The organism is Hymenobacter sp. J193, assembly GCF_024700075.1.
Classification (GTDB): domain Bacteria; phylum Bacteroidota; class Bacteroidia; order Cytophagales; family Hymenobacteraceae; genus Hymenobacter.
In genome coordinates this window covers 3,414,739-3,472,409 of the sequence record NZ_JAJONE010000001.1, presented here as the reverse complement: position 1 = coordinate 3,472,409, position 57,671 = coordinate 3,414,739, and the positions used below count along the sequence as shown (strand labels likewise).

At 61.6% G+C, this 57,671-nt stretch carries 49 protein-coding genes and 1 pseudogene (2 of these 50 only partly in view); 30 read left to right on the top strand and 20 right to left on the bottom strand.

Annotated features, from left to right (window positions below):
* Nucleotides 1-241, bottom strand: partial view of a zinc-binding dehydrogenase gene (locus tag LRS06_RS15245; protein WP_257872255.1) — the beginning only. The gene continues 764 nt to the left of window position 1, outside the view; only the first 241 of its 1,005 coding nucleotides appear in the window; its start codon is at nt 239-241; its stop codon lies beyond the left edge, outside the window.
* Between the two features lie 75 nt (nt 242-316).
* Nucleotides 317-732, bottom strand: a pseudogene (locus LRS06_RS15240) (thiol-disulfide oxidoreductase DCC family protein).
* A 288-nt stretch (nt 733-1,020) separates the two neighbouring features.
* Here LRS06_RS15240 and LRS06_RS15235 point away from each other — a divergent pair.
* Nucleotides 1,021-1,338, top strand: coding sequence for a hypothetical protein (locus LRS06_RS15235; protein WP_257872254.1), 318 nt, complete (start codon nt 1,021-1,023; stop codon nt 1,336-1,338).
* A 116-nt stretch (nt 1,339-1,454) separates the two neighbouring features.
* Entirely contained in the window at nt 1,455-2,378 is a 924-nt protein-coding gene (locus LRS06_RS15230) for a hypothetical protein (RefSeq protein WP_257872253.1), read from the top strand.
* Between the two features lie 587 nt (nt 2,379-2,965).
* On the opposite strand, the gene LRS06_RS15225 is transcribed toward LRS06_RS15230, so the two are convergent.
* Nucleotides 2,966-3,667: a diphthine--ammonia ligase gene (locus tag LRS06_RS15225; protein WP_257872252.1), complete on the bottom strand. Its 702-nt coding sequence runs from the start codon at nt 3,665-3,667 to the stop codon at nt 2,966-2,968.
* A gap of 91 nt (nt 3,668-3,758) precedes the next feature.
* On the opposite strand from LRS06_RS15225, the gene LRS06_RS15220 reads away from it, so the two are divergent.
* Complete coding sequence (locus LRS06_RS15220; RefSeq protein WP_257872251.1) at nt 3,759-4,079, top strand: hypothetical protein; 321 nt, start codon at nt 3,759-3,761, stop codon at nt 4,077-4,079.
* A 69-nt stretch (nt 4,080-4,148) separates the two neighbouring features.
* Here the strand turns inward: LRS06_RS15220 and LRS06_RS15215 are convergent, their stop codons facing one another.
* Nucleotides 4,149-5,945 carry a DUF885 family protein gene (locus LRS06_RS15215; protein ID WP_257872250.1) on the bottom strand — a complete coding sequence of 599 codons (1,797 nt, stop codon included), beginning with the start codon at nt 5,943-5,945 and terminating at the stop codon, nt 4,149-4,151.
* A 147-nt stretch (nt 5,946-6,092) separates the two neighbouring features.
* Here LRS06_RS15215 and LRS06_RS15210 point away from each other — a divergent pair, with 147 nt between their 5' ends.
* On the top strand, nt 6,093-6,809 hold the full coding sequence (locus tag LRS06_RS15210) for a 3-ketoacyl-ACP reductase (RefSeq protein ID WP_257872249.1): 717 nt from the start codon (nt 6,093-6,095) through the stop codon (nt 6,807-6,809).
* 180 nt (nt 6,810-6,989) lie between these two features.
* Here LRS06_RS15210 and LRS06_RS15205 read toward each other — a convergent pair whose 3' ends face one another.
* A complete protein-coding gene (locus LRS06_RS15205) occupies nt 6,990-8,249 on the bottom strand; it encodes a carboxypeptidase-like regulatory domain-containing protein (protein ID WP_257872248.1) in 1,260 nt (419 codons plus the stop codon).
* A 190-nt stretch (nt 8,250-8,439) separates the two neighbouring features.
* Between LRS06_RS15205 and LRS06_RS15200 the strand changes: the two genes are divergently transcribed.
* From LRS06_RS15200 to LRS06_RS15190, 3 genes are all read left to right on the top strand, one after another.
* On the top strand, nt 8,440-9,456 hold the full coding sequence (locus LRS06_RS15200; RefSeq protein WP_257872247.1) for an alkaline phosphatase D family protein: 1,017 nt from the start codon (nt 8,440-8,442) through the stop codon (nt 9,454-9,456).
* Between the two features lie 134 nt (nt 9,457-9,590).
* Nucleotides 9,591-12,596: a glycoside hydrolase family 3 N-terminal domain-containing protein gene (locus LRS06_RS15195; protein WP_257872246.1), complete on the top strand. Its 3,006-nt coding sequence runs from the start codon at nt 9,591-9,593 to the stop codon at nt 12,594-12,596.
* Nucleotides 12,597-12,737: 141 nt separating this feature from the next.
* Entirely contained in the window at nt 12,738-13,373 is a 636-nt protein-coding gene (locus tag LRS06_RS15190) for a hypothetical protein (RefSeq protein WP_257872245.1), read from the top strand.
* Between the two features lie 430 nt (nt 13,374-13,803).
* Here the strand turns inward: LRS06_RS15190 and LRS06_RS15185 are convergent, their stop codons facing one another.
* The 5 genes from LRS06_RS15185 to LRS06_RS15165 all read right to left on the bottom strand — a co-directional run bounded on the left by LRS06_RS15185 (nt 13,804) and on the right by LRS06_RS15165 (nt 18,194).
* Nucleotides 13,804-14,334: a DUF2059 domain-containing protein gene (locus LRS06_RS15185; RefSeq protein ID WP_257872244.1), complete on the bottom strand. Its 531-nt coding sequence runs from the start codon at nt 14,332-14,334 to the stop codon at nt 13,804-13,806.
* A 72-nt stretch (nt 14,335-14,406) separates the two neighbouring features.
* Complete coding sequence (locus tag LRS06_RS15180) at nt 14,407-15,585, bottom strand: acyltransferase family protein (RefSeq protein WP_257872243.1); 1,179 nt, start codon at nt 15,583-15,585, stop codon at nt 14,407-14,409.
* An 88-nt stretch (nt 15,586-15,673) separates the two neighbouring features.
* A complete protein-coding gene (locus LRS06_RS15175) occupies nt 15,674-17,437 on the bottom strand; it encodes a glycoside hydrolase family 10 protein (RefSeq protein WP_257872242.1) in 1,764 nt (587 codons plus the stop codon).
* A gap of 174 nt (nt 17,438-17,611) precedes the next feature.
* On the bottom strand, nt 17,612-17,887 hold the full coding sequence (locus LRS06_RS25440) for a hypothetical protein (RefSeq protein ID WP_308239913.1): 276 nt from the start codon (nt 17,885-17,887) through the stop codon (nt 17,612-17,614).
* A 34-nt stretch (nt 17,888-17,921) separates the two neighbouring features.
* Complete coding sequence (locus tag LRS06_RS15165; protein WP_257872241.1) at nt 17,922-18,194, bottom strand: hypothetical protein; 273 nt, start codon at nt 18,192-18,194, stop codon at nt 17,922-17,924.
* A gap of 129 nt (nt 18,195-18,323) precedes the next feature.
* Between LRS06_RS15165 and LRS06_RS15160 the strand changes: the two genes are divergently transcribed.
* The 3 genes from LRS06_RS15160 to LRS06_RS15150 all read left to right on the top strand — a co-directional run bounded on the left by LRS06_RS15160 (nt 18,324) and on the right by LRS06_RS15150 (nt 21,547).
* A complete protein-coding gene (locus LRS06_RS15160; RefSeq protein ID WP_257872240.1) occupies nt 18,324-19,376 on the top strand; it encodes a hypothetical protein in 1,053 nt (350 codons plus the stop codon).
* Between the two features lie 40 nt (nt 19,377-19,416).
* Nucleotides 19,417-20,280: a rhomboid family intramembrane serine protease gene (locus LRS06_RS15155; RefSeq protein ID WP_257872239.1), complete on the top strand. Its 864-nt coding sequence runs from the start codon at nt 19,417-19,419 to the stop codon at nt 20,278-20,280.
* 91 nt (nt 20,281-20,371) lie between these two features.
* On the top strand, nt 20,372-21,547 hold the full coding sequence (locus tag LRS06_RS15150; protein WP_257872238.1) for a triacylglycerol lipase: 1,176 nt from the start codon (nt 20,372-20,374) through the stop codon (nt 21,545-21,547).
* Between the two features lie 25 nt (nt 21,548-21,572).
* Here the strand turns inward: LRS06_RS15150 and LRS06_RS15145 are convergent, their stop codons facing one another.
* Nucleotides 21,573-22,046, bottom strand: coding sequence for a hypothetical protein (locus LRS06_RS15145; RefSeq protein ID WP_257872237.1), 474 nt, complete (start codon nt 22,044-22,046; stop codon nt 21,573-21,575).
* Nucleotides 22,047-22,406: 360 nt separating this feature from the next.
* The gene (locus tag LRS06_RS15140; RefSeq protein WP_257872236.1) at nt 22,407-24,833 is read right to left on the bottom strand and encodes a glycoside hydrolase family 31 protein; all 2,427 of its coding nucleotides are present in this window, start codon (nt 24,831-24,833) and stop codon (nt 22,407-22,409) included.
* A gap of 183 nt (nt 24,834-25,016) precedes the next feature.
* On the opposite strand from LRS06_RS15140, the gene LRS06_RS15135 reads away from it, so the two are divergent.
* The 4 genes from LRS06_RS15135 (at nt 25,017) to LRS06_RS15120 (ending at nt 27,184) form a co-directional block, all read left to right on the top strand.
* On the top strand, nt 25,017-25,985 hold the full coding sequence (locus LRS06_RS15135; protein WP_257872235.1) for a glycosyltransferase: 969 nt from the start codon (nt 25,017-25,019) through the stop codon (nt 25,983-25,985).
* 16 nt (nt 25,986-26,001) lie between these two features.
* On the top strand, nt 26,002-26,226 hold the full coding sequence (locus tag LRS06_RS15130) for a DUF1905 domain-containing protein (RefSeq protein ID WP_257872234.1): 225 nt from the start codon (nt 26,002-26,004) through the stop codon (nt 26,224-26,226).
* 16 nt (nt 26,227-26,242) lie between these two features.
* On the top strand, nt 26,243-26,467 hold the full coding sequence (locus tag LRS06_RS15125; protein ID WP_257872233.1) for a YdeI/OmpD-associated family protein: 225 nt from the start codon (nt 26,243-26,245) through the stop codon (nt 26,465-26,467).
* 174 nt (nt 26,468-26,641) lie between these two features.
* Nucleotides 26,642-27,184, top strand: coding sequence for a transposase (locus LRS06_RS15120; RefSeq protein ID WP_257872232.1), 543 nt, complete (start codon nt 26,642-26,644; stop codon nt 27,182-27,184).
* A gap of 164 nt (nt 27,185-27,348) precedes the next feature.
* On the opposite strand, the gene LRS06_RS15115 is transcribed toward LRS06_RS15120, so the two are convergent.
* The gene (locus tag LRS06_RS15115) at nt 27,349-29,391 is read right to left on the bottom strand and encodes an alpha-amylase family glycosyl hydrolase (protein WP_257872231.1); all 2,043 of its coding nucleotides are present in this window, start codon (nt 29,389-29,391) and stop codon (nt 27,349-27,351) included.
* 305 nt (nt 29,392-29,696) lie between these two features.
* Here LRS06_RS15115 and ggt point away from each other — a divergent pair, with 305 nt between their 5' ends.
* Nucleotides 29,697-31,433: a gamma-glutamyltransferase gene (gene ggt, locus LRS06_RS15110; RefSeq protein WP_257872230.1), complete on the top strand. Its 1,737-nt coding sequence runs from the start codon at nt 29,697-29,699 to the stop codon at nt 31,431-31,433.
* A 238-nt stretch (nt 31,434-31,671) separates the two neighbouring features.
* On the opposite strand, the gene LRS06_RS15105 is transcribed toward ggt, so the two are convergent.
* The gene (locus LRS06_RS15105; RefSeq protein ID WP_257872229.1) at nt 31,672-32,001 is read right to left on the bottom strand and encodes a hypothetical protein; all 330 of its coding nucleotides are present in this window, start codon (nt 31,999-32,001) and stop codon (nt 31,672-31,674) included.
* A gap of 195 nt (nt 32,002-32,196) precedes the next feature.
* On the opposite strand from LRS06_RS15105, the gene pta reads away from it, so the two are divergent.
* On the top strand, nt 32,197-34,290 hold the full coding sequence (pta, locus tag LRS06_RS15100) for a phosphate acetyltransferase (RefSeq protein WP_257872228.1): 2,094 nt from the start codon (nt 32,197-32,199) through the stop codon (nt 34,288-34,290).
* A 151-nt stretch (nt 34,291-34,441) separates the two neighbouring features.
* Here pta and LRS06_RS15095 read toward each other — a convergent pair whose 3' ends face one another.
* On the bottom strand, nt 34,442-35,017 hold the full coding sequence (locus LRS06_RS15095; protein WP_257872227.1) for a hypothetical protein: 576 nt from the start codon (nt 35,015-35,017) through the stop codon (nt 34,442-34,444).
* 154 nt (nt 35,018-35,171) lie between these two features.
* Nucleotides 35,172-35,885, bottom strand: a complete 714-nt coding sequence (locus LRS06_RS15090) for a hypothetical protein (RefSeq protein WP_257872226.1) — start codon at nt 35,883-35,885, stop codon at nt 35,172-35,174.
* Between the two features lie 122 nt (nt 35,886-36,007).
* Between LRS06_RS15090 and LRS06_RS15085 the strand changes: the two genes are divergently transcribed.
* The 7 genes from LRS06_RS15085 (at nt 36,008) to LRS06_RS15055 (ending at nt 44,097) form a co-directional block, all read left to right on the top strand.
* Nucleotides 36,008-37,219 carry an acetate/propionate family kinase gene (locus LRS06_RS15085; protein WP_257872225.1) on the top strand — a complete coding sequence of 404 codons (1,212 nt, stop codon included), beginning with the start codon at nt 36,008-36,010 and terminating at the stop codon, nt 37,217-37,219.
* A 181-nt stretch (nt 37,220-37,400) separates the two neighbouring features.
* On the top strand, nt 37,401-37,862 hold the full coding sequence (locus tag LRS06_RS15080) for a hypothetical protein (RefSeq protein WP_257872224.1): 462 nt from the start codon (nt 37,401-37,403) through the stop codon (nt 37,860-37,862).
* Nucleotides 37,863-38,177: 315 nt separating this feature from the next.
* On the top strand, nt 38,178-38,846 hold the full coding sequence (locus LRS06_RS15075) for a LuxR family transcriptional regulator (RefSeq protein WP_257872223.1): 669 nt from the start codon (nt 38,178-38,180) through the stop codon (nt 38,844-38,846).
* 108 nt (nt 38,847-38,954) lie between these two features.
* A complete protein-coding gene (locus LRS06_RS15070) occupies nt 38,955-42,323 on the top strand; it encodes a T9SS type A sorting domain-containing protein (protein ID WP_257872222.1) in 3,369 nt (1,122 codons plus the stop codon).
* A gap of 84 nt (nt 42,324-42,407) precedes the next feature.
* On the top strand, nt 42,408-42,614 hold the full coding sequence (locus LRS06_RS15065) for a PID-CTERM protein-sorting domain-containing protein (RefSeq protein WP_196956344.1): 207 nt from the start codon (nt 42,408-42,410) through the stop codon (nt 42,612-42,614).
* 120 nt (nt 42,615-42,734) lie between these two features.
* Nucleotides 42,735-43,598, top strand: coding sequence for a helix-turn-helix domain-containing protein (locus LRS06_RS15060; RefSeq protein WP_257872221.1), 864 nt, complete (start codon nt 42,735-42,737; stop codon nt 43,596-43,598).
* A gap of 103 nt (nt 43,599-43,701) precedes the next feature.
* Entirely contained in the window at nt 43,702-44,097 is a 396-nt protein-coding gene (locus LRS06_RS15055; protein ID WP_257872220.1) for a DUF983 domain-containing protein, read from the top strand.
* A 107-nt stretch (nt 44,098-44,204) separates the two neighbouring features.
* Here LRS06_RS15055 and LRS06_RS15050 read toward each other — a convergent pair whose 3' ends face one another.
* Complete coding sequence (locus LRS06_RS15050) at nt 44,205-44,597, bottom strand: T9SS type A sorting domain-containing protein (protein ID WP_257873420.1); 393 nt, start codon at nt 44,595-44,597, stop codon at nt 44,205-44,207.
* A gap of 886 nt (nt 44,598-45,483) precedes the next feature.
* Nucleotides 45,484-46,950: a hypothetical protein gene (locus LRS06_RS15045; RefSeq protein ID WP_257872219.1), complete on the bottom strand. Its 1,467-nt coding sequence runs from the start codon at nt 46,948-46,950 to the stop codon at nt 45,484-45,486.
* Between the two features lie 244 nt (nt 46,951-47,194).
* Here LRS06_RS15045 and LRS06_RS15040 point away from each other — a divergent pair, with 244 nt between their 5' ends.
* The 3 genes from LRS06_RS15040 (at nt 47,195) to LRS06_RS15030 (ending at nt 51,130) form a co-directional block, all read left to right on the top strand.
* Nucleotides 47,195-48,637 carry an alpha-amylase family glycosyl hydrolase gene (locus LRS06_RS15040; RefSeq protein ID WP_257872218.1) on the top strand — a complete coding sequence of 481 codons (1,443 nt, stop codon included), beginning with the start codon at nt 47,195-47,197 and terminating at the stop codon, nt 48,635-48,637.
* 67 nt (nt 48,638-48,704) lie between these two features.
* A complete protein-coding gene (locus tag LRS06_RS15035) occupies nt 48,705-50,063 on the top strand; it encodes an alpha-amylase family glycosyl hydrolase (RefSeq protein ID WP_257872217.1) in 1,359 nt (452 codons plus the stop codon).
* A gap of 116 nt (nt 50,064-50,179) precedes the next feature.
* Nucleotides 50,180-51,130, top strand: coding sequence for an aldo/keto reductase (locus LRS06_RS15030; protein ID WP_257872216.1), 951 nt, complete (start codon nt 50,180-50,182; stop codon nt 51,128-51,130).
* Between the two features lie 183 nt (nt 51,131-51,313).
* Here the strand turns inward: LRS06_RS15030 and LRS06_RS15025 are convergent, their stop codons facing one another.
* Entirely contained in the window at nt 51,314-52,324 is a 1,011-nt protein-coding gene (locus LRS06_RS15025; RefSeq protein WP_257872215.1) for a transglutaminase-like domain-containing protein, read from the bottom strand.
* Between the two features lie 198 nt (nt 52,325-52,522).
* Between LRS06_RS15025 and LRS06_RS15020 the strand changes: the two genes are divergently transcribed.
* Together LRS06_RS15020 and LRS06_RS15015 are read left to right on the top strand one after the other, a co-directional pair.
* Nucleotides 52,523-53,233, top strand: coding sequence for a DUF421 domain-containing protein (locus LRS06_RS15020; protein WP_257872214.1), 711 nt, complete (start codon nt 52,523-52,525; stop codon nt 53,231-53,233).
* Nucleotides 53,234-53,268: 35 nt separating this feature from the next.
* Complete coding sequence (locus LRS06_RS15015; protein ID WP_257872213.1) at nt 53,269-53,658, top strand: VOC family protein; 390 nt, start codon at nt 53,269-53,271, stop codon at nt 53,656-53,658.
* Between the two features lie 91 nt (nt 53,659-53,749).
* On the opposite strand, the gene LRS06_RS15010 is transcribed toward LRS06_RS15015, so the two are convergent.
* On the bottom strand, nt 53,750-54,451 hold the full coding sequence (locus tag LRS06_RS15010) for a hypothetical protein (RefSeq protein ID WP_257872212.1): 702 nt from the start codon (nt 54,449-54,451) through the stop codon (nt 53,750-53,752).
* 143 nt (nt 54,452-54,594) lie between these two features.
* Between LRS06_RS15010 and serA the strand changes: the two genes are divergently transcribed.
* Together serA and LRS06_RS15000 are read left to right on the top strand one after the other, a co-directional pair.
* Nucleotides 54,595-56,496 (top strand): phosphoglycerate dehydrogenase, encoded by a 1,902-nt coding sequence (serA, locus tag LRS06_RS15005; protein ID WP_257872211.1) that lies wholly within the window; start codon nt 54,595-54,597, stop codon nt 56,494-56,496.
* Between the two features lie 27 nt (nt 56,497-56,523).
* Nucleotides 56,524-57,671, top strand: the 5' portion of a protein-coding gene (locus LRS06_RS15000; RefSeq protein ID WP_257872210.1) for a hypothetical protein. The gene runs 805 nt beyond the window's last position; 1,148 of the gene's 1,953 nt are visible here — the first part of the coding sequence; its start codon is at nt 56,524-56,526; its stop codon lies off the right edge, out of view.

Genomic DNA, 57,671 nt, shown 5'->3' with positions numbered 1-57,671 from the left:
CCCGCCCCAGCAGGTCCGGCTCCACGCCCTCCCCTACTGCCGACACCCGACCGGCCCCATCAGAACCCAGGATGATGGGAAACTTCAGGCCCGCATACTGTCCTTTCTGAATCCAGACGTCGCGGTGGTTGAGGGCGGCGGCGTGCAACTGTACCTGCACCTCGCCGGCCGCTGGTGTGGGCGTAGGCACTTTGCGCAGCTTCAGGGGCTGATCAATACCATCGAGAACAAGGGCAAGCATAGGCGGGAAAACGACGAAAGAAGAATGTGCAGGGCTGAAAACGAGAGCCGCAAATTCCGAAAAAATACCGGGCCGCTAGGAACTCAGGAAGCGGCTTTTCAGAGCGGGCGTAGGCAGCAGGCACGCTTCCTGCCGGCCAAACCAACGGTAGCGGTTGCGGGCCACCAGCCGGTAGGCCGCGTCGCGCCAGGCCCGAGGCACCAGCAGGCCTACTGCCAGCACCGGCCAGAGCCCCCCAGGCGGCGGGCAATGCGCAATACGGCCGTGGAGTGCTGATAAGCCCGGCCATCGGCTACCAGCACCACCGAATCGGGGTCGGAAAGGGCCGGCAGGCTGATGCCGTGAGCCCCCAGCAGCGCCTGTCCCTCGGCCGACTGCAGGGCTGCAAAGCGAAAATACCCGGCTGCATCGTGGCGAATAATGAACTGCACGAAGCCGTTGCAGAGGTTGCAGACGCCGTCGAAGAGAATAACTGCGGAAGTTTTTTGCATGCTGAATCAGACTGGTAGCACCTAACCACTACCACACCGGAAAGTATAGTACGCAGGCCACTAAATGATGGCACTTTCCCCGGGTTAAATCACCCTCAGGCCTTATTCTGAATGGGCTTTTCTTTAAGTGCAGTCAGGCGCAGGCTGAGCCCGCAGCTATATCAGGGCTGCTACGTAAAGCTGAACCGTAAGCAAAAGCGTGAATTTTTCAGACAACTTTTCTTTCCGACCAGCAGTATCCTTGCTCTACATTCTCCCATTCTTACCACTCACCAACTCTCCTTTCACATGAAAAAGTCACTTTTCCTGGCCGCCGTACTGGCCGCTACCAGCCTGGGCTTCAGCTCCTGCTCTTCTACTTCGGACGTGAACAGCACCAATGGCACAACTGACGGCACGACTAGCGGTACCTCTACGACCGACGGCACTTCGACCTCGGGTACTACCACGGATGGCACTACCTCGGGTACTACGTCCGGCAGCACCACTACCGGCACCACAGTAGGTACTACCACGTCGGGTAACGCCACAACAGGCAACACCGCTGGCAGCACGACGGGAACGTCTACCACTACCGGTACTACAACTGGCACGCCCAACCGCTAGTCGGCGCACTTAGTAGCTTCTTTACGTGAAAGCGGAAAGGCTCTACCCCAAACGGGCGTAGAAGGCCTTTCCGCTTTCCGCGTGTTGACTGCCCGGCTCAGCTGACCTCCCTGCGTATGCTGCCAAAACTACCCGGCCTACAGAACCCGTTTACCCTGGACCTGCGTGCCCTGGCGCTCCTGCGCATAGCCACCGGCGCCGTGGTGCTCACGGACCTAGCCATTCGCAGCACCGACCTGGAGGCGCACTACACCAACCTGGGGGTGCTGCCCCTACACGTGTTATTTCAGTTCTGCTGGAACCCATACGAGTTTTCGCTGCACACGAGCAGCGGCTTGTGGGCCGTGCAGGCCATGTGGTTTGGGCTGGCCGCGCTGGCGGCCGTGGCCGTGGTGCTGGGCTACAAAACCCGCTGGGCCACGGCACTTTCCTGGCTTTTGCTGATATCCTTGCAGAACCGCAACCCGCTTATCGTGCAGGGTGGCGACGACCTGCTGCGCATGCTCCTGTTCTGGGGCTTTTTCCTGCCCTGGGGCCGCGTGTATTCCCTGGATAGCCACCGCCAGCAGTTGCCCTACTCCTACCGATATATAAGCGCGGCTACGGTGGCCTACGTGGTACAGCTGGCACTCGTGTACTGGTGTACGGCCCTGCTCAAAAACAGCCCCGAGTGGAACCACGACGGCACGGCCATCTACTACGCCCTCAGCCTCGACCAGATCCTGATGCCGCTGGGCCGCTGGCTGTACCCCCATGCCGAGCTGTTGCGCGGGCTCACGCTGCTGACGTACTACACCGAGCTGCTGCTGCCGTTTCTGCTGTTTTTGCCATTCCGTAACGCGTGGTGGCGCCTGCTGTTTGTGGGGGGTGCTGTACGCGTTTCATCTGGGCATCAGCCTTACCCTGTTCGTGGGGTTGTTTTACCTGATCAACATGGCCTCGGTGCTGGGACTGCTGCCACCCAGCTTGCTGAACCGCCTCGACCATTGGCTCTACCCGCGCTGGACCCGGCTGGCAGCACGCACGCACTCCTGGCGTAGCGCCTGGACCCGCTGGCACCCAATACAGGTGAGCATGCAGTGGCGTCTACCCCCGACGGGTAGCTTACGTCTGCTGCGCCATGTGCGCGACGCGGCCGTGGGCGCGTTACTGATATATATCTGCTGGTGGAACCTGGATACGCTGCCGCAGTTCCGGTGGAAGATGGCCGAGCCCGTGCGCTGGTTTGGCTACCTGTTTCGCGTCGACCAGCGCTGGGGCATGTTTGCGCCGGCCGTGTTCAAGGATGACGGCTGGTTTATTCTGGAAGGCACTACTGCCACCGGGCAGCGCCTCGACCTGAACCGGGACGGCCGGCCCGTGAGCTACGCCAAGCCTGCCTCGGTGGTGGCGCTGTTCAAAAACGACCGGTGGCGCAAGTACACGGAGAACTACCTGTTTGTATCAAACAGCTACATGCGCCCCTACTACTGCAACTACCTGCTGCGCATCTGGCACCAAAACCCCGCCCACCCGCCCCTGCGCCAGCTGGAGGTGGTCTATATGAAGGAAGTATCGTTGCCAGACTACCAGGTGGCCCGCCCCACGCGGGAGGTACTGTGCTCCTGCGCGCCCAATTAGTGCTGCCTTACGTGGGCAGCAGATCCTGAAACCAGAAGCCAGTCGTGGCAGCGGGGCTGCCCGCCGGAGCCGGATACGTGCGCCGTACCTGCTGCCCCAAAGTAAACGGTACCGGCTCTCGAAAGTAGGGCGCCTCAAACACGAAGGAATGATACTCGCCATTCTCGCCGCAGGGGTCAACGCCGGGCGGCAGGTCGCGCACAAAAGCCTCGTCCAGCAGCCGGCCGCAGAATCTTTGGTCGAGCAGCTGCTCGTTTACGCAGACCACTACGGCCCGGAAGCCCAGCGCCCATAGCTCGCGCAGCAGTTCCAGCGGGTTGCGCTGCCACAGCGGGAATACAGCAGACAGGCCCGATCGTGCCAGCTGCTGCTCCCGGTATCGGCGCAGGTCTTCCAGAAAAATGTCGCCGAAGGCGGCATGCGTTACCCCGCGGGCCTGCAGCGGCGCCAGCGTAGCGACCATCTGCTGCTCATACGTGGCCATATCCGGCATTTCGGGCAGCTGCAGCTGCGTGAGCGGCAGGCCGATACGCTGGGCCTGCGCCTCCAGCAGCTCCACCCGCACGCCGTGCATGGCCACGCGCTGGTAGGGCTCCGACACGCTGGTAAGTAGGTCCGTGACGTGGTAGCTGGCGTCGTGAAGCAGGTGGTAGAGGGCGAGGGCGGCGTCTTTGCCCCCGCTCCAGTTAAGCAAAACAGATGCGGCCATAAGGCAAAGCTACGTGGTAAGTAGCCTTTCGGGGCCGGTTGCGTATAGCAAGCCACAACCCCATTTTCTCCGCATCCAATACCCTACACCCATGAAACGACTTTCAGCCCTTCTGCTGGCCGTAGCTGCCTCGGCCGCCCTGGCTTCCTGCGACTACAACAACACGCCCGGCAAAGACCCGCAGGCCAGCCAGGACTTCACCGACGCGCCCCCTGCGCAGAAGAACGACACCGAGCGGGACAGCGTGAACGGGCAGCAGAACACCAATACGCCCATCGGGGAAGGCTCGGCCGCCGACCAGAAAACCTCCACCGACGCAGCCATCCAAGGCTCCCCCAATGACCCTAATTCGCCGGTGCAGAACATGCCTCAGCAGTCGGCGCAACAGCAAGGCGCGGCCCGGGAAGACTAGTTTTCAGTTGCCGGTTATCAGTTGCCCGTTGTCAGTGTTCAAATATGATACCTGACAACGGGCAACTCATTACTGGGTCTTAGCCCAGGCGTCCATCTTGCGCTCCAGCACGGCCAGGGGCATTACGCCATCCTTCAGCAGCTCGTCATGGAAGTTACTCAAGCTGAATTTGCTGCCCAGCTGCTTTTCGTAGCGGGTGCGTAGCTCCCGGATCTTGAGTTGGCCGATTTTGTAGCTAAGCGCCTGCCCCGGAATGGCCATATACCGCTCAATGGCCGACACGTCTTCCTCTTCGCTGAGCGCCAGGTTGTCGAGCATATACTGGATGGACTGCTCCCGCGTCATGGTGCCGGCGTGCATGCCGGTATCTACCACCAAGCGCACGGCCCGCAGCATTTCGTCGCCGAGGGCGCCCATGCGCTGGTAGGGGTCGGTGTACAGGCCCAGTTCCTTGCCCAGGCTTTCGGTGTAGAGTGCCCAGCCTTCGCCCATGGCGCCGTACCAGGCAAAGCGGCGGAACTTGGGCAGGCTTTCGTTTTCCTGCTGCAGGGACGTCTGGTAGTGGTGGCCGGGAATGGCTTCATGCAGAAACAACGACTCCATGCCCGAGGTCACGTTGAACTTGGTGGCATCCACGATGGGCACATAGAAAATGCCGGGGCGGGAGCCGTCGGGGCTGCCCTGGTTGTACTCGGCCGAAGCCGAAGCAGCGCGGAAAGCTTCCGTCTGGCGGATTTCAAACGGCGTTTTGGGCGTGCGGCCGAACATTTTTTTCAGGTTCGGGTCAATCTTGGCCTGAATGGCCCGGAAAGCGTCCAGCACCTGCTTGGGTGTTTTGTAAGGCATCAGCTTCGGGTCGGTTTTCAGCTGCTCGAAAAACGCCTTCAGGTCGCCTTTGAAGCCAACCTGCTGCTTTACCTGCTCCATTTCCGCCCGGATGCGCGCCACTTCCTGCAGCCCGATCTGGTGAATTTCGTCGGGCGTTTTCTCCGTAGTAGTCCAGTACTTCACCAGGTAGCGGTACGTTTCCGGCCCCTCCGGAATAACCCCGATGCCGGTGCTGGCACGGGCCTTCGGCAGGTATTCCTTTTCCAGGAAATCCGCCAGCTTCTGGTAGGTGGGCGCCAGCTGGGTGAGGATAGCCTCCTGGTAAGCCAACGACAATTGCTTGCGCTCGGCCACCGTGAATTCCTTGGGAAAGCGGTTGATGGGGCCGTAGAACAGGCTTTGGGCGGCATCCTTCACCACCAGGTCGCGCATCTGCGGAATCATCTTTACCACCAGGGCTTTGGGCAGCACCACGCCGGTGCGCATGCCCTGGCGGAAGTTGCTGATGGCCGTATCGGCCCAGGCCGGGAACTGCCGCACGCGGCCCAGCCAGTTTTCGTAGTCTTTTACCGTTTTGAAAGGCTGCACGCCTTCACCCGAGCCATACTGGCCCAGGCTGAGCGGCAGGCCCCAGAACTGCTGAAACGGTATCATCCAGGCGTTCAGCTTTAGCCCTTCGAGCCGGCTCTGCATCTCGTACTCGAAGATGTCATAGCTGATCTGGTCGTTGGCCGTGAGGCTGGCGCGGTCGAACTTGTGCAACTGGTCGAGGTAGCTTTGGTAGGTGGCGCGCTGCTTTTCGCGGAAGGCGAGGGTGCCGTCGTTGGGCAGCTGGTCGTTGTAGCGGTTGTCGCCCTGAGAGGTGGCATCCAGCGGGAAGAGTTTGGCATTTTCCTCCCAATAGTTATCAAACAGCTTGTTGAGGTCTTGCACGGCAGGGGAAGCAGCGGCGTCCGTGGAGGTTTCGGCGGATTTCTGTTGGGAACAGCTTCCCAGCAGCGCCCCGGCCAGGAGGCCCGTCAAGGCAATTTTACGCATACACGAAGGAAAAGAGGTTGGGGGCGGAATGTAGCCCGAAAAGCTGAGCTTCCCAGCGCCACAAGCCGGCAGGGCCGCGGCCGGGCGCCAACACTTTTGACGCGGGCGGGTTATATAGCCTCAATCCACTGTTTAGCATTCATTCTCATGGAATCATTACAAGGCAAAGTAGCCCTCGTGACGGGCGCCGGCAAAGGCATCGGCCGGGCCGTGGCCGTAGCCTTTGCGCAGGAAGGCGCCCACGTGGCCCTGCTGGCCCGCACGGAAAGTCAGCTGCAGGAAGTAGCGGCCGAAATCCGGGCCCTGGGCGTGAAAACGGCGCTAGTAGCCGCCGACGTAGCCGACCGCGCCGCCGTGGAGGCCGCCGTGCAGCAGCTCAGCGCCGAGCTGGGACCCATCGACATCCTCATCAACAACGCGGGTATCGGCACCTTTGCCAAGTTCCTGGACATGGAGCCCACCGAGTGGGAGCACATCATCCAAGTAAATTTGCTGGGCACGTACTACGTGACGCGCGCCGTGCTGCCCGGCATGATTGAGCGCCAGCGCGGCGACATTATCAACATTTCCTCCACGGCCGGGCAGCGCGGGGCGGCTACTACCAGCGCCTACAGTGCCTCCAAGTTTGGCGTGCTGGGCCTCACCGAGTCTTTGATGCAGGAAGTGCGCAAGCACAACATCCGCGTGTCGGCCCTCACGCCCAGCACTATTGCTACGCCCCTGGCCCTAGACAACAAGCTCACCGACGGCAACCCCGACAAAGTAGCGCAGCCCGAAGACCTGGCCGAGCTCATCGTGGCCCAGCTCAAGCTCAACCGCCGCGTTTTCATCAAGGAAGCTGGCCTCTGGAGCACCAACCCATAGCCAGTGAATGAGCAACTGAGTGAATGAATGAGTTTAACGTGTTGATGGCGCGAAGCCATTCGGCCGGTTCAGTACCATTCCCAAGCAAAAAGCCCCCGACGTGTAGGTTCACGTCAGGGGCTTTTTAGGTTTCAGGGCGAAGGGCACCGTATGGGCAATCAGCTCATCAGGCTCACTATTTTATCTTCTTGGCGCAGCTTTAGTGGGGGCTTTCTTGACCATCGTGCCAAAAGCACCGCGCTTTTCGAAGGCGGCAATTACCTCGTCTTCCAGCGGCGTACGCTTCACGATGGAGTTGTTTTCCCAGAACTCGGGGTTGTACTTCACGCTGCGAATGGCATCCAGGTCCCGGTCGTCGAGGCTGGCACGGGCATACGGCAGGTCGGTGGGGGTGGTAGAGGTATCGTAGAAGAACGTCAGGGTCTGCACGCTCACTGGCAGCGTCGTTTTACCGGGCTGGGTTAAGTCGGCAGTCAGGCTGGTTTTCACGTAAGTAAGCGGACCCACCGCATCAGGCGAAGCGGCTTCCTGGAAGGCCATATCGTACTGCATTTCGGGGTTGCTGAACTTCTGCGTGGGATTGGTAGACGTGCCCGTGAACGAGGGCGTGGAAACCAGGTAGCGCAGCACCTGGTAAGTATCGGCATCAATCCAGACGGTTCCTTTTGCCCGGTACTTGATTTCGGGGCGCGTTTCGAAGTCAATTTCGGCCACCCCGGCCTTTGTGGAGTCGGCCCCGGCCACAATGCCTTTCAGCTCGAGCAGGTAGTTCTGAAACGTGTTGGGGCTGAGCAAAGCCAGCGAAATCGTCGAATCGGGGGTAAACAGGCCAAACATGCGGGTATACACCGAGAAGTTGCTGAAGTTATTCACCGTGGGCACCCCCGCGTAGCGTCCCTGCGCAATGGTGGTGCCCTCAATGCGGGAGCTGTTCGACTTCACATTCCAGATAACTTCCTGCAACTCGGTTGGGGCCCCGTTGATGCGGGTGGTTTGCCGGTAGAAGGCCTTACCGTAGAACTTCTGGCGGTTGTCGCGCAGGAGCCGGCGGTAAGCCCGATCCACGAGCTGAAAAGGATAGCTGCCTACTTTCACCTCGGGCAGGGTGATGGAGGCCGTGCGCAGCTCCAGAGTGAGCGGCCCGGCGCTGGTTACGCGCACCGTGTCTTTCTGGTGACTGAGCTCCGACACCACCAGCGTGCGGGGCAACGACGGCACCGAAAGCGTGAACTCGCCGTTTTCGTTGCTGGCCGTGCCCAGGGAGGTACCGCTCACGCCGATGCTCACGAAGGGCAGCGGCTCGCGGGTGTCGGCATCAATTACGGTACCGCGCAGGAGTACCTGGGCATGGGCGGCGGCGGCAAGCAGCAGCAAGAGCAGGAGCAGGCTGCCGCGGCGGCCGGCCGGGGTTAGCCGGGCAAGAATCAGAGGAAAACGCAAGGCTTCGAAAACTTAAGAAGAACAACAGAACAAGTATAGCCAGAACGACGGTACCCGGCACCGGCATATAAACAAACCGTAAAGAAACCGAACCGCCCGGCTGCCCCTGCAAGTTTCCGGCCGATTAAATTTTCGGGGCGGCTGGCTCCCAGCGGGTCCCGTGGCACTCCACAACCTGCATCTTTGGCGCATGAACTACCTCCGCCTGCTTTTGTTTCTGCCGGTTCTGCTGGCCGGCTGTACGGCTTCCAACCAACCGCCGGCTGCCGACGAGCTTCGCCTGGCCTTCGGCTCCTGCAACCGCCAAGACCTGCCCCAGCCGCTCTGGGACGATATTGCCGCCGACAAGCCCCAGGTCTGGATCTGGCTCGGCGACAATATCTACGGGGACTCCGACGACCCCAAGGTGCTGCGCCAGAAGTACGACGCCCAGTTCAACCAGCCCGGCTACCGGCAGCTGCGCGAGCAGGGCACTAAGGTCATCGGCACCTGGGACGACCACGACTACGGCCGCAACGACGGGGACAAGAACTACCCCTTCAAGGCCCAGAACCAGCAGATTGCCCTGGACTTCTTGGAGGAGCTGGCTGGCAGTCCGCGCCGTCGGCAGGAGGGCATCTACGCCGCCTACGACTACCCGGTGGGCAAGCGAAAAGTGAAAGTCATCCTGCTCGACGACCGGTATTTCCAGGACACGCTCTACCGCGACAAGGCCCTGGTGTACCACCACAACCTCACCGGCGACATTCTGGGCGAGGCGCAGTGGCAGTGGCTGGAGCAGCAGCTGCGCGGCTCCACGGCCGACGCCCACATCATTGCCTCGGGCATCCAGTTTCTGCCCCAGGAGCACCGCTACGAGAAGTGGAGCAACTTCCCCAGCGCCCGCCAGCGCCTGCTGGATTTGCTGGCGGCTACTAAGCCTCGCGGCCTGCTGCTCATCAGCGGGGACCGGCACATCGGGGAAATGTCGCGGCTCACGCTGCCGGGGCTGCCGCAGCCTATTTATGAAGTGACGTCCAGCGGCCTCACCCACCCGGCCACCCAGAACCAGGGCGAGCCAAACCAGCTGCGGGTGGGCCCGCTCGTGAATCAGAAGCACTACGGCCTGTTCCGGTTCCGGGCCCAGGGCCGGCGGCTGCATGTTACGGCGGCGCTTAAGGGAGAAGCAGGCCAGGTATTCTACACTCAGGATATCAAACTAAAGTAGTTGCTGGTTTCTCGTTTCTGGTTTCTAGTTGCGCGGTTGGTTTTCTGGATCAGCAACCTGAAACTATAAACCAGAAACTATAAACCCAGCCAAGCTAACTTCGCAACTCACGCTATTTCTGTCGCCGCTTGCCCTTGCTCCGCTTTCTCTCGCTCCTGCTTCTGGCTTTTGCGCTGCTGCGCCCCACCGACTCGCTGGCTCAGCGCCGGAAAGCCGCCCCGGCCAAGCCTAAACCCGCGGCGCCGGTGGCTGCCCAGCCTACTAAGCTACCTTTGCCCTTCGCCGCCCAGCTCAGCCAGTCGCGCTGGGTTGACTCGGTGATGCGCACGCTTACGCCCGACCAGCGTGTGGCCCAGCTGTTTATGGTGGCCGCCTACTCCAACCGTCAGCGCATCGATGAGGACTCGGTGTCGGCCCTGATTCAGCAGTACGGCATCGGGGGACTGATCTTCTTTCAGGGTGGGCCAGTGCGTCAGAGCCGCCTGCTGAACCGCTACCAGAGTCAATCCCGAGTGCCGCTGCTGGTGGCCATGGATGCCGAGTGGGGCGTGGGCATGCGCCTGGACAGCGTGGTGCGCTTCCCGTTCCAGATGAGCATGGGCGGCATCCAGGAAAACCAACTGCTCTACGACATGGGCACCGAGGTGGCGCGGCAGTTCCGCCGCCTGGGCATGCACGTGAACTTCGCCCCGGTGGTCGACATCAACAACAACGCGGCTAACCCCGTCATTGGCTTCCGCAGCTGGGGCGAGGACCGCGCAAACGTGACCGAGAAAAGCTTTCAGTACATGAAGGGCATGCAGGACGCGGGCGTGCTGGCCGTGGCCAAGCACTTCCCCGGCCACGGCGACACCGACACCGATTCCCACCTGGCCTTGCCCCTGGTGCGGGTAGATGAGCGCCGCCTCGACACCCTGGAAATGTACCCCTTCCGAAGCCTGATGCGGCGCGGCCTGGGCGGGCTGATGATTGCCCACCTCAACATCCCGGCCCTCGACAGCACCGGTACCCCCTCTACCCTCTCGCGCCCCATCGTCACGGACCTGGTGCAGCGCAAGCTGGGCTTTGAGGGCGTCATCTTCACCGATGCTATGAACATGAAGGGCGTCATCAGCAAGTACCCGCCCGGCGAGGCCGACGTGCGTGCCCTGCTGGCCGGCAACGACGTGCTGGAGTTCAGCAAGAACATTCCGCTGGCCATCCAGATGGTGCGGGCCGCCATTACCCGGGGCGAGCTAACCCAGGCCGACATCGACCGGCGCTGCCGCAAGGTGCTGGCCCTGAAGCAGTGGGCGGGCCTGGACAAGTACAGCCCTATCGAACTGCGCAACCTCACCCAGGACCTGAACCCGGCTCACGCCCAGTACCTCAGCCGCCACCTTTCGGAGCTGAGTGTGACCTTGCTGCGCAACCAGAAAAACCTGCTGCCCCTCCCCCGCCTCGATACGCTGCGGCTGGCTACGCTTACCATCGGCACCAGGGACACCACCGACTTCCAGCGCATGGTGGCCGACTACGCCCCCGTGCGCCACTTCTGGCTGCCCGCCACACCCACGCTGGATGAGCTGGCGCAGATGCGCGAAACCCTGCGGCCTTACAACACCATTCTGGTGGGGCTGAACAACCTGGGGCGCCTGCCCGCCACCAACTTCGGGGTGACGGCGGAAACCAACGTGCTGCTGCGGGAGCTGGGCGCGGCGCGGCAGCGGATGGTGGTGTGCGTGTTCGGCTCGGCCTACGCCGTGGCCAAGGTGCGCGACCTGGACCGCGCCGACGCAGTTATTGTGGCCTACCAGGAAAGCCGCAACGCCCAGGAAAAGGCCGCGGAACTGATCTTCGGCTCCTTCGGGGCGCAGGGCAAGCTCCCCGTTACGGTTTCGGACCGGTACAGCTACGGCAAAGGCCTGCGCACCCAGCCCGGGCAGCGGCTGCGCTTCGGGGCTCCCGAAGACGTGCAGATGGACCCACGTCTGGAAGCCCGGGTGGACTCGGTGATGGCCCAGGCCCTGGCTGCCCGGGCTACGCCGGGGGCGCAGGTGCTTATTGCCCGGCGCGGCACGGTGGTGCTGCGCAAAAGCTACGGCACCCACACCTTCGCGGAGCCTGGCAAAGCCGCCCGCCCGGTGCGCAACACCGACCTCTACGACCTAGCTTCGCTCACCAAAGTAGCCGCAGCTTTGCCGGCCCTGATGAAGCTGCAGGACGAAGGCAAGTTCAGCCCCGATAAAACCCTGGGCGAGTATTTCCCCGAGCTTCAGAAAACCAACAAAGCCAATCTGAAGCTGCGCGACGTGCTCACCCACCAGGCCGGCCTGAAAGCCTGGATTCCTTTCTGGAAAGACTACGTGAACAAGCAGGGCCAGCTCCGGCACCGATTTTTCCGGCAGGATTCGTCGCGGCGCTTCCCCTTGGAGGTGGCTACCGGCGTATGGGCGCGGCGCACCCTGCCCGCTAGACTGGTAAAGGACATTGGCGAATCAGAGCTGAACGCCAAGCCGGGCTACGTGTACTCCGACTTGTCGTTTTACCTCTACCCCCTGCTGGTGCAGCGCCTCACGGGCAAGCCCTTCGACCAGTACCTGCGGGAGGAAATCTACCAGCCCCTAGGCGCTACCACGCTGGGCTTCAACCCTACCAACCGCTTCCCGCTCAGCCGACTCGTGCCCACGGAATACGACTCCCTGTTCCGGCGCCAGCTGCTGCACGGCACCGTAGATGATGAGGGCGCGGCCTTGTTGGGGGGCCTCTCGGGCCACGCGGGCTTGTTCGGCTCGGCTACGGACCTAGCCAAGCTGGTGCAGCTTTACGCCAACGGTGGCCAGTTTGGGGGGCAGCAGCTCATCAAGAAGGAAACCCTTACTGAGTACACGCGCTGCCAGTTCTGCCCCCAGAACCGCCGCGCCCTGGGCTTCGATAGGCCCGCCACGCCGCCCGCCGGCAACACCGCCCACGATGCCAGCGCCAGCTCCTTTGGCCACTCCGGCTTCACGGGCACCTACATCTGGGTAGACCCCGAGCGGGAATTGGTGTACATCTTCCTCTCCAACCGCGTGAACCCCAGCCGCCGCAACAACAAGCTATCCGACCTGAACGTGCGCACGCAAATTCTGCAGGTAGCTATTGAGGCGGTGCGGAAGTAGCGTTTTGCACAGAGTTTTGGGACAGGTTGCAACCTGTTCAGCGTACAGCAGGTCTTAGCTTTAAACCAATTACTTATGAGAAACTATACCCTGATCTTAGTTGGCTGCCTTCTCCTAATCTTCGGTTGTTCCCCGGAGCCTGTGAAGGAATATAAACTCTCCGCCGAGCAGCTGGCTTGGCAGCCCTACAAAGCCGGGGACATACTACGCTTCGGCAACGCCCGGAACAGCAGCATACGCACGTTTACCATTACCAATGTGGATGATCAGCTGCATCAATACTCTTTGGGGGGTGATGCGCCGGTATATCTTGGCCCAGCTAAGAAAGTTAAGTATCAAACGCTGGATGTGTACGCTCTCCGCACCGACACGCTCCGTTACGTGCATAACCCTGCCACCTCTCCCACCGAGCTTGATTCGCTTCCTTATTCGTATGCAACTACTATACTCAGTATGAAAGCGAATGCGGATGAGGGGCCATCTTATGGTGAAGGCAGCACCTATACTCTGGTACGCTGGGATATTGGCTTCAGCAACGTGCTGCCGCTCGAACAGGTAGGTAGCGGGCAGCAACTATCTGATACCACGCACCAGCTGCTACCCAGCCTGCGTTTGGGCGGCATCGACTACGGGCCGGTGCTGCGCATTTCCAACAGCCAGACTTCCCCGCCAGTTGAATTTCCACGCCTCCGGCCGGCCCGGCTTGTATATTATGCCAAAGGCTACGGCGTCGTCGGGTTTGTTGAGGGCGGCACGTTGTGGTACCGACTGCCGTAGGTACAACATCCCTGAAATACCGCGCCCAACACTGCGGGACACTGCGTGAAAACGGCAGAAGTGTTCTTGCTTTTCTACAATTTCCAGCCTCATTCCAGCAACCCTTCAACCCACCCTTTCACCGAAGGCATAGCGAAGGCAACCTGAACACAGGGCGAAAGCAGCATAACGAGAAAGTACAACCTGGCCGGCTTCTGCTTAGCTCGAGGTATTCTTCCTATCTCACCTGCGCTACTAGATGCCAGGAATGAGGATACAGGAGCCACTGAACACGCTGTCACCGGAAAGCTGCTCAAGACCTAGCCCCACTAGGATTTCGCGGGGTATACACTGAGCGAGTAGGTATGATAAAAACCGTCAGCCGGGCGAACGGCTTCAGCCATGCCTCTGGATGACGGTTTTATTCTGAAGGATCTTGCAGCCTGAGCCGCTACTCCTGGCCCTTCATTTTTTCCTCAATCATGCGCTGGAGTTCCGGCAGGTTTTCCTGCACGCGGCGCTGGCCCAGCAGCATGGAGGACTGCAGTAGCATGTTCTGCTTGCTCACAAACTTCTGGCCGGTGGTCGACTGGTAAAATTTGGTAAGCTCCTTTAGCTCCTTCTCCGAAAACTCCCGGGCATAGAGCTGCACCATCTCCTCCTTCAGCGAGGACCAGCTCATGTACTTGGCCATGAAGGCCCGCATTTCGGGCTCTACCTTCTTCAGGTTAGGATTTTGCTCTACCTGCATGGTCAGCATCTGGTTGATGGCCTGGTCGGTGGTTTTTTCGGACTGCATAACTTCCAGCAGGCTTTCGGCGGCTTTGCGCTGGCCGGCCGATACGGGCGCCGGGGCCGAAGCAGCGGGAGCCGTTGGCGCGGCCGGCGTGGTTTGAGCCAGGGCGGCCGGGGCCGTCAGCAGCAGGGTAGCGGCCAGCAGCAGGCCACTTTTTGGAACGCGGGTGAAATCAAACAACGTCATACACAACGGGGATTCAAAACAACAAACATCAGCCCGCAAGGTCCGGAAAATAACCTGGATGCGCGGGCGGCCTCACAGCTTTACCACGATGCGCCGCCGGTACAGCACCCACAGCACCCCGTACCAGATAGCCACGCACACCACCGCCCCGGCCAGGGAAGCCACGTAGGGCGAGGCGAAGTAGGGCACAAAAAACCGACCGTAAAGCCATTCCTGCATTCCCACGGGCGTGCCCGTCGGGCCCGTCACCGTCCACATATTGAGCGTGCGGGCTACCAGTGTAGAGCCCACGAACACCAGCAGCGCGTTCACACCCGCCACCTGGGCCCAGGCCAGACCGCGCCGCCAGCCCTGCAAGTCGCAGAGCCAGTAGAGCGTGGCCAGCAGGGCCAGGGCCAGCCCACCCACAAAGAGCACGAAGGAGCTGGTCCACAGCGCTTTGTTGATGGGAAACCACAGGTTCCAGAGCAGCCCCAGGGCCGTGAGCAACACCGCATCCACAAACAGCCAGGCCACTTTGGCGGCGGGCTCCACCTCCTTGCGGCGCAGCCACTGCCCGGCCAGCACGCCCAGCAGCCCGGTACCCACGGCGGGCAGCGTACCCAGTAGGCCTTCGGGGTCCCAGGTGCGGCTGTATTGCCAGAGGTGTTTTTCGGTGAAGATGAGCCGGTCGAGCCAGGCCCCGAGGTTGGTTTCGGGCTCCAGGTTGGCCGGACCGTAGCCGGGCACGGGCACCAGCTGCATCAGGATGTTGTAGCCGATCAGCAGCACTGCTACCAGCCAGAGCTGCTGCCGGCGGGAGGTATACAGAAACAGCGTGCCGCACACGCCAAACACCAGCCCGATGCGCTGCAGCACGCCCGGCAGCCGCACCGCACCAAAATCGAAGTAGGGCAGCAAAGCCACCAGGATGCCCACGCCTACCAGCAGCAGGGCCCGCCGCCACACGCCCCGCAGCGCCGCCGGCCGCAGCGCCGGGTCCTGCCGGCTGCGGTCCAGGGCATACACCGCCGACACCCCCACGATGAACAGGAAAAACGGAAACACTAGGTCGGCTATGGTGCAGCCGTTCCACTTGGCGTGCTCCAGCGGCTCGTAGATGTGACCCCAGTCGCCGGGGTGGTTCACGAGCACCATCGTGAGCACCGTCAGGCCCCGGAACACGTCGAGGGAAAGCAGGCGGGCGGGGGAAGCTTCTACCAGCGGCTCGATGCCGGTAGTCTGAAGAGCAACTTGGGTAGTAGTATTCATAGCGAAGCGCACAGCCGGGCGGGCAGCACTTGCTACCCGGGCCGCACTAAAGCTAGATAAACTGTGCTATTTCCAGCTTTCAGCCCGCTTACTTTCCGAAAAGCCGCCCAAAGAAGCCCCGCTTTTTCGGCTTTACTTTCACCTTCACCTTGGTGGTGCCGGCCTGGTTGCCCGGCAAGGGGCGGGTGGGGCGAGCCGCGGTGGCAGCTGGCTTCTGGGGCAGGGTTTCGGGAATAGGCGGCGTCACGGTGGGCGGCTCCTGGGCTACCATGGGCTCGGGCTGGGGGCTGAGCGTGGTCACGCGGGAGGGCCGGCTCTCGTTGTGCAGCCGGTCTACGGCCGTGATGTAGTAGGCGTATTCCTGCCCGGCTTGGGCGGCGGTGTCCTGCAGCTGCTGAATCTGGCCGGGGCGGTAGCGCACCAGGGCTACAATGCGGCGCGGGTCGTCGGGGCCGGGGGTTTCGCCCTCGGCAAAGCGGTACACCACAAAGTAGCGGGCCGTGTCGCCGTCGGTGGCGGCAGGGCCGGCCTGCCAGCTTAGCTTCACGGGGCCACCGGCGCGGGTTATAAGCAGGTTCTGGGCCGGGCGCGGGGGCACAGCGTCAATCCACGGCATGGCTGGTACCAGGGCCGGGTAGCGGAACAGGTTCAGCCGCAGCGAGTCGGTGGTGTGCAGGGGGTTGGCCAGCAGGGAGCGGGCCGAGAAGAACAGACTGCCGCTCACGTCGGTGGGGTAGGCACGGTTCATGCGAATCTGGCGGGGCAGCTCGCGGGGGTTGCGCCAGGTGGTGTCGCCGCGGGTATTCTCCAGCATGCGGTACATGCCGTGTCCGATGTAGAGGTGGCGGTCGAAGTGGTTGCGGGCCCACCAGTCGAGGATGGTGGCGTAGGGCACGAGCTTGAAGTTGGAACTCCAGTACAGTTGGGGCACCACGTAGTCGATCCAGCCCTGCTGCAGCCAGAGGCGGGTATCGGCGTAGAGGTTGGCGTAGCTGGGCTGGCCGGCGCGGGTGTCGGAGCCCTCGGGGTGGGCCGACTTGTTCATCCACACGCCAAACGGCGAGATGCCGAACTTCACCCAGCGCTTGGTGTGCCGAATGGAGTCGTGCAGGCTCTCAATCAGCTGGTTCACGTTCTGGCGGCGCCAGTCGGCCAGGGCCAGGTTCCGGGGGTTGTAGCGGGCGTAGGCGTCCTCGTCGTGAATCTTCTGGCCCGGCTCGGGATACGGGTAGAAGTAGTCGTCGAAGTGAATACCGTCCACATCGTAGCGGCGCACCACGTCCAGAATCACCTGGGTGATGTAGGCGCGCACCTCGGGCAAGCCGGGGTTATAGAGCAGCTTGCCAGTGTAGCGAATAAACCACTCGGGGTGCTGCTTGAACTGGTGGTTGGGGGCCAGGCGCCGCGTGAGCGAGTCCAGTGAGGCACGGTAGGGGTTAAACCAGGCGTGAAACTCCATGCCCCGGGCGTGGGCCTCCTCAATGAGGAAGGGCAGCGGGTCGTAGGCCGGGGCGGGGGCACGGCCCTGCTGGCCGGTCAGCCACTTGCTCCAGGGCTCCAGGTCACTTTTATAAAAGGCATCGGAGGCCGGCCGCACCTGCACGAATACCGCGTTGATGCCCGCCTGTTGGCCTTTATCGAGCAGGCGGCGGTACTCGCGGCGCTGCTGCTCGGGCGTAAGGGTGCGGGAACTGGGCCAGTCGATGTTTTCCACGGTGGCAATCCAGATGCCGCGCAGCTCGCGCTTGGGCGGCACGGATTCCTGGGCCACGGCCGGAGCCCCACAGGCGGCCAGCAGCAGCCCTATCCAACCAACAATAACAACCCGAACCGCGGCAAAAAATCGAAACATCAGCACCAAAAACGAGAAACAAGCCCCGAAATTACGCAGCCGGTCCCGGAACCGCCGGGGTTTCTTTCTTGGCGTCAGGCCAGACCACGCAAAAACACCCCGCTGCCGGACTCTTGCATGAGCCTGACAGCGGGGTGTTTTCGGTTAGCCGAACTAGCGGCCGGTAAGCTAAGATTAGTCGCCTACGCCGCGGCGGGTCAGGTCATCAGGCTCGGCTTGGGGGCCGCCTTCGAGGCCGTTGGTCTGGCTGGCGTCGCCGTAGCTGCCGCGGATACCGGAGCCGTCGCCCATATTTTCCTGGGTGCTGGCGGCTTCGGGGTTGCCTTCGGCGTTCTGGTCCTGGTCGGGGCCGGGAATGGTACCGCCGGTGCTGGCTTGGGTGCCGGGCGTGGCTTCGGGGTTACCGCTGGCTTGCTGGTCCTGGTCGGGTTGCTGCTGGTGCTGGCTCATGGGCTGGTGGGTGGGAATGGAAGAAAAGAAGTACTTAAAGATTTACCTGGCCGGTTTCGCCGCCCGACACACCAGTGCCGCTGCTGGCCGTACCGCCGCCGATTGGTCCTTCGGCGTCGGTGCTTACGTTGCTGCCTTTGATGGCCTTCCCGCCCGCGGTGCCGCCGCTACCGGAGTTGTCGTCGGCGTTCAGGCCAGTATCGTGGCTGCCGGGCGCCTGACGGCCTTCGGGCTGAAAGTTACGGGCGCGCGCTTCGTTCTCGGTTTCCGAGTCGAGCGGGCCGGTGGAATGCTGATTATCGGCCATAACTAGAAAAGTCAGAAGTGAAACAGAACTTTACCGGGCTATACGACCACGCGGCCGGACGGTTGGCCGGCCCCGGCTTTTGTGTATCTTGCTTAGCTATTCTTTTTTCGTATTTACGCCTGCCCTATCATGTCAGCGCCTACCACATCGGGAGCCGATTTCATTGCCCAGAAAACCACGGAGGAACTGCTGTTCCTGGCCCGTAATCCATCCTTGTACCACCAGAGCCTGGTAGATGCTGCCCGGCGCGAGCTGCAGCGTCGCGGTCAGCTGCCCACGGCACAACTGTCAGCTGAAGAGGCCGCACAAATTGATAAGACCTGGGAAGACGAGCCCGATGCCACGCCCAGCTGGCCCCGGTTGGCTCTGGGCGGGCTGAGTGCCGTGGTCATAGCCGGCGGCCTGTGGTGGGCTAGCCACCGCGAAGCGCCTAAGGCCCCAGCTCACCACAGTCCACCGGTGCTGGTATCCGTTGAAACGCACCAAATGCCTGGCTTTGCCGCCGAAACCGAAGCCAGCGTACAGCAGTTGAAAAACCTGTTACCGGCCCCGGACCGGCAGGACACCACAGCCACCCGCAAGTATTTGCTGCTGGCTGGCCGCTTTTGGGCCGCCGAGCACCAATCCGCCTATCTTATCGAGCAAGTGCGGCTGGCCAAATACGACTCTACGCTGCTGGGCCAAATTGCTATAGCGCAGGACTCCTGGGAGCGGTTGACTGCAGCCGCGGTCTATGACCATAAGCTGACACCTGGCATGACAGCTCAGCTTGGCCGGATGAAGCACATTGCCAGCCGGCGCACCGCTACCTTAAACGCCTTTAGCTGGCACTATCAGGCGGGCATTGATGTGATAGATGAGAATGACCTGGTTAAGGTAGATTCCGCGTTGTTTTTACGACACCAACTTTTGGGCACACCTAAGCCCCTGGCCCACTCACGCCTCCCAGATACGAGAGTGTTGCGGCAGCTGCCCCGGGTGCAGCGTAGCCATAATCCACTGTACGTTTTGCGCGGGAAAGTGATGCCCAGCAACCCCGCCAATGGTGAGCCTCCCCTACCCGTGCAGCAGCTCGAGCCCGGGCAAATTGACTCAGTGCTCGTATTCCGGCGTGAAGCAGCTATGCGGGCGTATGGCCCTACAGCACACGATGGGGCCGTGGTTATCTTTCTGAAACAATAAGCTTACCTTAACTTCCGGCCGCCCTCGCGGTTTGCGGAATATGCCCCCCGATCTTACGCCGCTTGCTGAGTTACTGGCCCGCAAAACCGACGCTGAGCTGCTGTACATGGCCCAGCAGGCCCACCGCTACCCTCCGGAGCTGGGCCAGGGGGCCGTGCGCGAGCTACAGCAGCGGGGCCTGATTCCGCAGGAACTGCCCGAAGCCGGACCGCCGCCAGTACCCCCGGCCCCGGAGCCTACCGGAACGTGGCTGGGCCTGCTCCGGCAGTTGCTGGGAGGCATCTTCCGGCCCCGGTCGGGTTATTTCATCACGCCCCTTCTGCTGTTAAGTAACCTGGCGGTGTTCGGGCTGATGGCGGCCAGCGGCGTACACGTGTGGGAACCGCACCCGGCGGAGCTGGTGGCCTGGGGCTCCAACTTTTCGCCGTTGATTTCAGCCCAGCCCTGGCGCCTGGTTTCCTGCCTGTTTCTGCACGCCGGCCCCGCTCATCTGCTTTTGAATATGGGCGCCCTGCTGCTGCTGGGTTTGCTGGCCGAAGACAAGGTAGGCTCCGGACGCTGGCTCCTGGCGTACCTGGTGAGCGGCGTGGGCGGCAGCCTGGCCAGTTTGTGGTGGCATAGCCGCGGCATCAATTCGGTGGGGGCCTCGGGCGCTATCTTCGGGCTGTATGGCTTGCTGCTGGCCCTACTTATCACCCGCACTTTGCCCGTCACCCGCGAAGACCGGGGCGGCATTATCGGGCTGCTGCTGTATTTTGCCCTCAGCAGTCTGGTGGGAGGCCTCGAAGGCCCTAACACCGACAATGCCGCGCACATCGGGGGGCTGCTGACGGGTATTTTCGTGGGCTTCGTGCTGGCGGCCGTTTCGGGCAGCCCTAAATCTGATACGTTGCCGGCAGAGTAAGGCTATAGGCCAGTCACCGTTCTTTCCGTAAGTTACCCTGGCTGCGCCGGCTACGCTGGCAGGCTTTTTTCACGCTTTTTCCTGCACCCGTATGGCTGACGCGCCCTTTCCGCCCACCAACGACGACGCTTCGCAGCCCGATAAACGCCCCTCGCGCCTGCGTCGGGCCGCGCAGGCCGTGAGCCGGGCCGCCCGCCTGCCCTTCGACGGGCTGGGCTACCTCTACCGCACGGGCCAGGAAAACAGGCACTTCACCCTGCCGGTGCTCAACGGCGCTTTCGGCGACCAGCTGGCTTCCCGCCACGACCCGCGCGCTATCCGCCTGAGCTTCCGCCGCCACGACGGCGACGTATCCGTGAGTCAGCTGCGCCTTGCAGCCGAGCGCCGCAAAACTGTGGTATTTCTGCACGGCCTCATGGGCGACGAGTACATCTGGCAAACCGGCCCCGAGCCGGCCGTGCGCTACGGTCCGCGCCTGCAGCAGGAGGTGCCGGTGCATTGCCTTTACGTGCGCTACAACACGGGCCTGCACATTTCCGAGAATGGCCGGGCCCTACATCACTTGCTCGAGGGGCTGGTGGCTACATACCCCGAGGCCACCGAGGAGCTGGTGCTGGTAGGCCACAGCATGGGCGGGCTGGTCATTCGCTCGGCGGGGCACTACGCGTCGTTGTCAACGAAGCATGAGGAAGCAGGTAGCTCCGGCTCAAATGAGGAAAGCCAACCAGCAACCGAAAACCAGGAACTGACAACTGACAACTCGCAACTGACAATGAGTAACTGGCCCCGGCGGCTGAAGTCTGTGTTTCTACTTGGGGTGCCGAATGAAGGGTCATTTCTGGAGCAGAACAGCCACCTCACGTCCACAGTACTGCGCAAAATCAACCTGCGGCCCACGCGCTTTATCAGCGGGCTACTCGACAAGCGCAGCAACGGCATCAAGGATTTGCGCCACGCCCGGCTGGTAGACGAGGACTGGCTCAGCCCCCACGCCGACGACCTGCTGCCCCCGCGCACGGTGGTGCCGCCCCTGCCCGGCGTACACTACCACGTGCTGGTAGCTTCGGTGCTGAAATCCGTGGGCTCGGCTCTGGCCGACTACTTCGGCGACGGACTGGTGGGTACCGGCAGTGCCCGCGGCACCGTCTTCGGCGACCCCGCCCTGCCCCTCGACATCTACGTGAGCACGCGCACCTTTGCCCAGCAGCACCACGGCACCCTGCTGGCTAATGAAGACGTGTATCAGTACCTGCGGGAAAATATATAAGCCACCGGCTTAGCAAGCCAGGAAGCTACCCGCCTAACTTATATATGACTCCCAGCGAAGCCCCACCGCCCGGTGCTAGTCCCCAGATATTAGTGGGTGCGATGTGCAGGTTTTTGCTAACCATGAACTCGGTTGCAACTGCCAACTGCGGGTTTAGCAGGTATCGTAAACTGATACCACCCATCAGGTGCGGCTCCATATTAACAATGGGCACATAGGTGTAGGTGTCTGAATGCGTAGCGGAAGTACGGGTAGATGTTTCCCGTAAAGTACCACGCACGACGGCCACCCCCAGCAACCAGTCGAATTGCAGATGCCGCTGGGGGCGGCTGCGGCTAAAACGCGCCAGCACCGTTACGGCCATGCTTCTGGTGTCCTCTTTGTAATAGAAGTCATACAGCTCTCCTTCCACAACCCCACTCCGGCGGTCTTCTTCAAGCCGACGGCCGTACTGAATTTCAGCCTGAATGGCTAGCTGGGGCTTGATGGCGTAACCCACCTGTACATAAGCCGGTTTTAGCCGGTTGTAGGGCCGATTAAGAGTGTAATACTGATGAAAGCCTGCCCCAGCGCCTACATACCAACGCCCGGTGGCAGTGACAGCGGCAGAGTCAGGTGCTTGCGCCTGGGCAACCCCGGCCCAGCCCAGAGCCAGTACGCTCAGTAAAGAACACCTCATATTAAGATTTTATTATATAATGAACCTCATTCAATGAGAGCCAAGTTAGAGCTTTAATGGGGCGTTGCCAAGTACAGCCTACTGGCCTTGCTTGGCAGCGCCCCATTATTTCCGGCTCGATACCACAGCGCCTGGCTACAGGATGGGCCCTGTGATGTAAATCAAATGGCTTCAGATTAACTATTGAATTGCCACTTCCCCAAACCCCGCCGGAACCACCACGCTCAGCAGCGTCAGGCCGGTTTCGGTAGTTACCGGCGTTGCTTCGGCAGCCTGTCCGTCTACCGCAAGGGTATCAATGGCGAAGGGCACGCCGTGGAGTATTATCTGGTAGGTTTGATAGGTGGGCTGATAGTCGCCCTCGATTTCCTGGCGCACCGTCAGGCTTTTGTCGGAGCCAACAACGCGGAACCGGCGCGTGGTGCGCTGGCCCTGCTCGTAGCCGTAGCCTTCGCCACCGTCGTCGTAGAGCACGCTCAGGGCTTCGCCTTCGGTGTAGTACACGTGCAGGGTAAGCTGCTCCACGGTGTGCTGGCCCACGTACTGCATCAGCGGGTACATGGGCACTACGGCGCCGGCGCGCACGAACAGCGGAATCCGGTCGAGGCCGGCGCTGGCCCACACTTCGGCGCCCCCGGTTTTGGGCTCGTCGGTCCAGTAGTAGAACCACTCGCCACGGGGCAGATACATCCAGCGGCCGTCGGCCCCGGCCTGGGTGATGGGGCACACCAGCAGATGGTCGCCGAGGGCAAACTCGGCCATGCGCAGGTAGGTATCGGTGTCATTCTGGTCGAGGAAGGCCAGGGGGCGCAACATGGGCGTGCCCTCCGTCACGTATTGCCAGAAGGTGGTGTACATGTAAGGCAGCAGGCGGTAGCGCAGCTCGATAAACGACTTGGCCAGCTCCATGTACTGCTCCCCGAATGACCAGGGTTCCTGGTCGCCATGGTCGCCGGAGGAGTGGGTGCGGAAGAACGGGTGGAAAGCCCCCAGCGCCACCCAGCGCACGTACAGCTCCCCGTCGGGCGTGTCGATGAAGCCGCCAATGTCGGACCCCACGAAGGAGAAACCCGAAATGCTCAGGCGCTGGCACTGGATGTTGGCCAGCCAGAGGTGTTCCCAGGAGGCAATGTTGTCGCCGGTCCAGCCGGAAGAGTAGCGCTGCCCGCCGGCGTAGGTGCTGCGCGTGATGGTGAAGGGCCGGTTGGGGTAGGCAAAGCGCTTCACGCCGTCGTTGGTGGCGCGGGCCATCTGCATGCCATAGATGTTGTGGGCCTTCTTGTGGGTGCCGGGCTGGCCGTCGTAGTCGAAGCGCACGTCGTCGGGGAAGGTGCCTTTCTCGAACACGGCGGGCTCGTTCATGTCGTTCCACACGCCCTTCACCCCGGTTTCCTGAATCAGGCCCTTGAAGAGGCCGGCCCACCACTCGCGCACGTCGGGGCGGGTGAAGTCGGGGAAGTTGCAGAGGCCGGGCCACACGGAGCCTTTCATCAGCGGCCCGTCGCCGCGGCGGCAGAAGTAGTCCTTTTCCAGCGCCTCGGTGTACACCGGGTAGTTGGGGTCAATCTTGATGCCGGGGTCGATGATGACAATGGTCTTGAAACCATCCTCGGACAGCTCCCGCACCATGCGCTGGGGCTCTGGGAAGTGCTGGGGGCTCCAGGTAAAGCACCGGAACCCGTCCATGTAGTCGATATCGAGGTAGATGGCGTCGCAGGGAATCTGCCGGTCGCGGAAGCCCTGGGCAATCTGCTTCACGTTACTCTCGGGGAAGTAGCTCCACTTGCACTGGTGGTAGCCCAGGGCCCAGAGCGGGGGCAGCTCGGGCGTGCCCGTAAGGCGCGTGTATTCCTGGGTGACTTCGAGCAGCGTGGGGCCGTAAATGAAGTAGTAGTTCATTTCGCCGCCCATGGCCCAGAAGCTGGTCACGTCGGCGCGCTCGGCCGCGAAGTCGAAAAACGACTTAAAGGAGTTGTCGAAAAAGATGCCGTGGGCAATTTTCTGGTGCAGCTCCAGGTAAAACGGGATATTCTTGTAGAGCGGGTCGGAGCCTTTCACGTAACCGTACGTGTCGGTGCCCCAGTTGCAGTAGCGCTTACCGCGCAGGTTCATGTTGTCGGGCTTGTCGCCGAGACCGTAGTAGTGCACGCCGCTCTGCACCTGCTTGCTCATCTTCACGATGTCGTTGCCGGTTTCGTACTCGTACTCCCAATGGAAGCCCTTTTCGTCGGCGGAAAGCAGCGTGCCCGAGCGGTCCAGAATGCGCACCCCGGCGTTTTCCTTGCTGATGGTGCAGATCAGCCGCTCGGTGGTGATGCGGAAGTGGTCGGGCTTTTCCTTGAATTCCAGAAACTCGATTTCGCGACGGGCCTGCTCAGCCGGAATAGCGTAGCTGAAGTCCTCGGTGAAGCGCCCGTCGGCGGCGTAGCGGAAGCGCAGAATCTTGTCGGTTACCACGTACAGGGCCAGCTGCACCCCGTTGTCGCACTGAAACAAAAAGCCCGTATCGGTGGTCTGACAACTTACAACCCGGCCGGGGAAAAGCTCCTGCTTTCGCGCCGCCAGATCGTTGATCATGTAATTGTTGTCCTGAATATTGTCGGCCATGAAGAAGAAGTAGGGCAGCTGAAAAAAAGTCCGGCCAGGCCGGACGAGCAGGGTTTACCGTGCAAGGTAAAAACGATTAACAGGATTTTTCTCCACTATTCGCCCGCTAAAGCGCAAACTTGCCTAGGATGCTCCACGATTACGGAGTTTATTTGGCTTCCTGTTTAGCTTGCTGCTCCGACTATGAAGGTACTATTGCTTGGCTGGGACGAGCCGCAGAACGCGGAAACGCCCGCCCTTACCTCACTGGCCCTCACGCAGGCCCTGGCCCCCGATACCGCTACCGTGCTGCTGCCCGCCCTGCCGGCGGACGCGGCCGATTTTCCTGCTTCGGCTGAGGTAACGGGCCTGGGCAACCTCTCAATGCCGGAGCTGCAGGCCGCCGTGGATGCCGCCCGCGCCTCGGCACCCCAGCGCGGCGCCTGGCAGGCGCCCGCCTCGCCCTACATCGGGGCCAGCGAAGCTGCGGCTCCTGCGGCAGCCGGCACGGTATCTGCCGCCCCTACCGCCACGGTGCAGCCCGCTCTGCTGGTGGCCGATGCATTTGAGGCCGAAGGCGGGGAACCAGCCACCGACGAAGCAGCCGACCTGAGCCAGCCCGAAAACAACCTGAGCATGCAGGTCGAGGTCGAAGCAACTCCCGAAACGGAAGCCGCGCCGGCAACGGCTACACCGGGTAGCTGGCTGCCCGGTGCGGCCGAGCGGGCCACCCCCGACGAAGCCCTGGCCGTGCTCCGCAACCCGTCCGACGTTCCCGGCGACCTGAACTTTCGGGTGATTCAGTACGCGCGGTTTGCCACGCCGCTGGCGCTGAGCAAGCCGTTTGAGGTGATTTATGCCGGCGACTGGCCCACGTGGCTGGCGGCGCTGGAAATCCGGCAGCGCACGGGCTGCCCACTGGTGTTGCGGGTAGATTCCCTGGCTCAGGACCGCCCCACCGCCGACGACCGGGGCTGGGCCCAGGCCCTGGAACGGCTGGCTTTGCGCCGTGCCGATGTCATTCTGACTTCTTCTGAGGACCTTTGCCACCGCGTACGCCAGCTGTACGGCATCCCGCTGCGCCGCATGCGCGTACAGCCGGCTCACACTGATGCCGCCGAGGTTGCCCGTACCGTGCGCGACACCCTCACGGAGCTGGCCGCTTCTGCCTGATTTCTTTTTGATTTGTATGACTCCTGAACACACCTTCGACGCCGAGCTGGAACTGGATGCGGAAAGCGGCGGCGTGTTTGCCCGCATGCCCTTCAGCGTGCCCGACACCTACGGCGTGCGCGGCCTGCTGCCCATTCACGCTACCATCGACGGCTTTCCTTACCGCGGCAGCCTCACCCCCCCTCGGCGACGGCAATCATGCCCTGCTGATTCAAAAGCAGATCCGCAACGCCATCAATAAAACCTGGGCCCACACGGTGCACATTACCCTGTCCCGCGACACCGAGGAGCGTATCGTCACCGTACCCGACGACTTGGCTGCTGCCCTTTCCCGGGCCGGCCTGCGCCAGCGCTTCGACGAGCTTTCCTTTACTCACCGCAAGGAGTTTGTGCAGGGCATTGAGCGCTCCAAGAAGTACGAAACCCGCCTGCGCCGCATCGACGATGCCGTGGAGCGCATAGCTGCCGGTCGCAAGCCCTAGCCTTGGCGGCAGACTTAGCCAGCAAAGCTGGCGCGTCTGCCCGCCGACGGATAGAATCCAGTCTCCTGACTGGCGGCCGCGCCAGCGGCCATAAGGCTCAGCGCCGCCAGAACAACCTTGACAATATGCCATGCGCCGGGTACTTTCCGGGATTATCCCCTAAGTATTTAGCGCATGGCGTATTCCATTAAAAATCAGGAAGGCCTGTACTTTCTCACCTTCACGGTAGTGCAGTGGGTGGATATTTTCACCCGGCCGGTATACAAAGACATTGTTGTTGACAGCCTGCGCTATTGCCAGGAGAAGAAGGGAATGGAGCTGTTTGCCTTCTGCCTGATGACCAACCACCTGCACCTAATTGCTCGAGCGGCGGAGGGGCAGCTGCTGTCCGATATCGTGCGGGACTTCAAGAAATACACTTCCCGTCAGGTGTTTCAGGCCCTGCACCTTAACCAGCAGGAAAGCCGTCGAAGCTGGCTGGAATGGATTTTTCGGCAGCACGGACAGGAAAACCGCAACAATGAACAGGTACAGGTATGGCAGCAGCATAGTCACGGAGTTGAGCTGCGTACGCCGACTATGGTGCAGCAGCGGCTGCACTACACCCACCAAAATCCGGTGCGGGCCGGCATCTGCTACCGGGCGGAGGATTATTTGTACAGTAGCGCCAGTCAGTACGCGGGTCTGGAAACGATACTGCCCGTTACACTGCTGTAGAAGTAGGATAACGGGCAGTTTTTCTCTGGCGGCGCTGAGCCTTATGGCCGCTGGCGCGGCCGCCAGTCAGGAGACTGGATTCTATCCGTCGGCGGGCAGACGCGCCAGCTTTGCTGGCTAAGTCTGCCGCCAAGGCGTTTCATTCGGATTGTCCGTTTAGTATGCTACCCTACCCGCTGCAGCACCAGAGCCGTGCGGTTGGTCACATAAAGACTGAGCTTGCTAACGCCGTCTTCCTGGAAGGTTTCATACAGCAGAGAGTCGTCTATGCGCTGGAAGCCGCCGAACCGGGCATCGTCGGAGTTGAGGATGATGCGGTAACGGCCGGCCTGGGGCACGAAGAAGCGGTAGTCGGGCACGCTGCGGTCCACGTGGAAGCTGAACACGAACACCAGCCCGCCCCGCTCGAAAATCATGACCTGGTTGGTGGCGTCGATGTTCAGCTCTTGGGCCGGGCCGGCGGCCAGCAGGCGCTGGGTGCGGGCCGTGGTCACCATGGCTTTGTCGAAGGCCTGCAGGTACTGGAACTTCAGGTCGGGGTTGTCGGCCAGGCTCCACTGGCGACGGGCGTAGTGGTGGCTCCAGTTGTTGCCCTCCCGGGGAAAATCTACCCACTCGGGGTGGCCAAACTCGTTGCCGATAAAGTTGAGGTAAGCCTCCCCACCCAAGGCCAGCGTGATCAGGCGGATGAGCTTATGCAAAGCCACGCCCCGGGCTACTACCGGGTCGGGGTCGTCCTTGTGCATATGGGTATAGATGGCCGCGTCAATCAGCCAGTGGGCCAGCGTCTTGTCGCCTACCAGCGCCTGGTCGTGGCTTTCGGCGTAGGCCACGGTTTTCTCGCCGGCGCGGCGGTTGGTAAGTACCCACCACAGGTCGCGCAGGTTCCAGTCCTCGTCGCGGGTGTGCTTGAGCAGCTTGATCCAATAGTCGGGGATGCCCATGCCCAGGCGGTAATCGAAGCCCACGCCGCCCTCAGCTAGCGGGCGGCACAGGCCCGGCAGACCGCTCATGTCCTCGGCTATCAGCAGGGCGCTGCGCTTGATGTCGCGCACCAGCGTGGCGGCCAGCTGCAAATACAGAATGGCGTCGTCATCGGCTTCCGGCCCGAAGTACTGGTCGTAGTGCCCGAAGGCCACCCCCTCGCCGTGGTGCTGGTAGAGCATGCTGGTCACGCCATCAAACCGGAAGCCGTCGAAGTGAAACTCCTCCAGCCAGTAGCGCAGGTTGCTGAGCAGAAACTGCTGCACCTCGGGCCGGCCGTAGTCGAACAGCTTGGAGTCCCAGCCAGGGTGGTTGCCGCGGGCGCCCTCATGGAAGTACTGCCCACCCGAGCCGTCGAAGTCAGCCAGCCCTTCGGCCTCGTTTTTCACCGCGTGGGAGTGTACCACGTCGAGTAGCACGGCCAAACCCCGGTTGTGGGCTTCGTTGATAAGGTATTTCAGGTCCTCGGGCGTACCGAAGCGGGAAGACGCGGCAAAGAAGTTGGCCACGTGGTAGCCGAAGGAGCCATAGTAGGGGTGCTCCATCACGGCCATCAGCTGCAGGCAGTTGTAGCCCAGGGCCTGCACCCGCGGCATAATGTGGTCGGCAAACTCGCGGTAGGAACCCAGGCGGCCTTCCTCGGTAGCCATGCCCACGTGGCACTCGTAGATGAACGGCTCCCGCACCACATTAGCAATACGGAACTTCTGGTCGGTCCAGGCAAAGGGCTCGGCGCGCCACACCTGGGCAGCAAAGTCCTTGGTTTCCTCGTCCTGCACGGCGCGGCGCAGGGTGGCAGGCAGGCGGTCTTTACCGCCCTGGCTGGTGCGCACGTGCACTTTGTAGCGGCTGCCGTGGGTGAGGCGGTCGGCGTAGTCCTTGTCCGCTAGGAAAGCTTCCCACACCCCATCGGCGGCGCGCTGCAGGGGCGTGGCCTCCCGGTTCCACTGGTTGAAGTCGCCCACCAACGACAGCGCCTCGGCGGCCGGTGCCCACTCGCGGTACCAGTGGCCGCGGCGGCGCGCATCGTAGTTGAGACCCAGGCGCTGATGAGCAGTGGCAAACTTGCTGAGGGAACCGTACTGCTGGGTAATTTCGGCGAGGCGGGCCTGCAGCCGTTCCTGTCGGGCCCGGAGCACAGGCTCGTAGGGCGCCAGCCAGGGGTCGTTTTCTACCAGCGTCAGGTGAGGCGTTGCGGAAGCGGCGGTGGAGTCGGGCTGCATAGCGGTTCGGGGTTTAGCCCAAAGCTACGAGCCCCGGGGAATTATAGCCGAAATTGTTCAGCTAACCAGGTCTGGGGCGGTGCCCAGCTGGCCGTGTTACCTTATGGTGTGTTATGAAATGATTTGTAACACACCATAAGGTAACACCGTCGGCGTGGGGCTTGTACCCGCCCTTCGCTGCAAAGACTCGTTCCGGCAACACAGGCGGCTGGGCGGTGGCAAGCCCCGCCCCTGCATCATATAGCCCCATATAGCCGCTGTTTGCTTGCTGCAGGTTCCCGGTCGGGAATGTACCTTCGTCCTTGATGAAACGACACGTTCTGCCCCTGCTGCTGGCGGCGCTGCTGGCCTGCACCACCGCACTGCCTACTACTACCTCCGCTCCCACCGTTACGCTGGCCGCGCCGGTGCCGACGGCCACTCCGGTAGTTACCCGGCAGGCCATGGTGGTGTCGGCGCACCCGGAGGCCTCGCGCATTGGGACGGAGGTACTGCGCAGGGGCGGCAATGCCTACGACGCGGCCGTAGCCGTGCAGTTTGCCCTGGCGGTGGCACTGCCGGCCGCCGGCAACATTGGAGGCGGCGGTTTCCTGCTTTACCGCGCCGCCGACGGGCAGGAAGGCGCCCTCGATTTCCGCGAAACCGCCCCGGCAGCGGCCACCCGCGACATGTACCTTGATGCGCAGAGTAACGTGGTGCCGGACCGCAGCACCCTGGGCCATCTGGCCGTGGGTGTGCCGGGCACCGTGGCGGGCATGGTCGAACTTCATCGGAAGCAGGGCAAGTTGCCGTGGCGGGACGTGGTGCAACCGGCCGTGGATCTGGCCGCGCAAGGTCTGGTCCTGACCTCGAAAGAAGCCGCCGGCCTCAATGCCCAAGCCAAGGCTTTCCGGCACTTGAACGCCGCCCACCACCCGGCCTATGTGAAAGCACAGGGCGAGTGGCAGACCGGAGAGCGAATCGTGTACCCGGAGCTGGCCGCCACCCTGGGCCGCATCCGCGACCAGGGCCGCGCCGGTTTCTACGACGGCCAGACGGCTGAACTACTTGTGGCCGAAATGCAGCACGGCCGGGGCCTCATCACCAAAAAGGATCTGCAGAACTACCAACCCAAGTGGCGTACACCCCTGCACGGGCAGTACCGGGGCCACGAGGTGCTGACGTTTCCGCCGCCCAGCTCCGGCGGCGTGGCGCTGCTCCAGATGCTGCAGATGCTGGAGCCCTACAACCTGAAAGCGGCCGGCTGGCACTCGCCCCAGGCCACGCACTGGATAACCGAGGCCCAACGCCGCGTGTACGCCGACCGCGCCACCTACCTCGGCGACCCGGACTTCGGCCGGGTGCCCGTGGCCCAGCTGCTTGAAAAAAGCTACAACAAGCAGCGCATGGCCTCTACCCTGCCCTATCGCGCCACGCCCAGCTCCCAGGTGGCAGCTGGTGCGGGGTTGCCGGGATATGAGTCGGACCAGACCACACACTACAGCATTGTGGATGCCCAGGGCAACGCCGTAAGCTGCACAACTACCCTAAACGGGGCCTACGGCAGCAAAGTGGTAGTGGCCGGCGCGGGCTTTCTGCTGAACAACGAAATGGACGACTTCAGCAGCAAGCCAGGCACGCCCAACGCCTACGGGCTGGTAGGCGGCACGGCCAACGCTATTCAGCCCGGCAAGCGCATGCTGTCTTCCATGACGCCGACCATCCTCACCAAAAACGGCAAGCTCACGCTGGTCACGGGCACGCCCGGCGGCAGCACCATCATCACCTCGGTGCTGCAAAGCATCCTGCACGTACTCGACTACGACATGAACGCTCAGCAGGCCGTGGCCGCCCCACGCCTGCATCACCAGTGGCTCCCCGACCAGATTGACGTGGAAGTTGGCGCCCTACTACCTACTGCCCAGGACACCCTCCGTGCCCGCGGCTATCGGCTGAACCCGCGCGCCGCCTGGGGCCGGGTAGATATCATCCGGGTGCTGCCCAACGGCCAGTTGGAAGGCGGCGCCGACCCACGCGGCGACGACTCGGCACAGGGGTATTGATGGGTTGTTCCTTCTGTCATCCTGAGCATTCCGCGCATTAAGCGGCGACGAAGGACCTGCCTCTGATAAATAGCCAAAGCTTGTAAAATGCTCAAAGCCCTTTTCCATGCGCTGGAAAAGGGCTTTGAGCATTTTTTAGACTTTCGTGCAAGGTAAAGCAAGGCTCTTCACTGTGCTCCGTCTCTGCTTGGGAAGCAGAGTGTTCAGGATGGCAGTGGGGTTTTAAGCCTGAATCCCTTTACGACATCTTCATGTTGCCGGCGGCGGTTACCAGCAGCTGGCCGAGGTGGCGGAGTTGGTCACCGAGGCCGTCGTGCAGGTTGAGGGCAGATTGTGAGGCTTCTTCGCCCAGCTGCTGCAGGGTGTGGGCAGCGGCCAACTTGTCACCGTTCTGGAGCTGGCTGCGCAGGTTTTCTACGTTGGTGTTGAGGCCACCCGAGCTGGTGTGCTGCCAGGCATCCAGGGCTTCCATGATTTCGGAGCCGCTGAGGTGGCCGTGGTTGATGCTATTGCCCAGCGCGTGGTTGGCAGCTTCGAGGCGGGCGGCGTGGTTGGTTCCGTGGTCCATAAGGCGGGAGAAGGCAGAATGCGTACGTGGGAAGTGTTTTTCTTCTTTACGCCGGGGCGGGGCGGGCCGTTGCGCCGGGCGCAGGCTTTTCGGCGGGGTGCTATCTTGCCCCTTCACGCCTACGCTCCCTAATCAAGCCGAATGGTGCAGTTCGCCTTGGCCAACACCGGCCCCTTTCCCTACGTTAGACCCCGCATGACGAAAGCCGTTTTCATTGCTACCGCCGAGCCGTACAGCGGCAAATCCCTCGTGGCCCTGGGTTTGGTAAACATGCTGCTGGGCCAGGCCCGCAAGGTGGGCTACTTCAAGCCCATCATCGACTACGACCCAGCCGTACACCCCGACCCGCACATCGACACCATCACCCAGTACTTCAAGCTGCCCCTCACTTACGCCGATACCTATGCCTACACGCGCCCCGAGGCGCTAGGGCTACTGGAAGCCGACGCCCAGGGCGAGCTGATTGACGCGGTGATTCACAAGTTCAAGCAGTGGGAAGACGCCTACGACTTTACGGTGGTAGAAGGCAGCGACTTCCTCGGGCCGGGCACCGCCATTGAATTCGACGCCAACGTGTCCATTGCCAAAAACCTGGGCGTACCGGTTATCCTGGTGGTGTCGGGCGAGGGCAAGAGCACGGCGCAGGTGGTTAGCTCGGTGCTCACGCTGCTGCGCGCCTTCGAGGCCCGCGAGGTGCCGGTGCTGCTGGCCGTAGCCAACCGCGTGGCCGCCGAGCAGGCCGCCGACGTGCAGGCCCTGCTGCGCGGCCAGCTGCCCGAAGACGTGCTGCTGGCCGTGATTCCTGAAGACCCGCAGCTGCGCCACCCCACCATGCGCGAAATTCACGCCGGGCTGGGCAGCAAGCTGCTGTTCGGGGAAGCCGGGCTGGGCAACCAGGTCGATAACTATGTGATTGGGGCCATGCAGGTGCCCAATTTTCTGAACTACCTCAAGGAGAACGTGCTGATTGTGACGCCCGCCGACCGCGGCGACATCATTGTGTGCGCGTTGCAGGCCAACCAGTCGGCCAGCTACCCGCGCGTGGCGGGCATTGTGCTCACGGCCGGGGCCGAGCCCGACGAGCCCATTATGCGCCTGCTCGAAGGCCTGCCCAACGTGGTGCCCATCCTCACCATGCCCACCGGCACCTTCGAAACCGCCACCCGCGTGGGCGCCATCAAGTCGCGCATCACCCCCGACAATCCCAAGAAGATTCAGCTGGCCATCAGCACGTTTGCGCGCCACGTGGAGGTGCACACGCTGGAGGAAAAGCTCATCAGCTTCCAGCCCGAGGGCATCACGCCCCACATGTTCCAGTACCGGCTGCTGCAGTGGGCCCGCCGCCAGCGACGCCACATTGTGCTGCCCGAGGGCAACGATGACCGGATACTGCGGGCCGCCGCCCTGCTCCTGCACCAGGACGTGGTGGACCTCACCATTCTGGGCAACCCGGCCGATGTGGCCGCCTCGGCCAAGCGCTTGGGTGTGCAGTTGCCCGCCGGGCACGTGCGCGTCATCGACCCGGTGAACTCCGAGTACTACGCCGACTACGTGGAAACCTTCTACCAGCTGCGCAAAGACAAGGGCGTGAATCACGACATGGCCCGCGACCTGCTGCGCGACGTATCGTACTTCGGCTCGATGATGGTGTACAAGGGCCACGCCGACGGCATGGTGTCGGGGGCAGTGCACACTACCCAGCACACCATCCGGCCGGCCCTGCAGTTCATCAAAACCAAGCCGGGTGTATCGGTAGTGTCGTCGGTGTTCTTTATGTGTTTGCCCGACCGGGTGGCGGTGTTCGGCGACTGCGCCGTGAACCCCAACCCCACCGCCGAGCAGCTGGCCGAAATTGCCATTTCCTCGGCCGAGAGCAGCCTGGCCTTCGGCATTGAGCCGCGCATTGCCATGCTCTCCTACTCCTCCGGCACCTCGGGCGCCGGGGCCGACGTGGAGAAGGTGCGCCAGGCCACCGAGCTGGTGCGCCAGCGCCGCCCCGACCTGAAAGTGGAAGGCCCTATCCAGTACGATGCCGCCGTGGACCCGCTGGTGGGTCGCCAGAAGCTACCCGGCTCCGAAGTGGCCGGCCAGGCCAGCGTGCTCATCTTCCCCGACCTGAACACGGGCAACAACACTTACAAAGCCGTGCAGCGCGAAACCGGCGCCCTGGCCATCGGCCCGGTGCTACAAGGCCTCAACAAACCCGTCAACGACCTCAGCCGCGGCTGCACCGTGGACGACGTGTTTAACACCGTCGTGATTACAGCTATTCAGAGCCAATTGGGGTGATGGTAGTAAACAGGAAGCCATTCAGGCTGTCATGCTGAGCGAAGCCGAAGCATCTCTACCGCTTCGCTGAAAGATCATAAGCAAGGTTTGCTGCTGTTATGATCATCATAACGCTGCAACCGCAGACCAACACGTTAGCAACGAACTATTTCTATTTCGTAGTTACAATTATAAGACCATTAACTGCATTTTCACCATAGATACTTTCTGCCACAGGACGATCAATAATATTTAAACCTATAATTGTTTTTAACTTGATAATACGAAGTGCATCGAAAGCATCTTTATGAAAGATTTGCTTTCCATTAATGATTAAAACTGGCTCACCGTTTTTGGGATTGATGTGAGAAGAAATTATCAACTCTGGCTTACGATACCTTCCTTTTGCTTCTTCATAATACGCACCAATCAACTTTCTTGATTGGTTTCCTTTCGTTTGAACAACAATAATACATGCTGATGGATTACATAGAATAGCATTCTTAACTGTTACTCTGTCAATGTAATCGATAGCCGTTACATCTTGAATCTTGTGTTTCAAAAGTTGAGTATTTAACGAGTCTATGGGTATAGGGCGTCCATTTAAAATATAAAATATTTTGTCGTTGATCTGTGCACCTGGAAAGGTAGCTAATACCCAGCCATCAACATAGTTTCTTGTCAGGGTTTGCGCATATAAAGCTTTGAATGATAATACCATCAAAACTGTCAATATTAAACGTCTCATGTTTTTACCCTGTTATTAATATCTGTTCTGGTTTAACTTAAAACCTTGCGCAAAGTAGCACCAATATAGCTACCCTTGTCACGATTGACGCTACTCGCGCCCTACCCAGGTCGTTATGCAGCAAGATTGGGCGACTTTGCTAATTAGACGGTGTTTATTCTGCAGGCCTCGTCTTCTGCTCGCGTTTGCGCTGCCAACGGTCCAGCCCCAGTCGTTGGCGGAGCGTGGGCTCGGGAATTGAGAAACCAGATAGCTCAACCGGCAGCTTATGTAAGACGATGTTCAATCTATTCTCAGCCTCCCGATGCTGCGAGATATCCACTTCAACCGGAGCATACCCCAAAGCCTGAACCGTTACAATCGCAGGATTTGCCATAGCAGAGGCGGGCACTTCCAGCCGATAGTTGCCAGCCTCATTGCTCAAAACGCCTTGATTTGCGTTTTTGATTCCTATGACGCTGAAAGAGACAGCAACGACCTCCTTTTTCTGTACTGTTTGAATCTGCCCGTATAGAATGATTGGTGCTTGACTTGTAACTGGGTCTGCTGTTTGAGCCCGTGCTGCAGTTCCAGCTACTAGAGCAAGTGATACAGTGGCAGCAACCAAGACACCGGTTTTGGGTGAAGCGGCCTCCTGCTTGTCCCAATTGGCTATTTGTTTAGCGGAGTACATACCACACGCTGCGTAGTTGTGTTGCCACTGAACCTCCTCAATCTCCGCCCAGGTCATTTTGGTAAAATCAGTAACGACCTTACCACAAGGTTCGCACAGGCGGCCGCCCACCGCAGGTGTCATTTCCAGCCAGTTTTGTCCGCAGTGCTTCGGTTTAGATAGTTTTGCCATCGTATGCGCTTCTTCTCCGGACAAGATAGTACTCTGGCAGTTGGTCAACCATAGATGATAGGCAACATGCTTATATGGTTACTTCGATAATCAACCTACATTACTATACAGCTGGCCTCGAAATTTAAGTTAGCCTCCTCATTCCCATGCACATCTTCGTCATCAACTCCGGCAGCTCTTCTATCAAGTACCAACTGTTTTGCTGGCCCATTGAGCGGCCCGTATGCAGCGGGCTGGTAGAGCGCATCGGTGCGGAGCAGGCCACCATCACGCACAAAGTATTCGCGGTGGATGCCCCGGATACGCCAGCCACCGAGCAGCGCCTCACCCTTCCCCTACCCAACCACGCCGCCGGCCTGCGGGAGGTGGTGCGCCTGCTCACGGCCGCGCCGGGTGGCGTTATTCAGGACCCGGCCGATATTGCCGTGGTGGGCCACCGGGTGGTGCACGGCGGGGAGGCATTTGCGGTCACCACGCTCATTACCGAGGCGGTGAAGGTCGAAATCCGGCGGCTGTTTGCGCTGGCCCCACTGCACAACCCCGCCAACCTGCTAGGCATTGAGGTGGCGGAGCAGCTGTTCCCACAGGCCCGCCAAGTGGCGGTGTTCGATACGGCCTTTCACCAGACGCTGCCCGAATACGCCTTCCGCTATGCCCTGCCCGAGGCACTTTACACCGAGCAGCGCATCCGCAAATACGGTTTCCACGGTACCAGCCACCAATACGTGGCGGCGCAAGCGGCGGCCTACCTGGGCCAGCCTGATGCCCGCCTGATTACGGTGCACCTGGGCAACGGCTGCAGCGTGGCGGCCGTGCGCGCCGGCAAATCGTTGGATACCAGCATGGGCTTTGGCCCCCTGGCCGGCCTGGTAATGGGCACCCGCTCCGGCGACCTGGACCCTTCCGTGCTGCTGCATTTGCTGGGGCCGCTGGGCTACTCACCGGAACAGGTAAGCACGCTGCTGAACAAGGAAAGCGGGATGCTGGGCCTCACCGGCCGCAGCGACATGCGTGACATTGGGGCCGCCCTGACCGCTGGCGACGCCCGCGCCCAGTTGGCCTATGATCTTTACGCCTACCGTATCCGCCAGTACATTGGGGCCTACGTGGCCGTGCTCGGCGGGCTGGATGCGGTAGTCTTCACGGCGGGCGTGGGCGAAAACGACGCGCTGGTGCGCCGCCTCGCTTGCCAGGATATGGCCTTCTTCGGGCTGGAACTGGATGAGGCAGCCAACCAGCAGCGCGTTCCCGGCCTGCGGGAAATCAACCTCCCGACCTCGCGGGCGAAGATTCTGGTGGTGCCCACCAACGAAGAGCTGGAAATTGCCCGCCAGTGCGCGGCGCTGCTGGCAGAGTAGCGAAATGCCAGGCGCTTACCTGTTTGAAATGGGAGCGAAAGTTAGTGGCTGTCATGCTGAGCGGAGTCGAAGCATCTCTACCGCTTCGTTGTATTACCGTTGCAACGAAGCGGTAGAGATGCTTCGACTCCGCTCAGCATGACGGTCTGTCTTGTACCTAGTCTACTAGCCCAAATACCACGTGCATAAACTCCGCGAATGGTTGCGCCGCTACTTGCCCGCCGAACTACTCTCGGTGGTGGCTACGCTGGCGGGGGCAAGCCTGAGCTGGCATCTGGACCCGGGGCAGGAGCTGCGGGCGGCGCTGGCGGGCACCTGGGCCGGCAACGTGGCGTATTTCGGCTGGCTGCTGGCGCAGGATATGGTGCTGGCCCGGCGCCAGCTGCATGCCCAGGCCCGCCCCTACTCCTGGCGCAGCTTCGGGCGCAACGTGCGCGCCCTGGCCGTAGAGTTTGGCGCAGCCGAGCTGCTGGACAGCTTCCTGATCCGGCCCGCTCTCATGCTGTGGCTGCCGCGCTGGCTGGGCAGCCGCACGGGTGGCATTCTGCTGGCCAAGCTTCTGGCCGACGTAACCTTCTACGTGCCGGCCATCATCAGCTACGAGCTGAGCAAGAAGCGGCTGCGTGATTTTGGCAACGAGTAGGCTTGATGCCTTCTCCCGGCCCGATATGTCAGCTCTGCCCTATGCCCGTACCATTTGCTGTAGATTAATCCCACAGGTTACTGTTACCCTGGCGCTAAGCAAAGCTTCATGCCTTTAGGCAATTATAATTCGCTGTTCTGCTTTGGCCCCTGCACGCCCTATCGATGGCACAATCCTATTGCAAGACCTACAGATGAGCTTAATGCAGATACGATGAAGAAATAATATCATTCTCTTTTTTTGATTAATGCAAGTTTATAATATTGGCTTCCTGCTTCTGTCTAATTTATCTCCCACCGTTTCCCTTTAGTTTACATGACTGATGATGAACTCATTGAACAGAAAATAGCGAAAATAGCCGCCACCGCCGATGAGTACCCCGCTGTGGTAATTATCCACCATGTGCCCACCCAAACGGTGCGCTATCTTTCCAAATGGGGCCTGCAGCTGCTGGGCGCTACCCTGGACGAGCTGATGGCATTGGGGCCAAGCTTCTCCCCTACCTACTTCAACGCCGTAGAGTCGGATGAGTACATGGCCCGCGTGTTTCAGCTTATGTATGAAAACAACGTACCCGAGGTGCATACCTTTTACCAGGAGGTGCGCACTACGGAGCGGGAAGGCTGGAGCTACTACCTCACCTCCATGCGCCGGCTGCTGGTAAACGACCAGGGCAACCCGCTGCTGGTGATGGGTCTGGCCGTGCCACTGCATCCCGAAAACCACTTCGCCACGAAAGTGCAGCGCCTGATTGAGGAAAACCAGTTTTTGCGCCAGCACAATGCCCTCTACGCTACCCTCTCCAAGCGGGAGCGGAGCGTGCTGCGCCTGCTGGCCCTGGGTAAAAGCGCCCCCGAAATAGCCGAGGAGCTGTGTATTTCGGAGCAGACGGCCGCCACGCACCGCCGCAACGTGCGCCAGAAGCTGGGTGCCAATACGGTGTTCAAGCTGGGCCAGTACGCCCGGGCCTTCGACCTGATCTAAAGCAACCTAGGCTCTCCGACTAAGCAAAATTACCTACATCCGGGTATTGTAAGCCACAGGCGGCCTTAAGACCTTTGACAGTCTTTTTCACCTCTCTTTTTTACATCTATGCACACTTTTACGCATGCATGCCAGCAGCTCCTTTCCCGAATCCGGGTGGGGCTACTGGCCATTGCCGTAGTAAGCGTAGCGCCAGCTGCTCAGGCAGAGCTGCGCCTCTCTAGCACAGTAGAGCATTCGGCCCACACTGGCCCCTCTTTGGGCGTGGCCATAACGCCCATGGCTGCGGAGCCTTACATCAGCTACTTCTCCCCTGAAAGCGGCCCGGCGTACAGCTACGTCGCCCTGTTTGGCGAGGGGTTTACTGACGCTACGGCCGTGCAGTTCGGCGGTGTAGACGCGGCCTTCGAAGTTGTTAGTGATGGAGAGATTTCCGCTGTCGTACCTGAGGGTGCCAACAGCGGCCCGATTACGGTAACCACTTCAAACGGTACGGCCACCAGCAGCAGCTTCAAGGTAGTAGGCGACCCAGTGGTGTATTCTCTTTCGCCCGAGGAAGGGCCAGTGGGCACGACGGTTGTCATCACGGGGGAAAACTTTACTGAGGGGTCCCGCGTGACTTTCGGGACTCCCTGGACCGGGGATGACGTGCTAGCCTCTAGCGTAGTCAACTCCTCTAACAAGATTACGGCGACGGTACCCAATGGCGCTACCACGGGCTACGTGGGCGTGAATACGGGCGGCTTCACGGGGTTTAGCCCCAACGAATTTACCGTAACGGGCGTAGCCACGAAGTCTTCCATCAGCTACTTCTCCCCTGAAAGCGGCCCGGCGTACAGCGACGTCACCCTGTTTGGCGAGGGTTTCACTGACGCTACGGCCGTGCAGTTCAACGGTGTAGACGCGAATTTCTTCAACGTTATTAGTGATGGAGAGATTTTTACTTCCGTACCTGAGGGTACCTCCAGCGGCCCAATTACGGTGACTACCCCCAACGGCACCGTCACCAGCAGCAGCAATTTCACGGTAGTAGGCGACCCAGTGGTGTATTCGCTTTCGCCCGAAGAAGGGCCCATTGGCGAGACGGTCGTCATCACGGGCGAAAACTTCACAGCGGGCTCGTTCGTGACCTTTGGCGATGCCGTAGTAGCCTCCCGGGTAGTTAACTCCTCTACCAAGATTACGGCGACGGTGCCGGCCGGCGCTACCACCGGCCCAGTGGGCGTAAACAACGGCGGCCTAACGGGTTTTAGCCCCGGAGTTTTCACGGTTACGGCCACCCCCGAGCCTACTTTCACCTTTTTCAGCTCGGGCAACTCCGGCCCCTTGCTGGGCCGCATCAGCCTGACGGGCACCAACCTCAAGGGAGCCACGCTGATTACCTTCAGCGGCACCAGCAACAACACCGTAGCCGGCCCCTTCACTACGAATGCCGATGGCACCACCATCAGCAACGTGCAGGTGCCAATGGGCGCCGTATCGGGGCCCGTTACCATTACCACGGTAGGTGGCACCAGCAACAGCCAGACCTACACTATCATCCGGGACTTGGTTATCAGCAGTGGTAACCGCTCTATTGTCAACGGCACCTACCGCACTATTACCATCACGGGCGGCAATGGCACAGCCGATGACCTTGTAAACGTAGAGGAGTCGTTTGTTGTGCGCAATGGTGGCCGCCTCATTAGCACCCTCAGAGAAGAGTATGCCGTACGCGGGCCGGGCAGCTTTGAGCTTGAGGCTGGCGGCACCCTGGAAATTTATTTCGATGGTATTTATACCAGCGGCGCCAGAGGGGTTATCCAAACAGCTACGCGTAATTTCTCATCGGATGCCATCTATGAGTTTGCTGACGCAGCCAGCGTGAGCACCTTTACCGGTACCGGGCTGCCGTCTACCGTACGCAGCCTCATCATCAGCTCCGGCGCCAAAGTCATTCTCAGCCGGCCGGTTTCTGTTCGCCGGGAGCTGCGCCTGAACTCGGGCACCCTGGAGCTGCGCGAAAACCGCCTGACCCTGCTCAGCGACGCCACGGGCACTGCTTTGCTTGTGAATAACGGGGGCGTAATCGACGGCAGCACGGTTACCGTGCAGCGCTACATTGACCCCAGCCAGAACGCCGGCCTGGGCTACCGCCACCTGAGTGCGCCCATCAGCGACGCCACGGTGGCTGATTTTGGTAGTGGCGGCACCACACCTAAGGTAAACGAGGAATACAACGCCTCTCCTACGCCGGGCAAAGTAACGCCCTTCCCCACCGTTTTCGGCTACGACCAGTCGCGGCTGGCCTCGGCCACCAACGACCTGGCAGCCTTCAGCAAAGGCTGGGTTTCGCCGGCTTCTTTGGAAGAAGCACTGCCCGTGGGCCGGGGCTTCTCGGTGAACACGCCGGCAAACCAGACGCTGAAATTCGGCGGCACGCCCAACAACGGCACCAGGACGCTGGCGCTGGCCCGCAACGCTGGCCCTACCGCCGATGATGCCGGCTGGCACCTGGTCGGCAACCCCTACCCTTCGCCCCTGGACTGGAGCAAGGTAGCCGCCGCCGACCGTCCCAACCTGGACGCCGCCATGTACGTGTTTGAAAGCACCAGCCGCTACGGTGGCGAGTACCGCACGTACGCCAATGGCGTGGGCGGCAACCCGCTGATTGGCTTGGGCCAGGGCTTCTTCGTGCGCGTGACCAAGGGCCAGACCAGCGGCTCGCTCACCTTCCGCAATACCCAGCGCGTAACCAGCTACGCCACCCAGGCACCCGTGCGTCGCGGCTCCGACGATACCCGCCCCCTCGTGAAGCTGACCCTGGGCACCGAGCAGAGCACCAGCCAGGATGCCCTGTACCTGTATGCGGAAGCCGGCGCTACCGCTGGCCTGGATGCCGGCTTCGACGCGGCCAAGCTCCGCAACACCTCGGGCCTGAACCTGGCGGCGCTAACCCAGGCGGGTGAAGAGCTGGCTATTCAAGGTTTGCCGGCCCTGACGGATAACGTGCGCATTCCGCTGCTGCTCCAGGTGCCGGCCGCGGGCACTTACCTGGTGCGCGCCCCGCAACTGGCCAACCTGCCGGCGGGCACAACCATTTACCTGGAAGACGCCACCACCAACCGGCGCACGGACCTGCAGGCGGCCAATGCCTCCTACAGCTTCCAGGCCGATAAAGCCCAGACTCTGAACGGCCGCTTCTGGCTGAACCTGAGTTCTAGCAGCCCGCTGGCTACCCGGGGCGGAGCCCTCGCCAACGCGCTGGCCGTGTACCCCAACCCGGCCCGTACGCAAACGACCGTGCTGCTGCCAGCCGGCAGCAAAGCGGCTACCCTCATGCTGCATGATGCCCTGGGGCGCGTAGTGCGCACAACCACCATGCCTGCCGGCGGAGGTGCCGCTACGGTTCTCCTGCAGGGGCTTTCTGCGGGCGTGTACCAGTTGCAGGTGCAGGCCGGCACCGAGCAGGCCACCCGCCGCCTGGTGGTAGAATAGTTTTGTCAGCGTGGCACCGGGCCGGGCGGCGACTTTGCGCTGGTGCCACGCTTCTCCATGTCTCACTTCTCGTTTTTACTACGCATGAAAAGTTATATCCTGAAAGGAATGCTGTTGCTGGCGGTGCTGCTCTCAGCTCAGCTTACCTGGGCCCAGAGTGATACGCCCCCGGAAGGTGGCCCCATGCCCGACGACCCCACGGCCGTACCCATTGATGGTGGGGCCTCGCTGCTGCTGGCAGCTGGTGTAGGCCTGGGCGTGCGGCAGCTACGGCGCAAGCGCCTGAAGTAGCGCAGGCTGGGCACGGCGGCAACCTCACGCCGCCTCCACGAAAATCATTGCTGTAAAAGCCCCGGATGCTTGCATTCGGGGCTTTTCTTTGTAGGGCCATCTGCCCGCTCGGCCTACTACATGAAAGCTCCTACCCTGCCCGTTCTTACCCTGAAGTCGTTTCCGCAGGGGCGGCCCCGGCGGCCGTGGTACCTGGAGCAGCTGGCCCGGCACGTAGCCAACTTTCCCGGCGTAAGCCAGCCCCACGCCCACGACTTCTACCTGCTGCTTTACGTCACCCACGGCCACGGCACGCACACCATCGACCTGGTAAGCTACGCGCTGCAACCCGGGGCGCTGTTTTTCATGACGCCGGGGCAGGTACACCACTGGCACCTCCCGGCCGACGCTCAGGGCTACGTGGTACTGTTTGAGGCCGACTTCTACCTGTTCCGCTACCCCGGCAGCCGCCTGTTCGACTACCCGTTTTTCAACCACCGCCACGCCCCGGTCGTGTACCTGCCCGAGGCCGAAACCGACATTCACTGGCTGATGGAGCGCATGTGGAGGGAAAACACGCACCCCGGCCCGGCCCAGGACGAGGTATTTCGCTCCTGCCTGCACCTGTGCCTGGAGCTGGCCGCCCGCCACTTCCCGGAAGCGCCGGCCTCGGCTGAGCCGCTACACGCCCAAGAGTTGCTTCGTGCGTTTGGCGCCCTTATCAACCAGCATTTTCGTACCAGCCGGGCCGTGCAGTACTACGCCGACCTGCTCCACGTTTCGCCCAACCACCTGAATGCGCTGTGCCGCCGCCACCTGGGCAAAACCGCCAGCGCCCTCGTGCAGGAGCGCGTGCTTCTGGAAGCCCGCCGCCTGCTGCGCCACTCCCCGGCTACTATTGCCCAATTGGCCGATGCCCTGGGCTTCGAGGATGCCTCTTACTTCAGCCGCTACTTCCGCCAGCACACCGGTCACACGCCCGAAGCTTTCCGGCAGCAGCCTTAGCCGCGGGCCGCGTTGATTTGTGCTGCACAAACCCGCAAATAGCCCTTACCCCCCTCGCCTGCGTAGAGTAATTTTGTTTCACTGCTACTCAGGCAGCTTTCTTATGGAAACTACTGATTCTACGGTTCTGGCTATTCTGCAGCAGCGCTGCCCGCGCTGCCACCAGGGCCCGCTTTTCTCGCATCCGGCCATCAGCACCAAGTTCACCGAAATGCCCGAGCACTGTCCCGTGTGCGGACAGGCTTACGAGCCCGAGCCCGGCTTCTACTGGGGCGCCATGTACATCAGCTTCGTGTTTTCGACGGGCATTATGCTGGTAATAGGCTTTGCGGTGTACTTCCTGCTCAACGACCCTGACACCTGGGTGTACATCCTGAGCGTGGCGGTGGCCTCCTTGCTGTTCATGCCCTTCTCGCTGCGCTATTCCCGCACCCTCATGCTCTACCTGTTTGGCGGGGTGCGCTACGACTCAGCCCGGGCCCGCAACCGGGCGCGGTAACTTGGTGGCCGGCCCCCATTACTGGGGCGGCTAGCAGAAATTTCGTGACAGAAACGTCATGTCGGCCAAAGCCCTCAGCTGGTCATTCACTTTGAAAAAAGCGGTTTTTATTCCAGCACGAGGCGTTGGGTGGCTACGCCCTGCGGGGCCGTGAGACGCAGGACGTACATGCCACGAGCCCAGTGCTGCACCGGCAGCCGCGTTACCGGGTCAGATAACATTCCCTGCCATACGAGCTGGCCCATACTGTTGTAAAGCGCCGCCGCAGCCAGCGCGCCGGCCGAGCGTGTAATGGTGATTTGCTGCCGGGCCGGGTTAGGATATACATGCACTCCGGGCAGCTGCGCTGGCTGCGTAGCCGTAGCCACCCCGGTGGTGAACGTCTGTACGCTGCCATAGCTGGCACCCGCACTATTGATGGCATAGGCCCGCACCGAGTAGGTAGTGCGGGCGGCCAAGCCGGTAACAGGCTGCGCAAACTCCCCCGCATCGGCCCCCATCTGGATTCTTGTATCCTCAATGGTGGGCGTAACCTGACCAACGGCATACACTACCCCGCGCTCGGTAACGGTGGTGCCGCCATCGTGGCTGATGGTACCGCCCAGCGTAACGCTCAGCCCGCCTAGCTCAGTGGGCACGGCCGTGGTGAGGGTAGCCAGAGTGGCCGCGAAAGTGTATACCCCAAAGTAGCCGCTCACGGCCGTGCCTTCGCCAATGGTGGTAAACGTGCCGCCCACCTGTAAGGAACCATCCTCATTAACCACCATTGTACCGATGGGAGCATCCATGCCGGCTCCCAGTGCCCGCCAGCGCGTGCCATCCCACTGGGCCAGCTGGTCGGTAGTGCCGGAGGGGGTAGTGAACTGGCCACCGGCGTACAGCCGCCCGGCTCCGTCGACGCCCAGGGCTCTGACGGCCCCGTTCAGACCGGTGCCCAGCGGATTCCAGCTGGTTCCGTCCCAATGGGCCACGTTGAGGACGGATTTGCCGTCGGCGGTAGTGAATCCGCCACCGGCGTACAGGTTGCCGCGGCCATCCAGCGCCAGGGCACGCACCAAGCCGTTGGGGGCGGTGCCCAGCGGGCTCCAGGTGTGGCCGTCCCAGCGGGCTACGCTGGCGGTAGTTGCGCCTTCGAGCGTTTTATCGCTGCTGGCGGCGTACAGGTTGCCGGCATCATCGGTAGCCAGCGCCCACACAATGCTGCCGCGCCCGGCGCCCAGCGCATTCCAGCGGGTACCATCCCAGCTGGCCACGAAGTTGGCGGGGGCGCCATCGGCATAGGTGAAACTTCCCCCGGCATACAGCTGCCCCCCGCTATCTACGGCCAGGGCAAGTACATACCGGTTCATGCCCAAGCCCAGCACGCTCCAGCGCTGCCCATCCCACTTAGATACCCGGCTGAAGGTGGTGTGGTCTTCGGCTATGTACACGTTGCCCTTGCCATCGGCAGCTACGGCCCACACGGTACCATAGGTGCCCTCGCCCATAGGCTGCCAGCGGGTACCATCCCAGTGGGCGATGTAGTTGGCCATAGTATCTCCGGCGGTAGTGAACCCCCCCACCGGCATATACCTGCCCACGGTTATCTTTGGCCAGGGCCACAATGGTGTTATTGAAGCCCGAGCTGAGCGCGGCCCAGCTCGTGCCGTTCCATTTGGCAACATGCATAGCGGGGGTACCCCCGGCGCTGCTGAAGCTCCCCCCGGCGTACACGTTGCCGCGCCCATCCAGGGCAATATCGTACACATAGCCGCTCATGGTGCCGCCGAGGCGGCTCCAGGTGGAGCCGTTCCACTGGCGTACTTCGAAGGTCCTCTCGACGTAGGAAACCGAGGTGGCCAGGGCTATAAACACGTTGCCGTGGCTGTCGGGCCTGATGCTCCAGCTATTGCCCGTGAGGCCTTCGCCCAGCGCGTGCCAGTTTGTCCCGTCCCACTTGGCAATGCGCCGGGCGGCGGTGTTGCCGGCCAGGGTAAATTCGCCGGCGGCGTAGAGGTTGCCGCTGTTATCCAGGGCCAGTTTGGTCACTGAGTTGTTCGGTTGCTCGGGCAAGGGCTGCCAGTTGGCCCCATCCCAGCGGACTATGTATTTCTCCTTTTGCGTACCCGCCTCCCGGATGCTACCGCTGGCATACACGTTGCCGGCGGCATCGGCTACCAGGGAGTTAACATTGGCAGCGGCAAAGCGGCCTAGAGTTTGCCAGCTCTTACCATCCCATTTGGTTACCTGCGCCCCCCCGCCGCCCCCACTCAAATCTAGCAGCGCGGCGTACACGTTGCCCTGGCCATCCAGGGCCAGCCTGGTGGCGTAATAGGGTACGCCGGCTCCTAAGGCGTGCCAGCGGGTGCCATCCCAGCGCGCTATGTTTTGAGCAGATACTCCCCCGGCTACTGTGAAAAGACCGGCCGCGTACAGGTGGCCGGCTTCATCCACGGCCAGAGCGGAAATGTTGCCGTTGGTGCCCGTGCCCAGCGCGTGCCAACGGGTACCGTCCCAGCGGGCTAGTTTGCGGGCCGTTACATCGCCAACAGCCGTGAACTCGCCCCCAATGTACACCTCGCCCTGCGCGTTGCTCGCTACAGCCGTTACAACGCCATTAGTGCCAGGAATCTGAAAGCCGGGCTGCCAGTTTTTAGCCACCGCACCTGGTTCTTCGGCGGCGTAGAATACCGGCTGCCCCATTGCGTCGGGACGCATTCGGTAGCCTTTGGTAGTAAACGAGCCGCGCACGTGGGTGGGCAGAGTGCCATCCGCTTGCAGCACCTCGGCCAGGGGTCGGGCGGCGGGTTTACTATCACCAGGGCCGCTTTCCGCCAGTGCCACCGAGCCGCTCAGCCAAATGCCTAACAACAAACTGAGCAGCCGGCAGACCCGACGCAAACTTGACAAAGCAGTAGCAGGATACATGAGTAGGATTGAACTAAGCAAAATCCGTCAAATATATCGGGTTAACGGCTCAAAATTGCAAGACGTAACGCCCCGATTTCGGTGGTTATTGACGCCCGCCAATGGGGGTCGTGCCGCCCCGACGGCCTTACTCATTTACTACTATCGGCCGTCAGCGTGTGGGGCAGCGCAAAACCCGTAAGTTCGGGCTATGACGTTGCGCCTTTTCCTGCTCGCCCTACCACTGCTGCTGGCCTCCTGTCACTCGGCCTACGACAACATCACCGAGTGCGCCCCAGCCGCCCCGCCCCAGTACACCATCCGGCACCCGCAGTGGGCTGATTCGGCCAGCATCTACGAAGTCAACATCCGGCAGTACACGCCGGAAGGCACCTTCAAGGCCTTTGAGCAGCACCTGCCCCGCCTGCAGCAAATGGGTGTGGGCATTCTGTGGCTGATGCCGGTGCAGCCCATCGGTCAGCTGAACCGCAAAGGCACCCTGGGCAGTCAGTACTCCATCCGTGACTACCGCGCCGTAAATCCCGAGTTCGGGACGATGGCCGACCTGCGGCAGCTGGTAGCCGAGGCCCACAAGCGCGACATGCACGTGATTCTGGACTGGGTGGCCAACCACACCAGCTGGGACAGCCAGCTGGCCCGGCAGCACCCCGAGTGGTTTACCAAAGGTCCGCAGGGCCGGTTTGTGCCGCCCGTGCACGACTGGCAGGACGTTATCGACCTGGATTACTCGAAGCCCGAGCTGCGCCGCTACATGCAGGAAAGCATGGCCTACTGGGTGCGGGAAGCTGATTTCGACGGCTTCCGGTGCGACGTGGCCGGCCTGGTGCCCATGGATTTCTGGGTGCAGACGCGCCAGCTCCTGGAAAAGCGAAAGCCGGTGTTTATGCTGGCCGAGTGGGACGAGCTGCACAGCCCGCCCTTCCTCAAGAAAGGCGAGTTTGACCCCAACACGGGTATGCTGGAAAAGGCTTTCGACGCCACTTATGCCCTGCGCATGCGCTACCTGCTCGACAGCATCAGCCGCGGGCGGCAGCCGCTGGCAGCGCTGGATGCCTACCGCGCCGTGGAGCGTAGCCGCTACCCGGCCAGCGCCTACCTCATGTACTTTACCAGCAGCCACGACATCAACAGCTGGGACGGTACCGAGTACGAGCGGCTAGGCAAGGATGCGCTGCCCCAGGCTGTACTGGCCGCTTTGCTCCCCGGCATCCCTATGGTGTACAGCGGCCAGGAAGCAGCCCTGAAAAAGCGGCTGCGCTTCTTCGATAAGGACACCATTACGTGGCGTGGGTATCCGCTCCAGGACTTCTACACCAAGCTGCTCCAGCTGAAAAAGCGCCACCCCGCCCTGCGCAACGGCGACCCGGCCAGCCAGTTTGCGAAGCTGGAGGACGGCAGCCCGAAAGTGTATGCTTTCCTGCGCCGCAAGGCCAAAGCCGCCGTACTCACGGCCGTAAACTTCGATAGTCAGCCCCACGAACTGGCTTTGGGCATCGTGGCCCCAGGCGTGTACCGGGAGCTGTTCAGTGGGCAGGTGCTGCGCATGGGCGCGGGTTCGAAGCTGCTGGTGCCCGCTCATGGCTACCGCGTGTATGAGCGGCTGCCCGATCCGCCCCGTCAGGGACTGTGGTAGCGGGTAGGGCAGCCACTGCCAGTAACCCCGGTGGCTGCGGGTCGTTCTAGCAGCAAAAGCCCTTGCCATGCCTGCCGAAGAACCCCTGCACCCGCACAGCCACCTGTTCCAGGTTCGTCACCCGGAGTGGGCCGCTAATGCCACGATTTATGAAGTAAACCTGCGCCAATTCACGCCGGAAGGCACCTTTCGGGCATTTGAGGCCCACTTGCCCCGGCTGGCGGCTATGGGCGTGAGCATTGTGTGGCTGATGCCGGTGCATCCCATCGGCGAAGTCAACCGCAAGGGCACGCTGGGCAGCCAGTACGCCGTGCAGGACTACCTGGGGGTGAACCCGGAGTTTGGCACGATGGACGATTTGCGGCACCTCGTAGCCGAAGCCCACGCCCTGGGCCTCGAGGTCTTGCTTGATTGGGTAGCCAACCATACCAGCTGGGACAACCCATTGGTAGCCCAGCACCCCGATTGGTACCAGCACGACGCCCAGGGCCAGTTGGTGCCGCCCGTGCCCGACTGGACCGACGTGGTAGCCTTCGACTACGCCCAGCCGGGGCTGCGCCGCTACATGACGGATGCCCTGCTCTATTGGGTGCGCGAAGCTGATATCGACGGCTACCGCTGCGACGTGGCCGGACTGGTACCCACCGATTTCTGGGACGAGGCCCGCCGGGAGCTGGACGAAGTGAAGCCGCTGTTTATGCTGGCTGAGTGGGACGAGCTGTACCCCAGCGGTGGCCTGAGCTGGGAGGAATTCAACTCTGATACCAAGCTGCTGGAACGGGCCTTCAACATGACCTTCGGCCTCCGCCTGCACTATTTGCTCGACCACATTGCCGAAGACAAAAATGCGCTGAGCGACATCGACATCTACCTGGCCGCCGAGCGGGCCAAGTACCCGCCCTCCGTTTACCTGATGCACTTCACCAGCAACCACGACGTGAACAGCTGGGACGGCACCGAGTACGAGCGGCTGGGGCCCCTGGTCCTGCCCTTCGCGGTGCTGATGGTACTGCTGCCCGGCATGCCGCTGGTATACACCGGCCAGGAAGCTGCCCTCAACAGGCGCTTGGCTTTCTTCGACCGCGACCCGGTAAATTGGCAGGATTTCCCGCTCCAGAATTTCTACACGCGCCTGCTACAGCTCAAGCGCCGCCACCCCGCCCTGCGCAACGGCGACCCGGCCAGCGGCTTCCTCCGCCTGGAAAGCGCCCCCGAGCTGTATGGCTTCCTGCGCCTCAAGCAAGATGCGGCAGTGCTTTGCGTCATCAATACCGCGCCGGCTGAGCGTACCCTTGTGCTGCCCGCCACAGCCGCTAGCTCCTGGCTGGATGTCTTCAGCGAAGAGCCGTTGACACTGCGTGCTGAGTTAGAACTGAAGGTGCCGGCCCACGGCTGGCGGGTGCTGGAAAAGCGGCCGACAACCTAACCCACGGGGCAGCGGTTTAGCCACTGAGTTATCAGATCAGCGTTTTCCGCCGGCTCACGGCTTAATAGCTGACAACGTATAACCCATCACGAGAAACTTAACAACCAACAACGTACATGCAACACCGTGAACTGGGCCGCTCGGGCCTGCAAATTGCCCCGCTGGTGCTGGGCGGCAACGTCTTTGGCTGGACGGCCGACCAGGCCACTTCCTTCCGTATTCTGGACGCCTTTGTGGCGGGCGGCGGCAACGCCATTGATACCGCCGACGGCTACTCCGTGTGGGTGCCCGGCCACGTGGGCGGCGAGTCCGAAACCATCATCGGCAAGTGGCTGCACCAGCGCGGCCGCCGCGACGATGTCATCCTGGCCACCAAAGTAGGCTGGGAGGTAAACCCCGAAAACAAGGGCCTGAAAAAGGACTACATCCTCCGGGCCGTGGAAGGCTCCCTCAAGCGCCTGCAAACCGACTACATCGACCTGTACCAGTCGCACAAGGACGACCCTACCACACCGGTGGAGGAAACCCTGGAAGCCTACGCCCAGCTGGTGGAAGAAGGCAAGGTGCGCGCCATTGGGGCGTCCAACTTCTCGGCTGCCCGCTTGCGGGAGTCCCTCGAAGCCAGCGAGAAGCACAATTTTCCGCGCTATGAAAGCCTGCAGCCGCTTTATAATCTCTACGACCGCGCCGAGTTTGAGCGCGACCTGCTGCCGCTGATGCAGGAGCAAAATATCGGCGTGATTCCCTACTACGGGCTGGCGGCCGGCTTCCTCACCGGCAAGTACCGCTCCGAGGCCGATCTGCAGAAAAGCCCGCGCGGAGGCGGCGTTGGCCAGAAATACCTGAACGAAAAAGGCCTACGCATCCTCAAGGCCCTGGATGAGGTAGCTGCCCGCCAGCAGGCCACGCCCGCCCAGGTTGCCCTGGCCTGGATTATCACCCGGCCCGGCCTCACGGCGCCCATTGCCAGCGCCACCAGCCCCGAGCAGGTGACGGAGCTGCTCCGCGCTACCGAGCTGACCCTATCCGCCGAAGACGTGCAGGCTCTCAATCAGGCAAGTGAGTGACTTAGGATAACGGTCATGCTGAGCGAAGTCGAAGCAGCTCTACCGCTTCGTTCGTTGGCTTACGACTGCAACGTCAGCACGCAAGATGCTTCGACTTCGCTCAGCATGCCAATTGCTTGTTAACCGAAAAGCCCGTCATGCCCCAAATCTGCGGCATATGACGGGCTTTTTCGTTGCCTTTACCTACAGCTCATCAGCCAGTACATCCTGGTAGCGAAAGGAGTGCTGCAGGTTTTCCAGGGGCTTACCATCGGCTTCGGCGTAGGGGTAGATGAAGTAATTGAGCGGGGCGCCCTGCTGCCGGGGAGTGAGCGTCAGGTCGCGGCCCCGGGTGAATTCCACGCGGTTTTCGTCGTGGGTGCCGAAGTAGTACTCGCGGCGGGCGGGGTTCTTGGCCGCTTCGGAAGCGTCGATGGGCACCCAGCCGGTTTGAGGGGTGTAGAACTCGGCCCAGCAGTGGTAGCCCTTCACCTCGCCCGAGCCGCGCTCCGGGGGCAGCGGAAAGCCGATGCTGAAGCGGGCCGGAATGCCCAGGGCGCGGCAGTAGCCAATGAACAGGGCATGGAAATCGGTGCAGTTGCCGTGGCGGGCGTCGCAGGCGTAGTAGATGTCGCCGCGGCCCCAGCCCTGACCAGTTTTGTCGTACTTCACGGTAGCCACCACGTGGTTGTAGATGGCGCGGGCCTGGTCGAGCGGCGTTGCAGCGTGGGCCTCGGTCACCACTTCCCGGGCCCAGCGCCGGATCTGGTCGTCGAGGGGCACGAGCCGGTCGGGCGCCAGCCAGCGGGCCGAGTCGGGGTCCTGCATGGGTATGCGGCCGGCAGTGGACTGCGGGGCGCGGTGCTCCCGGCGCGTTACTTGGTAGCGCACGGCCACGGTTACCGGCTGCCTGGGCCGGCGCAGGTGCACATGCAGCAGCTGGTTGCCGTGCTGGCTTGTGGTGAGCGTATGCTTGCCGGGCGAGTCGAGCTGGAGGATCTGCACATCCTGTGCGGAGTCGGAGTGGGCTACGGGCAGCCATACGTCCAGCTGGCGGGTGCCGGGGGGCGCCGCGGGCACGGTGGTCTGGTACTCGAAGATGAACGTGCGCACACGCGGCGCCCCGGCAAACTGGGCGGAGGTGAAATGCGGCAAGCTCATCAACAAAAGCAAAGCCGCCCACAGGCTGCGCCACCGAAAGCAAAGTGAATCCATAGGAATACGAAAACTGGCGCGGTAACCCATCGACAACCTGATCTACACCGCCGCCAACATGCGGCCACCGGCTCAGCAAAGGTACGACCAGGTGCTGCTTTCGTTGCCCTGGCCCAAAGCTCAACCGTAGCGCTGTATAGTACGTTAGCAGCTGCAGTATGCTTCCCGTTTCTTTCGCCGTCTGATTTACCTGCCCGCATGGCTTCCTCCTCCGTTCAGCCATTCGACTGGCAACGCATTCTGCTTTCCGATGAAATGCCGCCGCTGTTCCTGCTGGAAGTGGGGTTGCGCTGCTTTGTTTCCTACCTGATGATTTTGGGGGCCCTGCGCGTGACGGGCCGGCGTGGGGTGCGGCAGCTGTCTATTTTCGAGCTGAGCATCATTCTGGCTCTGGGCTCGGCGGCCGGCGACGCCATGCTCTACCACGATACTCCGCTGCTGCACGCGGCCGTGGTGTTTGGCGTGGTATCGGGGCTGTACCTGCTGTTTAACCGGCTCACCGAGAAGTTCCCGAAGTTTTCCGACTGGCTGGAAGGCGCCCCGGTGCTGCTGGTAGAGGAAGGCGAAATCAATCTGCAGAACTTCAACAAGCAGAACCTGACGCAGAAAGAGCTGTTCGGAGAAATGCGCCAACTGCAGGTAGAGCACCTGGGGCAGATTCGCCGCGCTTATATCGAGGCTACCGGTAACATCAGCCTCTTTTTCTTTGCCGACGAGGACGTGCGCCCCGGCCTGCCCATTTGGCCGGAGCGGCTAACCCAGGAGCGCCGCCGGGTGGAGGAAGCCGGACCCCACGCCTGCTGCCGGTGCGGCCACGTGCAGGAGCTGGCCAAAGGCAGCCTGGCGGAGTGCACCGTCTGCCACCACGATGCCTGGATTACGGCCTGCAACGACCCACGCGTAACTTAACTTGCGAGCTGCTATCCTGCTTTCATTTTGCGCCTATGCTGCCGCTGCTTCACGTCCATCACATTGCCCTCATCTGCTCCGACTATGCCGTTTCCAGGCGGTTCTATACGGAGGTGCTGGGGCTGCGCATCCTTCGGGAAGTGTACCGGGCAGAGCGACAGTCGTGGAAGCTGGATCTGGCGCTGGGCAGCCAGTACATTATCGAACTGTTTTCTTTTCCCGAGACGCCCCCGCGCCTTTCCCGGCCCGAAGCCGCCGGCCTGCGCCACCTGGCCTTCGCCGTAGCCGATATCGAAGCCACCGTACGGGCACTGACGGCGCAGGGAGTAACTGCCGAGCCGCTGCGGACGGATGAGTTTACCGGGCGGCGCTTCACCTTCATTCAGGACCCCGACGGGCTGCCACTGGAATTCTACGAGGTGTGAGCGGCCCGGCAAAAAACAACGCCCCGGCCTATTGGCCGGGGCGTTGTGGGTATCCATCAACTGGCCCAAAGTTAGTCCTGATGGCCGGGACCTAGTGGAAGCGGTAGGCTCCGCCCAGGCGCAGTACGCGCATGTAGGCCTCATTCACGCCGCCTACCCAGCCTTCTTTGTAGTTGCTGAGTCCGTGGGCGTAGCTGGCCGTCAAGCTCAGCGGCCCCCGGCTCAGGGTCAGGCCGGCGCGCAGCCGAGTATCCCAGAACTGAGTGGCACGGTCGCGGTTGGTTTCGAGGTCGGTGCCATTGAGGGTGTATTGCGCCTTTTCCCGGCAGGCCAACTGGCGCGCTATTTCCATGCCTACCGTCATATCCAGCGCTACCTCGCCCATGCGCAGCCGCTGGCCCAGGTAGGGGTTCAGGCTGATAAACTGATTGTTGAGGTGAGCTTCGCCTTCCACCTGGTTGAAGGGACGCAGATTCGTATTGACCCCGGTAATCCGCACGGCGGGGCGCAGCAGATCGTAGCCCAGCTGGGCGCCCAGCAGCAACCCGCGCCGGCCCACAAATTGGCCCTGCACCGCCGCCCCGTAGGAGAGCCCCCAGCGGCGGCCGTAGGGGTTGTTGGTGTACGAGGCCTCGGGCCTGCTGTCGTTTACGTTGATGGCGGAAGAGCTTTCGGCCGAAGCGCCCCGGAAAGCGGCCACGCCCGTAGTAATCTGTCCCGACCATTCGACTTGCTGGGCGGAAGCCAGCAGCGGCAGCAGCAGCAGGGAGGCAGTGAGAAGAAGTGGTTTCATAGCGGTGGTTTAGTAAGAGGATTCCGGAAGCGGCCATTTCGTTGCATAAGCCGCTGGAATAGGCGGGTTTCGGTTTGAAATCGTAGAACGGGCCGCCGCCGGCTTGCCCTTATTTGCCCGCCGCGTTCTACCTTGCCCCCATCATGCCCGAACCTCGCACACCGCTTCCCTACCTTATCATCGATTTTGACAGCACATTTACCCAGGTAGAAGGCCTGGACGAGCTGGCCGATATTGCCCTTACCGGTCAGCCCAACCGGGAGGAAGTGGTGGGCGCCATCCGGGCCCTCACTGACCGGGGCATGAGCGGGGAGCTGAGCTTTTCGGAGTCCCTGAAGCAGCGGCTGGCGCTGCTGCCGGCCCGGCGCGAGCATATTGGTCTGCTGGTGGAGCGACTGAAAGGCAAGGTATCGGAAAGCATCCGGCGCAACCGCGGCTTCTTCGAGCAGTTTCCGGGGCGGGTGTACATCGTGAGCAGCGGCTTCCGGGAGTTTATCGAACCCGTTGTGGCCGAGTTTGGCATCGACGCAGCCCACGTGCTGGCCAACACTTTCACCTTCGACACCGATGGCCGCATTACGGGCTTCGACACCGAAAATGTGCTCAGCCGCGACGGGGGCAAGATCCTGCAGCTGCGCCAGCTCGACCTCAACGGCCCCGTGTACGCCCTCGGCGACGGGTACACCGACTACCAGATCCGGGAGGCGGGCCTGGCCGACCGGTTCTACGCCTTCACCGAAAACGTGCACCGGGCGTCCGTAGTAGCCCGCGCCGACGAGGTGCTGCCTTCCTTCGACGAATTTCTCTACCAGAACAAGCTTCCGATGACCCTCTCGTACCCCAAAAACCGCATCCGCGTCCTGCTCCTCGAAAACCCCGATCCGCGCGCCGCCGAGCTGTTCCGCCAGGAAGGCTACCAGGTGGACACCGTGCCCGGCGGCCTCGACGAAGAAGAACTGATTCAGCAGATTGAAGGGGTAAGCATTCTGGGTATCCGCTCCAAAACCCAGGTAACGCAGCGCGTACTCGACGCCGCCAACCGCCTCATCAGCATCGGCGCGTTCTGCATCGGCACCAACCAGATTGACCTGGCAGGCTGCATGAAAAAGGGCGTGGCCGTGTTCAACGCCCCCTTCTCAAACACCCGCTCGGTGGTAGAGCTGGCCCTGGGCGAAATCATCATGCTGGCCCGCCGCATCCCCGAGAAGAACCCCAAGATGCACCAGGGGACGTGGGACAAGTCGGCTGGGGGCTCGTTTGAAATCCGGGGCAAGAAGCTGGGCATCATCGGCTACGGCAACATCGGCTCCCAGCTCTCGGTGGTGGCCGAGGCCGTAGGCATGCAGGTACTCTACTACGACGTGGCCGAAAAGCTGCAGCTGGGCAACGCCGTGAAAGTGCGCACCCTGCAGGAGCTGCTTCAGCAGGCCGACATCGTGACCCTGCACGTGGACGGCCGCCCGACCAATACCAACCTCATTGGGGCCGCCGAGCTGGCCTTGATGAAGCCCGGCGCCCTGCTGCTCAACAACAGCCGCGGCCACGTGGTGGACGTGCCGGCCTTGGCCGCCGTGCTCCGCTCGGGCCACCTGGGCGGGGCGGCCGTGGATGTATTTCCCTATGAGCCCAAAACCAACCAGGAAAGCTTCGAGAGCGAGCTGCGCGGCCTGCCCAACGTGCTGCTCACGCCCCACATCGGCGGCAGCACGGCTGAGGCTCAGCGCAACATTGCCGAGTTTGTGCCGGAACGTATCATGCAATATGTGAATACCGGCAACACCCAGCAGAGCGTTAATTTTCCCAACATCCAGCTGCCCGAGCAGCAGGCCCACCGCCTCATCCACATTCACCACAACGTGCCCGGCGTGCTGGCCCGCATCAACAACGTACTGGCTCAGCACCATGTCAACATCCTCGGCCAGTACCTGAAAACCAACGAGCACATCGGCTACGTCATCACCGACATCGACAAGGAATACGAGCAAGAGGTTATCGGCGAGCTGCGCAAAGTAGAGCACACCATCAAGTTCCGGGTGCTGTACTAGACCTCCTCCAGCGGGCCTCAAAATCTTATGAAAGCCTTGCCGATTATAGGACTTCTAGGTCTTGCGCTGGTGGCAGCAACTGTCGTCTGGCTGCTGCAGAAACCTCCGTCTGTGGCCTTTGATACTACGGCTGAACAGCTTTATCAACGCCATGTGCTTACCGCAGCCGGGCGCGATGAGCTGCTGCGCCGTATGCGCCTGGGCTTGCTGAAGTATGAGCGGACCGACCCCATTCAGCAGACCACGCAGGAGCATCACGTAACCAACCAAGCCACTATCCTGGCTTTCTGCGCCGAGGCTTTTCAGGCAGAATTCAGCTACCGAACTCTCCCCTCGGAAACCGATGACAGGGAGATGAACGAGTACCTCAGTGACATTTACATTGCCGGCCAAGCCCTTGCTCCTCCTGATAGCGCGACTGAAGCCAAACAACAAGCGGCCCTAGACCAGCAGGCAAAGGAGTTGGCCCGCTTCAACGGCGACACCGCCGCCTTACTGCGCTGGCAGTATGAGCAGCTTCCGGCCCGCCTAAAAATAGAAGATGCTGTTCCCACAGAAGATTCTGTGCTCTTGCAAGGCTGGACTATCTATCCGCCGCTGGGCGGTGGGCCTGGTACGCAGCATTGGATTAGTGAGCGGCGCAGCGTATTCGGCAAAACCCGCACCCGCACGGCCGACGACTTGCTGGCGCTACAGCTAATAACAACAGCCGTTCACCAGCAGATTCGGCAACAATTGCAGCAAGGCGAGTTGCAAACAGAAGCGCAGGTATGTCAAACCGCTGCCGAACTGATGCAGCGCCGGGCTACATATGCCCAAGACCAAATCCGGCAAGGGCACTGGCTCGACCAGTTGGAGAAAACAGGGCAGCTGAGTCCGGCGCAACGACAGCAACTCAACCGGGATACTCGCCCTTATGAGTTAAAAAGCCCGTTTGAAATCGTGGGATACTGCAAGCAGGGCCGCATACTCGACCTGCGGAATCTACCAAGGGCGCCCCAGAAGCTGTATCCAGCATTGTTTGCGCATGTGCAGAGCTTGCTACCGGATTTCCAGTACAATGACTTGCAGGTGACAACTCAGGCGCACAATGATGGCACCGATCTACTGCGGCAAGAAACAACCCTTCGCTTTCAGGCCCACGGAAGGCACTACGAAAACACTTTCTTGCAAAG

Excerpts from the sequence above, each read along its gene's own strand:
- LRS06_RS15235 (WP_257872254.1), top strand. The coding sequence starts at position 1,021 with ATGAAAAAGTCACTTTTCCTGGCCGCCGTACTGGCCGCTACCAGCCTG.
- LRS06_RS15230 (WP_257872253.1), top strand. The coding sequence starts at position 1,455 with ATGCTGCCAAAACTACCCGGCCTACAGAACCCGTTTACCCTGGACCTG.
- LRS06_RS15225 (WP_257872252.1), bottom strand. The coding sequence starts at position 3,667 with ATGGCCGCATCTGTTTTGCTTAACTGGAGCGGGGGCAAAGACGCCGCC.
- LRS06_RS15220 (WP_257872251.1), top strand. The coding sequence starts at position 3,759 with ATGAAACGACTTTCAGCCCTTCTGCTGGCCGTAGCTGCCTCGGCCGCC.
- LRS06_RS15215 (WP_257872250.1), bottom strand. The coding sequence starts at position 5,945 with ATGCGTAAAATTGCCTTGACGGGCCTCCTGGCCGGGGCGCTGCTGGGA.
- LRS06_RS15210 (WP_257872249.1), top strand. The coding sequence starts at position 6,093 with ATGGAATCATTACAAGGCAAAGTAGCCCTCGTGACGGGCGCCGGCAAA.
- LRS06_RS15200 (WP_257872247.1), top strand. The coding sequence starts at position 8,440 with ATGAACTACCTCCGCCTGCTTTTGTTTCTGCCGGTTCTGCTGGCCGGC.
- LRS06_RS15185 (WP_257872244.1), bottom strand. The coding sequence starts at position 14,334 with ATGACGTTGTTTGATTTCACCCGCGTTCCAAAAAGTGGCCTGCTGCTG.
- LRS06_RS15180 (WP_257872243.1), bottom strand. The coding sequence starts at position 15,585 with ATGAATACTACTACCCAAGTTGCTCTTCAGACTACCGGCATCGAGCCG.
- LRS06_RS15175 (WP_257872242.1), bottom strand. The coding sequence starts at position 17,437 with ATGTTTCGATTTTTTGCCGCGGTTCGGGTTGTTATTGTTGGTTGGATA.
- LRS06_RS25440 (WP_308239913.1), bottom strand. The coding sequence starts at position 17,887 with ATGAGCCAGCACCAGCAGCAACCCGACCAGGACCAGCAAGCCAGCGGT.
- LRS06_RS15165 (WP_257872241.1), bottom strand. The coding sequence starts at position 18,194 with ATGGCCGATAATCAGCATTCCACCGGCCCGCTCGACTCGGAAACCGAG.
- LRS06_RS15160 (WP_257872240.1), top strand. The coding sequence starts at position 18,324 with ATGTCAGCGCCTACCACATCGGGAGCCGATTTCATTGCCCAGAAAACC.
- LRS06_RS15155 (WP_257872239.1), top strand. The coding sequence starts at position 19,417 with ATGCCCCCCGATCTTACGCCGCTTGCTGAGTTACTGGCCCGCAAAACC.
- LRS06_RS15150 (WP_257872238.1), top strand. The coding sequence starts at position 20,372 with ATGGCTGACGCGCCCTTTCCGCCCACCAACGACGACGCTTCGCAGCCC.
- LRS06_RS15140 (WP_257872236.1), bottom strand. The coding sequence starts at position 24,833 with ATGGCCGACAATATTCAGGACAACAATTACATGATCAACGATCTGGCG.
- LRS06_RS15135 (WP_257872235.1), top strand. The coding sequence starts at position 25,017 with ATGAAGGTACTATTGCTTGGCTGGGACGAGCCGCAGAACGCGGAAACG.
- LRS06_RS15130 (WP_257872234.1), top strand. The coding sequence starts at position 26,002 with ATGACTCCTGAACACACCTTCGACGCCGAGCTGGAACTGGATGCGGAA.
- LRS06_RS15120 (WP_257872232.1), top strand. The coding sequence starts at position 26,642 with ATGGCGTATTCCATTAAAAATCAGGAAGGCCTGTACTTTCTCACCTTC.
- LRS06_RS15115 (WP_257872231.1), bottom strand. The coding sequence starts at position 29,391 with ATGCAGCCCGACTCCACCGCCGCTTCCGCAACGCCTCACCTGACGCTG.
- ggt (WP_257872230.1), top strand. The coding sequence starts at position 29,697 with ATGAAACGACACGTTCTGCCCCTGCTGCTGGCGGCGCTGCTGGCCTGC.
- LRS06_RS15105 (WP_257872229.1), bottom strand. The coding sequence starts at position 32,001 with ATGGACCACGGAACCAACCACGCCGCCCGCCTCGAAGCTGCCAACCAC.
- pta (WP_257872228.1), top strand. The coding sequence starts at position 32,197 with ATGACGAAAGCCGTTTTCATTGCTACCGCCGAGCCGTACAGCGGCAAA.
- LRS06_RS15095 (WP_257872227.1), bottom strand. The coding sequence starts at position 35,017 with ATGAGACGTTTAATATTGACAGTTTTGATGGTATTATCATTCAAAGCT.
- LRS06_RS15085 (WP_257872225.1), top strand. The coding sequence starts at position 36,008 with ATGCACATCTTCGTCATCAACTCCGGCAGCTCTTCTATCAAGTACCAA.
- LRS06_RS15075 (WP_257872223.1), top strand. The coding sequence starts at position 38,178 with ATGACTGATGATGAACTCATTGAACAGAAAATAGCGAAAATAGCCGCC.
- LRS06_RS15070 (WP_257872222.1), top strand. The coding sequence starts at position 38,955 with ATGCACACTTTTACGCATGCATGCCAGCAGCTCCTTTCCCGAATCCGG.
- LRS06_RS15065 (WP_196956344.1), top strand. The coding sequence starts at position 42,408 with ATGAAAAGTTATATCCTGAAAGGAATGCTGTTGCTGGCGGTGCTGCTC.
- LRS06_RS15060 (WP_257872221.1), top strand. The coding sequence starts at position 42,735 with ATGAAAGCTCCTACCCTGCCCGTTCTTACCCTGAAGTCGTTTCCGCAG.
- LRS06_RS15055 (WP_257872220.1), top strand. The coding sequence starts at position 43,702 with ATGGAAACTACTGATTCTACGGTTCTGGCTATTCTGCAGCAGCGCTGC.
- LRS06_RS15050 (WP_257873420.1), bottom strand. The coding sequence starts at position 44,597 with ATGGGGGCCGATGCGGGGGAGTTTGCGCAGCCTGTTACCGGCTTGGCC.
- LRS06_RS15040 (WP_257872218.1), top strand. The coding sequence starts at position 47,195 with ATGACGTTGCGCCTTTTCCTGCTCGCCCTACCACTGCTGCTGGCCTCC.
- LRS06_RS15035 (WP_257872217.1), top strand. The coding sequence starts at position 48,705 with ATGCCTGCCGAAGAACCCCTGCACCCGCACAGCCACCTGTTCCAGGTT.
- LRS06_RS15030 (WP_257872216.1), top strand. The coding sequence starts at position 50,180 with ATGCAACACCGTGAACTGGGCCGCTCGGGCCTGCAAATTGCCCCGCTG.
- LRS06_RS15025 (WP_257872215.1), bottom strand. The coding sequence starts at position 52,324 with ATGGATTCACTTTGCTTTCGGTGGCGCAGCCTGTGGGCGGCTTTGCTT.
- LRS06_RS15020 (WP_257872214.1), top strand. The coding sequence starts at position 52,523 with ATGGCTTCCTCCTCCGTTCAGCCATTCGACTGGCAACGCATTCTGCTT.
- LRS06_RS15015 (WP_257872213.1), top strand. The coding sequence starts at position 53,269 with ATGCTGCCGCTGCTTCACGTCCATCACATTGCCCTCATCTGCTCCGAC.
- LRS06_RS15010 (WP_257872212.1), bottom strand. The coding sequence starts at position 54,451 with ATGAAACCACTTCTTCTCACTGCCTCCCTGCTGCTGCTGCCGCTGCTG.
- serA (WP_257872211.1), top strand. The coding sequence starts at position 54,595 with ATGCCCGAACCTCGCACACCGCTTCCCTACCTTATCATCGATTTTGAC.